The 54969-nt window shown below is 38.2% G+C and carries 71 protein-coding genes and 1 tRNA gene (2 of these 72 running past the window's edge); 42 read left to right on the forward strand and 30 right to left on the reverse strand.

Features of this window, described 5'->3' with window-relative positions:
• From DM558_RS00265 to DM558_RS00275, 3 genes are all read right to left on the reverse strand, one after another.
• Positions 1–946, reverse strand: partial view of an ABC transporter permease gene (locus DM558_RS00265; RefSeq protein ID WP_127161522.1) — the 5' portion only. Its footprint begins 206 nt before the window's first position; only the first 946 of its 1152 coding nucleotides appear in the window; it begins with the start codon at positions 944–946; its stop codon lies beyond the left edge, outside the window.
• Positions 928–1908 (reverse strand): HlyD family secretion protein, encoded by a 981-nt coding sequence (locus DM558_RS00270; protein WP_127161523.1) that lies wholly within the window; start codon positions 1906–1908, stop codon positions 928–930. The genes DM558_RS00265 and DM558_RS00270 overlap by 19 nt, the downstream gene beginning before the upstream one ends.
• Positions 1909–2009: 101 nt before the next feature.
• Positions 2010–3782, reverse strand: coding sequence for a GspE/PulE family protein (locus DM558_RS00275; protein ID WP_127161524.1), 1773 nt, complete (start codon positions 3780–3782; stop codon positions 2010–2012).
• A gap of 161 nt (positions 3783–3943) precedes the next feature.
• Here DM558_RS00275 and DM558_RS00280 point away from each other — a divergent pair.
• From DM558_RS00280 to DM558_RS00290, 3 genes are all read left to right on the forward strand, one after another.
• Positions 3944–4020, forward strand: a tRNA-Val gene (locus DM558_RS00280).
• 142 nt (positions 4021–4162) lie between these two features.
• Positions 4163–5176 carry a tyrosine-type recombinase/integrase gene (locus DM558_RS00285; RefSeq protein ID WP_127161525.1) on the forward strand — a complete coding sequence of 338 codons (1014 nt, stop codon included), beginning with the start codon at positions 4163–4165 and terminating at the stop codon, positions 5174–5176.
• 37 nt (positions 5177–5213) lie between these two features.
• On the forward strand, positions 5214–5543 hold the full coding sequence (locus DM558_RS00290) for a hypothetical protein (RefSeq protein WP_127161526.1): 330 nt from the start codon (positions 5214–5216) through the stop codon (positions 5541–5543).
• Positions 5544–5550: 7 nt separating this feature from the next.
• Here the strand turns inward: DM558_RS00290 and DM558_RS00295 are convergent, their stop codons facing one another.
• The 10 genes from DM558_RS00295 to DM558_RS00335 form a co-directional block, all read right to left on the reverse strand.
• Positions 5551–5775 carry a hypothetical protein gene (locus DM558_RS00295; protein WP_127161527.1) on the reverse strand — a complete coding sequence of 75 codons (225 nt, stop codon included), beginning with the start codon at positions 5773–5775 and terminating at the stop codon, positions 5551–5553.
• A gap of 2 nt (positions 5776–5777) precedes the next feature.
• Entirely contained in the window at positions 5778–6125 is a 348-nt protein-coding gene (locus DM558_RS00300; RefSeq protein WP_127161528.1) for a hypothetical protein, read from the reverse strand.
• Positions 6126–6183: 58 nt separating this feature from the next.
• Positions 6184–6636 carry a hypothetical protein gene (locus DM558_RS00305; RefSeq protein WP_127161529.1) on the reverse strand — a complete coding sequence of 151 codons (453 nt, stop codon included), beginning with the start codon at positions 6634–6636 and terminating at the stop codon, positions 6184–6186.
• A 46-nt stretch (positions 6637–6682) separates the two neighbouring features.
• Positions 6683–7540 carry a recombination protein RecT gene (recT, locus tag DM558_RS00310; RefSeq protein ID WP_127161530.1) on the reverse strand — a complete coding sequence of 286 codons (858 nt, stop codon included), beginning with the start codon at positions 7538–7540 and terminating at the stop codon, positions 6683–6685.
• 4 nt (positions 7541–7544) lie between these two features.
• Positions 7545–8342, reverse strand: coding sequence for a PD-(D/E)XK nuclease-like domain-containing protein (locus DM558_RS00315; protein WP_127161531.1), 798 nt, complete (start codon positions 8340–8342; stop codon positions 7545–7547).
• Between the two features lie 6 nt (positions 8343–8348).
• Positions 8349–8549 carry a hypothetical protein gene (locus tag DM558_RS00320; RefSeq protein WP_127161532.1) on the reverse strand — a complete coding sequence of 67 codons (201 nt, stop codon included), beginning with the start codon at positions 8547–8549 and terminating at the stop codon, positions 8349–8351.
• A gap of 15 nt (positions 8550–8564) precedes the next feature.
• Positions 8565–8741 carry a hypothetical protein gene (locus tag DM558_RS15545; protein ID WP_164731204.1) on the reverse strand — a complete coding sequence of 59 codons (177 nt, stop codon included), beginning with the start codon at positions 8739–8741 and terminating at the stop codon, positions 8565–8567.
• Between the two features lie 91 nt (positions 8742–8832).
• Positions 8833–9195, reverse strand: a complete 363-nt coding sequence (locus tag DM558_RS00325) for a hypothetical protein (RefSeq protein WP_127161533.1) — start codon at positions 9193–9195, stop codon at positions 8833–8835.
• A gap of 211 nt (positions 9196–9406) precedes the next feature.
• On the reverse strand, positions 9407–10300 hold the full coding sequence (locus DM558_RS00330) for a hypothetical protein (RefSeq protein ID WP_127161534.1): 894 nt from the start codon (positions 10298–10300) through the stop codon (positions 9407–9409).
• A 3-nt stretch (positions 10301–10303) separates the two neighbouring features.
• Positions 10304–10972 (reverse strand): XRE family transcriptional regulator, encoded by a 669-nt coding sequence (locus tag DM558_RS00335; protein WP_164731205.1) that lies wholly within the window; start codon positions 10970–10972, stop codon positions 10304–10306.
• Between the two features lie 98 nt (positions 10973–11070).
• Between DM558_RS00335 and DM558_RS00340 the strand changes: the two genes are divergently transcribed.
• Genes DM558_RS00340 through DM558_RS00350 form a run of 3 tightly spaced genes read left to right on the forward strand, consistent with a single transcriptional unit; the run spans position 11071 to position 12675 of the window.
• Positions 11071–11268 (forward strand): helix-turn-helix domain-containing protein, encoded by a 198-nt coding sequence (locus DM558_RS00340; RefSeq protein ID WP_127161536.1) that lies wholly within the window; start codon positions 11071–11073, stop codon positions 11266–11268.
• On the forward strand, positions 11268–12089 hold the full coding sequence (locus DM558_RS00345) for a DnaT-like ssDNA-binding domain-containing protein (protein ID WP_127161537.1): 822 nt from the start codon (positions 11268–11270) through the stop codon (positions 12087–12089). Before DM558_RS00340 ends, DM558_RS00345 begins: the two co-directional genes overlap by 1 nt.
• Positions 12067–12675, forward strand: a complete 609-nt coding sequence (locus tag DM558_RS00350; protein WP_127161538.1) for a hypothetical protein — start codon at positions 12067–12069, stop codon at positions 12673–12675. Before DM558_RS00345 ends, DM558_RS00350 begins: the two co-directional genes overlap by 23 nt.
• A 1-nt stretch (position 12676) precedes the next feature.
• Here the strand turns inward: DM558_RS00350 and DM558_RS00355 are convergent, their stop codons facing one another.
• On the reverse strand, positions 12677–13363 hold the full coding sequence (locus DM558_RS00355; protein ID WP_127161539.1) for a hypothetical protein: 687 nt from the start codon (positions 13361–13363) through the stop codon (positions 12677–12679).
• A 40-nt stretch (positions 13364–13403) separates the two neighbouring features.
• Here DM558_RS00355 and DM558_RS00360 point away from each other — a divergent pair, with 40 nt between their 5' ends.
• Together DM558_RS00360 and DM558_RS00365 are read left to right on the forward strand one after the other, a co-directional pair.
• On the forward strand, positions 13404–13751 hold the full coding sequence (locus DM558_RS00360) for a VRR-NUC domain-containing protein (RefSeq protein WP_164731206.1): 348 nt from the start codon (positions 13404–13406) through the stop codon (positions 13749–13751).
• A 3-nt stretch (positions 13752–13754) separates the two neighbouring features.
• On the forward strand, positions 13755–13997 hold the full coding sequence (locus tag DM558_RS00365) for a hypothetical protein (RefSeq protein ID WP_127161541.1): 243 nt from the start codon (positions 13755–13757) through the stop codon (positions 13995–13997).
• A 2-nt stretch (positions 13998–13999) separates the two neighbouring features.
• On the opposite strand, the gene DM558_RS00370 is transcribed toward DM558_RS00365, so the two are convergent.
• Entirely contained in the window at positions 14000–14287 is a 288-nt protein-coding gene (locus DM558_RS00370; protein ID WP_127161542.1) for a hypothetical protein, read from the reverse strand.
• A 271-nt stretch (positions 14288–14558) separates the two neighbouring features.
• Between DM558_RS00370 and DM558_RS00375 the strand changes: the two genes are divergently transcribed.
• A complete protein-coding gene (locus DM558_RS00375) occupies positions 14559–14852 on the forward strand; it encodes a hypothetical protein (protein WP_127161543.1) in 294 nt (97 codons plus the stop codon).
• 33 nt (positions 14853–14885) lie between these two features.
• Positions 14886–15116: a hypothetical protein gene (locus DM558_RS00380; RefSeq protein ID WP_127161544.1), complete on the forward strand. Its 231-nt coding sequence runs from the start codon at positions 14886–14888 to the stop codon at positions 15114–15116.
• A 764-nt stretch (positions 15117–15880) separates the two neighbouring features.
• Here DM558_RS00380 and DM558_RS00385 read toward each other — a convergent pair.
• A complete protein-coding gene (locus DM558_RS00385; RefSeq protein ID WP_127161545.1) occupies positions 15881–16252 on the reverse strand; it encodes a hypothetical protein in 372 nt (123 codons plus the stop codon).
• Between the two features lie 220 nt (positions 16253–16472).
• Between DM558_RS00385 and DM558_RS00390 the strand changes: the two genes are divergently transcribed.
• The 16 genes from DM558_RS00390 to DM558_RS15550 all read left to right on the forward strand — a co-directional run bounded on the left by DM558_RS00390 (position 16473) and on the right by DM558_RS15550 (position 32204).
• Positions 16473–16862: a hypothetical protein gene (locus DM558_RS00390; protein ID WP_127161546.1), complete on the forward strand. Its 390-nt coding sequence runs from the start codon at positions 16473–16475 to the stop codon at positions 16860–16862.
• Between the two features lie 12 nt (positions 16863–16874).
• Positions 16875–17135, forward strand: a complete 261-nt coding sequence (locus DM558_RS00395) for a hypothetical protein (protein ID WP_228411777.1) — start codon at positions 16875–16877, stop codon at positions 17133–17135.
• Position 17136: 1 nt separating this feature from the next.
• A complete protein-coding gene (locus tag DM558_RS00400) occupies positions 17137–18759 on the forward strand; it encodes a portal protein (protein ID WP_127161547.1) in 1623 nt (540 codons plus the stop codon).
• A complete protein-coding gene (locus DM558_RS00405) occupies positions 18752–19000 on the forward strand; it encodes a Bbp19 family protein (RefSeq protein WP_127161548.1) in 249 nt (82 codons plus the stop codon). The genes DM558_RS00400 and DM558_RS00405 overlap by 8 nt, the downstream gene beginning before the upstream one ends.
• The gene (locus DM558_RS00410; RefSeq protein ID WP_127161549.1) at positions 18978–19832 is read left to right on the forward strand and encodes a hypothetical protein; all 855 of its coding nucleotides are present in this window, start codon (positions 18978–18980) and stop codon (positions 19830–19832) included. Before DM558_RS00405 ends, DM558_RS00410 begins: the two co-directional genes overlap by 23 nt.
• A gap of 106 nt (positions 19833–19938) precedes the next feature.
• Entirely contained in the window at positions 19939–20298 is a 360-nt protein-coding gene (locus tag DM558_RS00415; protein WP_127161550.1) for a hypothetical protein, read from the forward strand.
• Between the two features lie 36 nt (positions 20299–20334).
• Positions 20335–20694 carry a hypothetical protein gene (locus tag DM558_RS00420; protein ID WP_127161551.1) on the forward strand — a complete coding sequence of 120 codons (360 nt, stop codon included), beginning with the start codon at positions 20335–20337 and terminating at the stop codon, positions 20692–20694.
• 230 nt (positions 20695–20924) lie between these two features.
• The gene (locus tag DM558_RS00425; protein WP_127161552.1) at positions 20925–21827 is read left to right on the forward strand and encodes a phage capsid protein; all 903 of its coding nucleotides are present in this window, start codon (positions 20925–20927) and stop codon (positions 21825–21827) included.
• Between the two features lie 43 nt (positions 21828–21870).
• Complete coding sequence (locus DM558_RS00430; RefSeq protein ID WP_127161553.1) at positions 21871–22446, forward strand: hypothetical protein; 576 nt, start codon at positions 21871–21873, stop codon at positions 22444–22446.
• The gene (locus DM558_RS00435) at positions 22439–24628 is read left to right on the forward strand and encodes a hypothetical protein (RefSeq protein WP_127161554.1); all 2190 of its coding nucleotides are present in this window, start codon (positions 22439–22441) and stop codon (positions 24626–24628) included. Before DM558_RS00430 ends, DM558_RS00435 begins: the two co-directional genes overlap by 8 nt.
• Positions 24621–25091 (forward strand): GNAT family N-acetyltransferase, encoded by a 471-nt coding sequence (locus tag DM558_RS00440; RefSeq protein WP_127161555.1) that lies wholly within the window; start codon positions 24621–24623, stop codon positions 25089–25091. The genes DM558_RS00435 and DM558_RS00440 overlap by 8 nt, the downstream gene beginning before the upstream one ends.
• On the forward strand, positions 25081–25635 hold the full coding sequence (locus DM558_RS00445; protein ID WP_127161556.1) for a hypothetical protein: 555 nt from the start codon (positions 25081–25083) through the stop codon (positions 25633–25635). The genes DM558_RS00440 and DM558_RS00445 overlap by 11 nt, the downstream gene beginning before the upstream one ends.
• Positions 25636–25646: 11 nt before the next feature.
• Complete coding sequence (locus DM558_RS00450; RefSeq protein WP_127161557.1) at positions 25647–27812, forward strand: hypothetical protein; 2166 nt, start codon at positions 25647–25649, stop codon at positions 27810–27812.
• An 11-nt stretch (positions 27813–27823) separates the two neighbouring features.
• Complete coding sequence (locus tag DM558_RS00455) at positions 27824–29467, forward strand: hypothetical protein (protein WP_127161558.1); 1644 nt, start codon at positions 27824–27826, stop codon at positions 29465–29467.
• 11 nt (positions 29468–29478) lie between these two features.
• Entirely contained in the window at positions 29479–32019 is a 2541-nt protein-coding gene (locus DM558_RS00460; RefSeq protein ID WP_127161559.1) for a hypothetical protein, read from the forward strand.
• A gap of 8 nt (positions 32020–32027) precedes the next feature.
• Positions 32028–32204 (forward strand): hypothetical protein, encoded by a 177-nt coding sequence (locus DM558_RS15550; protein ID WP_164731207.1) that lies wholly within the window; start codon positions 32028–32030, stop codon positions 32202–32204.
• A gap of 29 nt (positions 32205–32233) precedes the next feature.
• On the opposite strand, the gene DM558_RS00465 is transcribed toward DM558_RS15550, so the two are convergent.
• The 3 genes from DM558_RS00465 to DM558_RS00475 all read right to left on the reverse strand — a co-directional run bounded on the left by DM558_RS00465 (position 32234) and on the right by DM558_RS00475 (position 33450).
• Complete coding sequence (locus DM558_RS00465) at positions 32234–32938, reverse strand: phage antirepressor KilAC domain-containing protein (protein ID WP_164731208.1); 705 nt, start codon at positions 32936–32938, stop codon at positions 32234–32236.
• A 1-nt stretch (position 32939) separates the two neighbouring features.
• Positions 32940–33218 carry a hypothetical protein gene (locus DM558_RS00470; protein WP_127161560.1) on the reverse strand — a complete coding sequence of 93 codons (279 nt, stop codon included), beginning with the start codon at positions 33216–33218 and terminating at the stop codon, positions 32940–32942.
• Between the two features lie 70 nt (positions 33219–33288).
• Positions 33289–33450 (reverse strand): Arc family DNA-binding protein, encoded by a 162-nt coding sequence (locus tag DM558_RS00475; RefSeq protein WP_127161561.1) that lies wholly within the window; start codon positions 33448–33450, stop codon positions 33289–33291.
• Between the two features lie 66 nt (positions 33451–33516).
• Between DM558_RS00475 and DM558_RS00480 the strand changes: the two genes are divergently transcribed.
• Together DM558_RS00480 and DM558_RS00485 are read left to right on the forward strand one after the other, a co-directional pair.
• On the forward strand, positions 33517–33810 hold the full coding sequence (locus DM558_RS00480; RefSeq protein ID WP_127161562.1) for an Arc family DNA-binding protein: 294 nt from the start codon (positions 33517–33519) through the stop codon (positions 33808–33810).
• A 35-nt stretch (positions 33811–33845) separates the two neighbouring features.
• Entirely contained in the window at positions 33846–34037 is a 192-nt protein-coding gene (locus DM558_RS00485; protein ID WP_127161563.1) for a hypothetical protein, read from the forward strand.
• Between the two features lie 125 nt (positions 34038–34162).
• Here the strand turns inward: DM558_RS00485 and DM558_RS00490 are convergent, their stop codons facing one another.
• The 4 genes from DM558_RS00490 to DM558_RS00505 all read right to left on the reverse strand — a co-directional run bounded on the left by DM558_RS00490 (position 34163) and on the right by DM558_RS00505 (position 36051).
• Positions 34163–34957 (reverse strand): DUF4393 domain-containing protein, encoded by a 795-nt coding sequence (locus DM558_RS00490; protein WP_164731209.1) that lies wholly within the window; start codon positions 34955–34957, stop codon positions 34163–34165.
• A gap of 38 nt (positions 34958–34995) precedes the next feature.
• Complete coding sequence (locus DM558_RS00495) at positions 34996–35127, reverse strand: YHYH domain-containing protein (protein WP_127161565.1); 132 nt, start codon at positions 35125–35127, stop codon at positions 34996–34998.
• Positions 35128–35203: 76 nt separating this feature from the next.
• Positions 35204–35731 (reverse strand): hypothetical protein, encoded by a 528-nt coding sequence (locus tag DM558_RS00500; RefSeq protein ID WP_127161566.1) that lies wholly within the window; start codon positions 35729–35731, stop codon positions 35204–35206.
• Positions 35716–36051 (reverse strand): hypothetical protein, encoded by a 336-nt coding sequence (locus DM558_RS00505; protein WP_127161567.1) that lies wholly within the window; start codon positions 36049–36051, stop codon positions 35716–35718. Before DM558_RS00505 ends, DM558_RS00500 begins: the two co-directional genes overlap by 16 nt.
• 377 nt (positions 36052–36428) lie before the next feature.
• On the opposite strand from DM558_RS00505, the gene DM558_RS00510 reads away from it, so the two are divergent.
• On the forward strand, positions 36429–36713 hold the full coding sequence (locus DM558_RS00510; protein WP_127161568.1) for a hypothetical protein: 285 nt from the start codon (positions 36429–36431) through the stop codon (positions 36711–36713).
• On the opposite strand, the gene DM558_RS00515 is transcribed toward DM558_RS00510, so the two are convergent.
• On the reverse strand, positions 36705–36950 hold the full coding sequence (locus DM558_RS00515) for a hypothetical protein (protein ID WP_127161569.1): 246 nt from the start codon (positions 36948–36950) through the stop codon (positions 36705–36707). The genes DM558_RS00510 and DM558_RS00515 overlap by 9 nt on opposite strands.
• 153 nt (positions 36951–37103) lie before the next feature.
• Between DM558_RS00515 and DM558_RS00520 the strand changes: the two genes are divergently transcribed.
• The 10 genes from DM558_RS00520 to DM558_RS00565 all read left to right on the forward strand — a co-directional run bounded on the left by DM558_RS00520 (position 37104) and on the right by DM558_RS00565 (position 42922).
• Positions 37104–37448 carry a hypothetical protein gene (locus DM558_RS00520; RefSeq protein ID WP_127161570.1) on the forward strand — a complete coding sequence of 115 codons (345 nt, stop codon included), beginning with the start codon at positions 37104–37106 and terminating at the stop codon, positions 37446–37448.
• Positions 37438–39063: a phage terminase large subunit gene (gene terL, locus DM558_RS00525; RefSeq protein WP_127161571.1), complete on the forward strand. Its 1626-nt coding sequence runs from the start codon at positions 37438–37440 to the stop codon at positions 39061–39063. The genes DM558_RS00520 and terL overlap by 11 nt, the downstream gene beginning before the upstream one ends.
• An 8-nt stretch (positions 39064–39071) precedes the next feature.
• On the forward strand, positions 39072–40082 hold the full coding sequence (locus DM558_RS00530) for a hypothetical protein (protein WP_127161572.1): 1011 nt from the start codon (positions 39072–39074) through the stop codon (positions 40080–40082).
• Positions 40082–40285, forward strand: a complete 204-nt coding sequence (locus tag DM558_RS00535; protein WP_127161573.1) for a hypothetical protein — start codon at positions 40082–40084, stop codon at positions 40283–40285. Before DM558_RS00530 ends, DM558_RS00535 begins: the two co-directional genes overlap by 1 nt.
• Entirely contained in the window at positions 40275–40652 is a 378-nt protein-coding gene (locus DM558_RS00540; protein WP_164731210.1) for a phage holin family protein, read from the forward strand. The genes DM558_RS00535 and DM558_RS00540 overlap by 11 nt, the downstream gene beginning before the upstream one ends.
• Complete coding sequence (locus DM558_RS00545) at positions 40649–41059, forward strand: DUF5675 family protein (protein ID WP_127161575.1); 411 nt, start codon at positions 40649–40651, stop codon at positions 41057–41059. The genes DM558_RS00540 and DM558_RS00545 overlap by 4 nt, the downstream gene beginning before the upstream one ends.
• Before the next feature lies 1 nt (position 41060).
• Complete coding sequence (locus DM558_RS00550) at positions 41061–41528, forward strand: lysis system i-spanin subunit Rz (protein ID WP_127161576.1); 468 nt, start codon at positions 41061–41063, stop codon at positions 41526–41528.
• A 52-nt stretch (positions 41529–41580) separates the two neighbouring features.
• Entirely contained in the window at positions 41581–41901 is a 321-nt protein-coding gene (locus DM558_RS00555; protein WP_127161577.1) for a hypothetical protein, read from the forward strand.
• Positions 41902–42055: 154 nt separating this feature from the next.
• Positions 42056–42370 (forward strand): hypothetical protein, encoded by a 315-nt coding sequence (locus tag DM558_RS00560; protein ID WP_127161578.1) that lies wholly within the window; start codon positions 42056–42058, stop codon positions 42368–42370.
• Between the two features lie 147 nt (positions 42371–42517).
• Positions 42518–42922, forward strand: a complete 405-nt coding sequence (locus tag DM558_RS00565) for a PA2817 family protein (RefSeq protein WP_127161579.1) — start codon at positions 42518–42520, stop codon at positions 42920–42922.
• A gap of 27 nt (positions 42923–42949) precedes the next feature.
• Here the strand turns inward: DM558_RS00565 and DM558_RS00570 are convergent, their stop codons facing one another.
• The gene (locus tag DM558_RS00570; protein ID WP_127161580.1) at positions 42950–44164 is read right to left on the reverse strand and encodes an MFS transporter; all 1215 of its coding nucleotides are present in this window, start codon (positions 44162–44164) and stop codon (positions 42950–42952) included.
• Between the two features lie 381 nt (positions 44165–44545).
• On the opposite strand from DM558_RS00570, the gene DM558_RS00575 reads away from it, so the two are divergent.
• A complete protein-coding gene (locus DM558_RS00575) occupies positions 44546–45676 on the forward strand; it encodes a 2-methylaconitate cis-trans isomerase PrpF family protein (protein WP_127161581.1) in 1131 nt (376 codons plus the stop codon).
• Positions 45677–46011: 335 nt separating this feature from the next.
• Here the strand turns inward: DM558_RS00575 and DM558_RS00580 are convergent, their stop codons facing one another.
• On the reverse strand, positions 46012–47457 hold the full coding sequence (locus DM558_RS00580) for an anion permease (protein WP_127161582.1): 1446 nt from the start codon (positions 47455–47457) through the stop codon (positions 46012–46014).
• Between the two features lie 273 nt (positions 47458–47730).
• Here DM558_RS00580 and DM558_RS00585 point away from each other — a divergent pair, with 273 nt between their 5' ends.
• Positions 47731–49710, forward strand: coding sequence for a polysaccharide biosynthesis protein (locus DM558_RS00585; protein ID WP_127161583.1), 1980 nt, complete (start codon positions 47731–47733; stop codon positions 49708–49710).
• 117 nt (positions 49711–49827) lie between these two features.
• The gene (gene cls / locus DM558_RS00590) at positions 49828–51273 is read left to right on the forward strand and encodes a cardiolipin synthase (RefSeq protein ID WP_127161584.1); all 1446 of its coding nucleotides are present in this window, start codon (positions 49828–49830) and stop codon (positions 51271–51273) included.
• Positions 51274–51304: 31 nt separating this feature from the next.
• Here the strand turns inward: cls and DM558_RS00595 are convergent, their stop codons facing one another.
• The 4 genes in view from DM558_RS00595 to hemC are tightly spaced (at most 33 nt apart) and all read right to left on the reverse strand, a layout consistent with a single transcriptional unit that may run on beyond the window.
• The gene (locus DM558_RS00595) at positions 51305–52525 is read right to left on the reverse strand and encodes a heme biosynthesis HemY N-terminal domain-containing protein (protein ID WP_127161585.1); all 1221 of its coding nucleotides are present in this window, start codon (positions 52523–52525) and stop codon (positions 51305–51307) included.
• A gap of 2 nt (positions 52526–52527) precedes the next feature.
• A complete protein-coding gene (locus DM558_RS00600; protein WP_127161586.1) occupies positions 52528–53673 on the reverse strand; it encodes a uroporphyrinogen-III C-methyltransferase in 1146 nt (381 codons plus the stop codon).
• Positions 53674–53706: 33 nt separating this feature from the next.
• Positions 53707–54486 carry a uroporphyrinogen-III synthase gene (locus DM558_RS00605; RefSeq protein WP_127161587.1) on the reverse strand — a complete coding sequence of 260 codons (780 nt, stop codon included), beginning with the start codon at positions 54484–54486 and terminating at the stop codon, positions 53707–53709.
• Positions 54487–54488: 2 nt separating this feature from the next.
• On the reverse strand, positions 54489–54969 hold the 3' portion of the coding sequence (gene hemC / locus DM558_RS00610; protein WP_127161588.1) for a hydroxymethylbilane synthase. It continues 452 nt past the right edge of the window; 481 of the gene's 933 nt are visible here — the last part of the coding sequence; its start codon lies off the right edge, out of view — the gene reads right to left on this strand; its stop codon occupies positions 54489–54491.

Genomic DNA, 54969 nt, shown 5'->3' on the forward strand with positions numbered 1-54969 from the left:
ACTCAGGAACCGTTATTCCTGAATAAGTCATTGCGGAGGCAACCAATAAGCCAATTAAACTATAAGCAGTAATGGCTGATTTTGTAAAAGAAAAAAGTAATACCCCGACCGATTGTGCAGCGATTACGTAAAATATAGCAACAACTAACATATAGAGAGGATTGCCAACAACATGCGCATCTGAGAAAAAAATTAATGCGGCCAAAGAGCAAATTAACGTGGTTACATAAATCAATGTGTAAGGTGCTAGTTTACCCAGTAATGCAATGGAAAATGGGTGTGAGTACAAAATTTTGCGGTGATGGCTTAGTACATAAATCATGCAAGAGACAATAAACATTTGTAATATATGAATGGTTGCTGCAAATTGTTGATAATAAGCATAACTAGAGGTTGCATTAAAAAGGCTATTGTAAACAATGGTTGGATTAGTCAGTTGAGGGAGTGGTATACCATAAGAGGTGGCAATTGTATTACGATAGCTCGTGTTAAGCATTGTAATTAACGCAGGGTAATCTTGCGTTGAGAAATAACCACTACCATAAAATAGGGCATTATAATATAGCTCGGGTGTTGGTTGCTTGCCTGCTAGAACGTCTTTTTCAAAATTAGTAGGAATATAAAGAATAGAGTAAATGTTTGTTTGCTCTAAGTCTCGTAGCGCTGGGGTTAAACCATGCTGATAACGTGTTATTTTGGCGTGGGGGGCGGCATTAAACTCGCGTGCAAGTTGGCGAGATAATGTGGAGTTATCGTTATCAACCAACCCAACAGGAAGATTAAGCAGAGTATTTTGCGCGAATAGCCCTGTTAGTAGAGAGTAGAGAATAATAGGGAAAATCCAAGTGATCCAATGGATGGTAAAGCTTCTTGCGGCGGTTTTTACTTCGTAAGAGAATGAACGATAAAAACATCGCCAATAAAGCTTTATTCTTGCCAATCCCATAATACACTCATTCCAACTCTTAGATTGGCCACAGGTTTATCCAAATATAGTCGCACTTCAAACGTTTTAAGATCAAAGTCGCCTGTTGCTCTTGTTGCACGCTTGGTTGAGAAATCCCCTAGTGGCGCGATATAACCTACACGTGCTTTGATTTTTTTCTTGTCTGTTGCCCCGATAGCAGGGATAGAAACTTCAACAACATCGCCTTTTTTAATTTGAGATAATATATCTTCACGAATATAGAAAATAAAATAAGCTTCTGGAATGCGAATAACTGTCATAAGGGGGCTAGAAGCATTTAAAAGTGCTCCCACTTCAGCAGGAATGGAACCCACTTCGCCATCGATAGGTGATACAACCATTAAGTCGTCTGTGACTGCTTTTACTTCTGCTAAATTTTGTTCTGCCTCTCGTAACTGTGCCGCGTATTGTTCGCGCTGTTCGATACGATCCCCATTTAAGGCTAAGTCTAAATTAGCTCTGGCTGCTTTAACTGACTCAGCCGCTGTATCTCTGTCTCGTAGGTAGTTCTCAAGTGATAGGGTGGATAAGTAACCTTTATCAGCCAGTTGCTTGTTGCGTTTATAAGTACTAATGGCATTGGCATAAGTCGCTTGGGCTTGTAATAAGTCTGCTTTAGCACTACGGATGTTCTCTTCTCGTGAACCATTAAGTGACTCAATTAAACGGGCTTTAGCGTTATCTCGAGCAGCTTCAACCGATTTTAGCTGTGCTATAAGCTCAGGCGAGTCTAGTTTTATGAGAGGTTGCCCAGCCTTAACGTCGTCACCGCGCTCAACATAACGTTCAATAACACGTCCTTTGGCTTTTGAAACGATAATAACTTGGGGAGCATCAACCTCACCTTGTAAAATAATATGTTGATTATTGGCTCTTATTAAGATAGCGAGTGCTGTTGCAATAGCTATAAACGCAAGAGTGATGGCCGATTTTACATTCATAAAGTAACGCGCAATCCTATTAATTAAGAGATATTATTAAAAAGTATTATCTTTGTCATTTAAACTAAAAATAAGTTTCTTTTAAGTTTATTGATTAGTATTTAATGTGGTGTTACGCGCAATACTTCATCAATAGTGGTTAAGCCCTTACCTACTTTTTGAGCACCAGATAATCGTAAACTGTGCATACCATCTTTATAAGCTTGTATACGCACTTCGTCAATATTGGTTTCTGGTTGAATGAGCTGTTTTAACTCATCTGAAAAAAGCATAATTTCATAGATACCTAAACGACCACGATAGCCCGTTTCTCGGCAGTCGTGGCAACCGATAGGTTGCATTGTTTGCTTAGGTACAGGCGACTTCCACGGTTTAGTGAGTTCATCCCAAACCGTTTGATCTATTTCTATGGGTTGTTTGCAGTGAGGACAAAGCGTTCTCACTAAACGTTGTGCCATAATACCTAAAACGGTACTTTTTATCAGATAATAAGGTACACCTAGATCAAGTAACCGTGTGATTGTACTGGGGGCATCGTTGGTATGTAAGGTAGAAAGTACCAGATGGCCTGTTAAAGCTGCCTGAATAGCCATTTCTGCCGTTTCAAGATCACGGATCTCACCAATCATTATAATGTCAGGGTCTTGTCGCATTAACGCACGAATTCCCGATGCAAAGTCCAAGTCGATATTGTGTTGTACTTGCATTTGATTAAAAGAGTCTTCAATCATTTCAATGGGGTCTTCAATCGTACAAACATTAACTTCAGACGTGGCTAACTGTTTTAATGTTGTATAGAGGGTCGTTGTTTTTCCTGAACCAGTTGGCCCCGTAACCAGAATAATACCATTGGGTTGTGAAATCATCTGATCCCAACGGTTGGAGTCTCCATGAGAAAAGCCTAAATCGCTAAAGCCTTTTAATAATACATTAGGGTCAAAGATCCGCATTACCATTTTTTCGCCAAAGGCAGTAGGCAATGTGGATAAACGCAACTCAATTTCGTCACCTAAAGGGGATACAGTTTTTATTCGACCATCTTGTGGTTTTCGGCGTTCAGCAATATTCATTCGACCTAATGTTTTTAAGCGATTAACAACCGCAATCCCTACTTGGGTAGGGAATTGATAAACATTATGCAGAACCCCGTCAATGCGTAGCCTTACGCTGCTTGCTTCCCTACGTGGTTCGATATGAATATCACTGGCGCGCTGTTGGAAAGCATATTGAAAGAGCCAGTCAACGATTTTAATAATATGCGACTCATCGCCCGATAAATCTTCGGTGGTGCTGGTTAAGCTAACAAGCTGTTCAAAGCTAGCATTTGTAAAGTTGTTGTTAAGGCTCTCACCTGATGCCTCATGTACTGAACTACTGAGGTTATAGAACTCATTTGTTAGACGCTGAATGTCGGCGGGATTAATAACAACACGCTCAATAGGGCGTTTTAAAATATGTTGTAAGTTCTTTTCCCATGATTTTACCAGTGGTTGAATACTGGCAATGACTACTTTTTCGAGGTTTGATTCAATGGCAAGAATTTGATTACGTTTAGCAAATGCATAAGACATTACAGAGGTAACTGTCGTCACGTCTACTTTTAACGGGTCTACTCGAACATAGCGTTGTTTAGCAAAATCGGCTAGCCATATTGTCAGTGTTTCTAAATCAAGTTTTTTTCCTGGGCGGGCTAAATCATCAATTTTTTGATGAGCAATAACTTCAAGTGGGCTTTGTATGGCTAAAGGCGTATCTGCTTGGGTCATGTAACATAATTCTTTTGCCCTTGGGGTAATGCGTTTTTGATCGCATAAAGCAATCAATAAATCATTGAGTGTTAAAACATGATCCTTAGATGATATATTTGTAGCCATATTGATATTGTCTGTGTAGATTGTAAGTAATGGTTATATGATAACTAAATTTCGTCGGGGTTGCTCCTTTAAAAATCAATTTATTAAGACAAATATATTTATAGAATTGTGTAAAAGTACTTGACACTTTCGTAGTTATGGTTAAAATTCACCACCTTAATAGGCATATAGCTCAGCTGGTTAGAGCATCACCTTGACATGGTGGGGGTCGTTGGTTCGAGTCCAATTATGCCTACCAATTTAGATTTTTATAAAATCCATGAAACCCCTCAAAAGCACTGGTAGTCGAATTTGAGGGTTTTTTTGTTGCTTGCTATTTTTACCGTTTTTGACTAAATTTAACTATATTTTATCAACTGACGGCGACAAAAAAGGCGACAATGGCGACGATTAGAAAGCGTGGTGACAAATGGCAAGTTCAAATAAAAAAGAAAATAAATGGTCAGGAAGTCAGAGAATCTAATACCTTTTTAACTAAAGGCGAGGCTCAAGCATGGGCTACTATGCGAGAAGCTGACTTAATAGACTCTGATAGAAAAGGGCTTATTGTTGGTAATAAGCATACTCTCTATGACGCACTTATTAAGTATCGTGACGAAATTGCCAGTAAAAAGAAAAGCGTTAAATGGTTAACCACTAAAATAAATAATTTTATAGATACTCTGCCTTTTGTTGGCGAGCTAATTACTAGCATTAAACCTGTACAGTATGCAGAATTTAGAGATAAAAGATTAAAAACAGTCAAGAACTCAACCGTAATAAAAGAACTTGGCATCTTGTCCGTTGTTTACTCTAAGGCTATCAAAGAATGGGGATGGTGCTCCGTAAATCCTATTAGCAACATTGAGAAGCCACGAAAGACAAAACATAGAAACCGCCTAATATCTAATGATGAAATAGACGCTATTCTATCTATTCTTGATTATAAAGAGGGCGACACGCCGACAAGCAAGAAACAGGAATTAGCTTACATATTCTTAATCGCTATTGAAACAGCTATGCGGCAAGGTGAAATTCTATCTTTAACCTATGATGCTGTGTTTTTAGATAAACGTTTTGTTCATCTTGATAAAACGAAGAACGGAGATACTAGGGATGTGCCTTTATCCAATAGGGCCGTTTATTTATTTGAGCAAGTCCTTAAAAATAAGCATGAAGATAATAAGCTTTTTACGTTAAGTTCTGCCAGTGCCGATGCTATGTTTAGAAAGTACCGCAATAAATTAGGGATTAATGATCTACATTTTCACGATACACGCCATGAAGCTATTACGCGCTTATCTAAAAAGCTTGGGGTTTTAGAACTGGCCAGAATGGTAGGACATAGAAATATAAGCCAGTTGATGACTTATTATAACGAGACAGCGGAGAGTTTAGCGAGTAAGTTAGGTTAAACTTTAAAGAAGTATTATTTTATTGGAAAAGTTTTAAATGGAAAATCTTGATATATACATTACCACTATGCCGTCAAGCAGGCCAGCAGATTATTATCTAAGCTGTTTAGGTGGTTCTGTATTTATAGATTTTAATAATTTAGGAAATAGAGTCAGTATTGTAAGAATATCTTTTGATGGTTATGGATGTTGTAATTTGGGAGTTGATACAATACCACTAGATGAGGAAGATTCTGCTGTCTTTAAGAAAAATATGAAATCAAAAAACTTTAACCAAAGGGTAATGTCTCTTATTGTTAGAAAAGCTATTTCGTTAAATGCATCACTAATTTGGACAGACGCTTTAAAGAAGTATGAGCTTATTTGATCACTACTCATACTTCTTTGCTATAACTGCCACAATGTAAGCAGTGTGTATAAGTTCCACATTTACCATCAACATCCAGATCAGGTTTGAAGTTTTTTGGATAGTACCCACTAGGTAAAAAGTTTATTCCACTGGTTATGTCATTCGGAATATGAAATCCAACATGAGGGGCTACGCCATAATAGGGATAAGCGCATTCCCCATCTTGTAGAGTACAATACTTGCAACCCATACCTACACCTTACTCTTATTGATTTTAAAGAAGTGCTTAACTTCACTAGCACGCCACGGCCCAGTTTTATAACGCGCTCTTTTACCACCGATGTTCTTAGGGAAGTTAGGGAGGGCAATAAGATTTCTTGCTGTTTTTGTTGGAACATTTAAACCTTTTGCTATTTCGTAAGCATTTCGCCAGACGAGTGTTTCATCGTCTTGTTTGATGCTGGCTTCTTCGATATTTTGAAGCTTTTGCTTAACCTCTTGAAGCTCAACAATTAAAGGCTCTGTAATGATTTTAGCTAACTCATTAGCTAGGGCTAATATGTCGCTATTTGTCATGAACTGCTGCGGTTGTGTTTGCATGCTAAACTCCAAGCCTGCCGTTAGGGCAGGCGATTAATTAATTCAAAGATAAGGCGTTTTATTCTTCTAATAGCTCTGGTTGATCTTTTTCAGGTTTAATAATATTCATATTGCCCATGTTTGCCGCTGCATCAGCAAGCACGATTAAACAAGTTCCGCCGCCTGCATGTTCAATTAAGGCCAGTTTGTTTTCACTGCTACAGCCTGCAACTTTAATTTTTAACTCTAAACCCGCTTTTGCATTAACTTGCTCAACAACACCACTAATAATTGGCTTGCCTTCACTAGCAATTAAACGGACTGCATTTTTTACCGCTTTAGAAACATTTTCTCTTGCGCGGTCTATTACATCGCGTTGCTTTGCTTCTGGCATTTTTTGCCATACGTCAGGCATTGCTTTAAATTCCTGAATAACCAACTGCATTAATGATTCCCCGATGGTATGAGTTGTCATTTCCTCAATAGTTGGTTCTTGTTGTTCGGTTACTTGATCTTTCTTTGTGTTAGCCATAATTAAACTCTCTCTTTGGTTAAAATTACTACTTAGTTAATGGGTATTACTTGCCTTTGTCGTAGGTTGGTACTGGCTCTTTTTCAGGCTGTAATATCTCTCCCGTGTTAAGGTCTACTTGCTCAGCCTGCTGATGTTCTAGTTCTGGCGTTTCTTCGACGTGGCTATAATCTGTTTCTATAAAGTCGTCTTGAATGCCTAGATCAACATTTTCATCATGAATAACGGCTTCTAGGTACTCAGTGCTAACGGGTAGATATTTAAATAAACGGCGTATGACGGTTTTCTTTGCCATTTCTTCATAATGAGTAAACCAAGGGCTATTGCGTGCTTTTGATAGCGCTCTGATTTTGTCAACTTGCGGTTTGCTCATGACTTCAAATTGAACGCCACCATCTTTTAGATTAGCGACTGCGTAGACAAAAACTAATGCGCCGCGGTCATCATCAAAAGATGGCTTGTGTTCAATATTTGGGTGAAGTCCTAGCGTATAATCAAATTGATCTTTTTCATAAACCGCAATAGCTGAGAGGCTCACTATTTGACCTGATCGTCTGGCTAGGTCAATCATGCCGCGATAACCGATAATAAATTGGCATTCGGTAATGCCTTTTGTGTTGTTTTTAAATGGGATTAAATAGCAGTGTCCTAATGTTCCGCTAGGCTCTAGTCCTAATTGAGAGGCTTGCATAATAGCACTTAAAAAACTTGCTTTATCACAGGTTGCTAGTTGTGGGTTTTTTCTTAACTCAGTCGTGATAATTCTAATCATACGATCTGGCTTGATATGTTTAGGAAGTGCATGAGCAATCTGAGCTTTCATTTTGTCGTCATTGATAAATGATGCTAGCGTGGCTGGCTTTGCTGTTTTTTCTGCTAATGGATTAATAGCGGATGTGGTCATTTTGTTACTCCAGATTTAAATTTAATGTTTCGATTGCGCCCCAATTGCCAGTGCGCTTGCATTCGGAAAAAGTGCTAATGTTTTCTAAATAGATTTGTTCCCCTTGGGTTTTGGCTTCTATAGGTAATTCAAAAATTCTCACTGGATAACGACCACAGTTCAGAGAGGTTGAAACAACCACAAATAAAAAACGGGTTAATGATTCACTGAAATGTGCTTTAAATCCTGCGCTATACCAAGCGTCTTGGACGTGATAACGGTATTCAATAAACGATTTATTAATTCGGTTAAGCTCGCTAGTGGTTTTAATATCAACTAGGCAACTACTATCGATGAGTAATTTATCTGGCCTACACTTTGCTAGTTCTCCAGTTGTTTCCTCATTCCAATAGATAGAGGTTTCAACCTCTCCATTAGCTTCTATTAGCCACTTGATATGCGGGTGAGCTAATGCACTATCTCTCATTAAAAATAGTTTTTTATAATCTTCTTTCGTAATGGGTATTCTGCCGTTTAACTGGCTTTCGAAATCAGCCCAAGCTTCTTTGCCTTTTATTGTGTTGCGTGGTGAGTTTTCAGGACTAACAGCAAACCTATCATTAAAAGTATCAGGCTCTAAAATTAACGTATGGAAAGCGGTACCAATATCTAACGCCTTTCTATTATCTTCATCATAAGGTGCGTTTTTACTCCACAAATACAAAGCAGGGGATTGATCAATTAAATCTAATCCGCTTTTACTGATCCCCTCACTCGCGTGATAATCAGTATTGCTAATATCTTTGTAATAGCCTGCTTGCATGGCTATTTACCCCTTTACATTGATTTGCTTAACGTTGTTATCTAGCCTTGACTCTTGTAGCCATAAAAAGGCTTTGGCTTCGGCTGGTGTAATGGTTAATGGATCAATCTTTTTAAGATTGCTGTTAATTACTACTTGATTGCTATCATTGGTTAACTCAATGATTACGCTGTTTCTGAGCATCCAGTAGGCTAGTTTTCTGAGCATGGTTGTTGCTCCCTGTTAAAAGTTATCAATAGCGCGAGACAGGGTTTCAAGGCTGTTTTTGACATTAGCCCCATTGATCGGCATTGATATTCGAGTTGGTGATCGACCAAGGTTTTTATCGTTATGAACCACTACACTGATGTAGAGGTCCTTTTGTTTTGCTTCTTCGATTAGCTTGATTAGTTCGTTCATGATCAATTCCTTTAAACTGCATAAATAACAATTGCCCAGACAACCAGCGCTGACCAAAGAGCGCCCATAACGATATTTAGTAACGTTTCCATTAGTACCAACCCTCTGCGTGTCTTACTTCGTAGCCCAATATGTTGTAATCGTCTTGTTCTTCTCTAACTTGTTCTAGTGCTCCCTCATAAGCGAAAGGCTCTAGCATTCTTTGTGCAACTTCGTTGATTATTTTTAAATCTCTTTCTCTTCGAGACTCTGAAATAACACCTTTTAGGCGAGATTGTAGAAAGGTGTATTGATCGTCTTTGCTATCTGCTTCAATAAATGCGTTTTCCGCTTCAATCCAGAACGTTTGCAGATCAACAACAACCTTGTGATCGATAACAACATCCTGGTTATCAATTAGGTTTTGGGTTTGTTCTTTAATCCAAGCGTCGATATGTGATTGTGTGATTTGCATTTTTGAATCGCCTTTAATTCGTTTATTAATTAAATAATACATATTCGAATTATAAAGGTCAATACATTAACGAATTGGTTTTTTGTTTTTTATATATTTACTTGAAAGATAAGGAGTTAAAATTTAATTATTTTGGAAATGAACTAGGGTAATTTTTACCCTAGTTGAGAAGATTGACACCTAAATTAGTTTTATAAACTTATTGCTTTTGCTACAGTCCCTTTTTATACATGTTTATATTTGCTTTGCTTGCACAATCAAGATCAGAATCAAGAGAATAGTCTACGGCAATTATTGTATTATTTTTATTTTGGGGGGAAATAAATGGGTATAAGACAATAAGAGATATTCCATAATCACTGTTTATGTTGTGTGTTATAGATTCAGTCCATACATAAGAAAACACTCTAGCTGTTTTGTATTTTTTTAAAGTGTTCGCCCAGTCTTTTTTGTAAGCACCCTTTGACTCATCGAGAAAAAAGCCAGATCCATATTTATTTTCTAAAATATCTCTTAGCATATATATTATTTTTTGTGCTTCTGCTCCACCACTATCAGTTTCTATAGGGTTTGTAAATCCAGTTATAGAACATAATTTATCTTCTGTTGTATTGAACGTATAGATATAGGATGTAAAGAGTTTATTTTCGATTGGGGTGCTAAAGGATGAATAGGAATTATTCTTCTTATTAAACAAAACGATTCCCTTTTTAATTACATCTTTCTTGCTAAGGTCATTATGCAAACCAAAAGCTCCAAAATCAGCTTTTTTTATACTGTTTTCAGTCCACTGCACCATAAGACTTGCGGAGCATGAGGTAATACCTGTTAATGTGTCTCTATTAACGTTTATATGTCCTGAATCCAGGCTAGACGGTTCTATGGTTTTTTTTCTAATAGAAGCTTCTTTATTTGCCAAATTTATTATGTGATCATTACATACATTAGACACGACTGTTTCATTTGGAATGAATTGATATTCTGAGTACTGTGTCGTGAGGTACAATCCGTTCTCCGTTTCTTTTATGCTTTGTGACGGAGAGGTCGAGTTGCTAGAGCATGATGAAATAATAATGGTTGATAGTATTAGAGCTACTTTCTTCATTGTTTAAATCCTTTTTCCATTCCAAACAAATAAAGCTTTGCCATGAATAACTAATTGCTGTAACTCCTCGTCCTTAATGTCGTAAGGTGGGTATTTGGCATTATCGGAGATCATGCGAATGCAGTTAGGTAGTATTTGCAACCGTTTTAAATAGAGTTTTTCCCCTAAGGTAAAAACATAAATTCCGTCAGCTATTAATGATCTGGCTTCATGATTAATTACTATGGGATCTCCATCATTAAAAGTACCCTCCATGCTGTCGCCTATGCCCGTAATAATAGATAACTTACTGCTTTGAGTGATGTTAATTCCTTGGCGTATAAAAAAATCTTTATCTACCGTAATGGTTATAACGGGTTGTTGATAGTCTGGCGGAAACTTACCAGCCCCCATTGATGCCTCAATATCAAATTGAGGGATTTCGATTATGTTTTTATTACTTAATACTGAATTAGATCCTTGTTTTTTTGCCTCTTTCCCTGTCACAAGCCAAGTAAAGTCTAAGCTTAATGCTTTTGCAATACTTTCAATTGAGTCGTTACGCGGGCTTTTCACATCTCCAGAGACGATTCTATGAATAGTTGGCTGCGGCACGCCGCTACGCCTTGCAAGTTCGCCCTCTGAGTAGCCTCTTGTTTTCATTGCTTCAAAAATTCTTTTGCCTATAGTCATGTTTAACCTATCCATATTCGTATTAATAAAGTGTATTGCATTGATTAATTCAAATGTGTATTATTAAATAACTCGAATATGTATTTGTAGGTATAAATATGAATTATTTAACTGTTCAAGAAATGATTAAAGTAATCTTGTCCAAAAAAAAATACTCTCAGTACTCTTTAGCTAAAGAAGCAGGTACTTCACAGCCTACTATAAATAGGACTTTGAAAGGAGAAACAGCACCTAAATATAAATTAGGCAAAGCCATCGAAGCGCTTTACAACGAAGTGATGAGTAAGGGCGAATAATGCCAGCCTTTCAGATTAACGATGATGAGTGGTGTTGCTTGAGGGGATTACCTTACCTTGCAAGAGAGGTTTATTTTGTCTTGCGGCGGTATATGGATTATTCCACGGGCATTACTGGTATTCAGCGCAAAGTATCACTTAAAGCTATTAGTGAGGAACTTTATGTAGAACCTCATCAAGGACTGACTGATAGCGGAGAACCAACAGAAAGGCAAATTAGACGTGCGTTAGATTGGCTAGAAAAAGCTGGTTTAATCAAGCGAGACAAGACATTTAACAAGTCTAGCAAACAATCTGTTTTTAAGCTTATTTTAGCTTCACGGGATTACTCCGTTCAAAATAAAGTGGACAGTCAAAAAGAGGCTTATGCGGTCAGTAAGCGGTCAGTATTAGAGGATAACAACGGCAAGGATTCAATAGATTTTGATAGTGGTCAAGTGGACAGTAGCAAAACATCAAAAGCGGTCATGCCTCCGGTAGTAAAAACAAAAACAAATATATATAGCGATGAGGAACGTTACAGCATGCATGTTGATTGGTTTCCTGATTGGCAACTTTTTAAATCCAAGATGATTAGATCTGGACTGGGCAAAGCACCTATACCGCCTGATGTGCTGGATAACTTTAAATATTACTGGCTGGGTCGTCCGAACATTCAAAAGACAACGAAAGACTGGGAACAAACGCTATTCAACCATGTAAAAAATAATTTAGTGAGAGGTAAAGGCAATGCAAGCAGGAATTCAAACGGTACTAGACAAGGCAAAGAGTCACTTATTGAGCGGACAAGGCGAGAGCTTGATAGCTGGGTTGCCGAATAATCAGCCTATTGATAAAGCAAAAATAGCCGATTTCTGGGAGCGCATGACGGGGCTTTTTGGTTATCGCTGGGCGAGTCAGTATGGCAAGCTGCCAACTAAAGAATGGGCCATGTTGATTAATCATTTATCAATGGACGCAATAGAGACGGGCGTTAAAAATATGGTGGCTTCTAATACAACGGGATGGCCTCCAACGCCGATAGAATTTAATGCTTTATGCACTAATGTATCTCTGCAGGCTTTAGGACTGCCTGATTTAAATACTGCTTTCAATAGAGCGTTAAGCGGTATGTATAGAAATGCTGTTATCGAAGCGGCTGCAAAAGAAACTGGCGTATTTGATTTACAGCGCGGCACGACTACCGATTTAAATTTAAAAAAGCGTTTTGAGTATAACTATCTTGAAATGGCTAGAAGATGGGCTAAAGGTGAGAGTTTAAAAAGGCCAGTCACCAAGGCTATCGAAAGCACCAAGCAATCGGCCTCTTTTGGCGTCTGTGACGATTTAATAGATCAGGAGATACAAAGACAGCAAGCAAGCGGAAAAAGCGGCTATGGGGCGTTTAAGGCGCTTAAGGGTAAATAAATTAATGAATAACTTTGATAATTCCATTCCAGAGGCTTTTCCTAGCAGCATTATAATGTTCGAACACAATTTTGAACGATTGGTTAACAAAATCATCAGATTTATCTTTGTTATGAATAAAATACAAAGCAACAATATCATCAACTGTTTTAGGAACTTTAATTACTTTGGTCATTGTATTCGTCCTCTCGTAAGTACGATGAATACTTTTGGCCAAATATTCTGTGTTGTCTATAAAGTTAGTTTGAGTATCTATAAAAGTATTTACAGCAAGTATACTCAAGTCATCCGGATATTTAAGCCAGTCAAATTGTTTTATTTGATCTACGGATATTTTTATAGATTTCCAGTGGTAGGATATGTTAGCTTCATCTTCAGAACTATATTCTTGAGGTATACTGCTTATATTCCTTATCAAGGCCGAGTATCTATCAATACATATTTCAATAATACTTATGAATTTTTTAATATCTTCTATTTTTTCATTATTTTTTTCTTTTTTAGTAGTTTCAATCTGAGAGTTACTAATAATAATTGCAGAAAAAATGGCAATTACACTGATGATTGCTTGCATCCAACCAGCATCAAGCCCTTTCAACCACATTATGAAAGTTATTAATATTGTTAAAAATATAAGTAATATTAAAGTTATATTTGTTGTTGTAACCCATTTATTAAGATTGAACATAATTAGTTCCTTTAAATAATAGTTGTGAGGTAATTCTATAGTGAGAGAACATGACGAGCAAGTAGCTTTAATCAACTGGTTTGCTACACAATTTCCAAAATATGCTACTCGTCTAGTGGCAACACCTAACGCAGCAAAGCGAAGTCTAAAGTTAGCCGCCATGATGAAAGCTGAGGGGATGCGTAAAGGTTTTCCTGATCTTAATTTACCCGTTGCTAGAAAAGGGTTTCATGGTTTATATATTGAGCTTAAAAGAACCAAAGGTGGCAAATTATCAGATGAGCAGGGAGAGTGGCTAGATTTTTTAAGTAGTGAGGGCTACAAAGCTGTTTGCGCTAAAGGATGGGATGAGGCGAGGGCCGTTATTATTGATTATATGAGAGGTTAATCAGTGGCTAAAAGACGATGCAAAACGGATTGGTTTAGGCTGTTGTCAGATTTGAAAAGATTTGGCTTTAGTCATAACGATATTTTTAAAAGAACCAGTATCCCTATTGGTACTATTTCAGGCTATAAGCAAGGTTCAGAGCCTAAGCATGCTGATGGGGAAAGATTAATTCGTTTATGGTGTGAGGTGACGGGCGGGAATAGAGAGGATGCGCCTACGGTTAGCAGGCGTAGCGCTCATTTTTAGGTTTATATGTGTCTTCCGATGCAAAGTATTTTTACTGTTTGAGAGAACTCATCGAGGACAAAGTAAACTCTCTGCCCTTGATTCAATCTTAGCGAGTGAATATCTCCTCTACCTCCTTGTAGAATTTCATAATCATTATCCCATGCAACATCCTCTAGGTTTAGTGCAGCAATAGGGTTAGTGTTTGTGCCTCTAAAAGCTCTCACCCAATTAAAATAATTACGCATTCCAGATGCAGGGACAGGAATTTTTTCTTTTCTAGGGATTTTTTCATCTACAGTCCAAACCATACATATATCCTTATAAAATATTATTTAGTTTTTCTATTATACACAAAAAACCTGAACAAAAAGCAAACTATCGGGAAACCGTAAATCATTATTTTCTATCCTATGGGGAGGGGTTAGGGGAGGGGCTGGAACATCCTAACCACTCTTAACCCTCAGAATAGCTAATCAGTAGTGTTTAACACATAAAAAAATTATTCATTCTGATAGTTGTTTTAGAACTTAACCGCGCGCGAGTGCGAGAACTTCCCACAAAAAACGAGGTGATTTTTACATGACATTCACAGCCAAACATAAAGCCAGTGGTCGCTATGGCGTTGTTGATGAAAAGGACAAATGGCTAGAAGATTTTCTAGGTACCAAGGAAGAAGCCCAAGCCAAAGCCGAGGAGTTAAACAAAAATGCTCAAGTTAATTCTGTTGATTCTACCGATAACGCTGGTGATGTTGGTCATTCAAGTACTGATAAGTCAGAAGAAACAAAACAGGAACAAGAGTGCAAAGCCGAAGAAAGCAGTAAGGGATTGGATGAAGCAAGAGCAGTTATTATTGATTATATGAGAGGTTAATCAATGGCTAAATCTTGTGTAAGTAGGTACTGTGTGGACTGGTTTAGAGTTATTTGTGAACTAGACGATTGTAAATACGATATTCAAAAAATATCTGAAAGTATTGAAATTGCTTATACAACTATTCACGGCTGGAAAATGGGAACAGAGCCAAGGCATGCAGACGGCGAGCGATTAATTAAATTGTGGTGCAAAGTCACAGGTAAATCTAGGAAAGACTTACCTGTATTAGATGCTAGCTGTTGGTGGAGTTATCATCTATAACTTATTCTTGATTAGGCTTAATTTTTATTTATATCTGATGACCGATTCAAGATTGTTTATTGCAGATTTTATTTCATTAAGTTCACCTGTATAATTATAATCTGATCCTGTCGCTCTATATATATCACATAAATCTGTATGGATAATGAGTATGCCAGTAATTATCACAATCAATAGAATAGTTGTTCTACGTCTTTCAATCCAATCTAATAATTTATTTAGCATTTTCAACCTCCCAAAAATAAAGCAAATTTTATACATATCTAACACAAATTGGTTCTATTTTTTAGATTATACTGAATAAAGTATAAATACTTACTTATTTTAAAGTTAGATTTATTATTTCATCTGAGTATTAGTGCTTGTATACGCGTTGGATCGAATGGAGTCTGATTTATATTTCCATTATAGATTAATAACTCTTTATTAATCCCCAATCTTACAACACGAATGAAGTCATCTTCGCTTATTTTATGATGGTTTAATATTAGATTGTAGTGATCAATGTTCAAACCGTTTGGCCTCTTTAGGACTTCTGGCGTTCGCATTTCTTGGCAACAATTTATTATGCTGTCTAGTATGTCTTCTTCTATATTATTCATTTTTTCCTCTGATCTATCCTGTAGTTTCAAAATAATAACAAAAACGAATAAAAACTTGAACAAAACACATTAACTCGGAAACTCGGAAATCTTTAAAAGTAGTCTCCTGAGTGTAATAGAGAAGATGCGCCCACGGTTAGCAGGCGCAGTTTATATTATTGATTAGTTAGCAGGTTTAGAGGGAACATAGTTAGGAAAATAGTAAATATTAACAGCATGGTTACTAGATACGTAATCAGGATATATAATATCATAAAAACATTGTGCTTGAGAGTCTTTAAAGTTTCCGTTTATACTCCCTTCTTTTATGCGAGTAAATACCTGATGTCTAGACTCTGGATAAGAGTTTTGAATATTGACATATATAGCATTTTTACAGGCTTCCTCTCTGTCCATTCCTGCTGGTCTCATGCCATTACCTCTTGTATCCCCTTGCCAATGGCCGGAACCAATCCATTGTATTTCAGCATAAGCATTAACTGACAAAAAGCCTAAAGCAGAGGCTAATAGTGCAGTTTTAACTAATTTATTCATTAATTACTCCTTTTGATTAATTGGAGTGCCATTTTATGGTTTTAAAGCCTCGCAATCTTTTTGCTCAAACCAGAACTTAAATAAATAAAAACCTGAACAAAACACATTAACTCGGAAACTCGAAAATCTTTAAAAGTAGTCTTTTGAGGGGGAGATACAGAATGGGGGCAAACCAGACCTGATGTAATCCCTTAACTTACTGGATTAAAGAGGTGTTTAAATGAGTTATACCGCAAAGCATAAAGCCGCTGGTCGTTATGGTGTAGTTGATAAGGATGGGAACTGGTTAGCTGATTTTCTAGGTTCTAAAGACGAAGCAGAGGCTAAAGCAAATGAGCTTAATCAAGGCGATTCTAAAGATAATTTTGTTGATAGTTCTGAAAATACCAACGTTGAAAATCAAGCAGATTCAAGTAAAAAAGACGATGCAGGCGATGACGATTCGCGCGCGCACGCGCATTTTGGCGATTCTGAAAACCAAGCAAGTTCTGTTGTTCCTGAAACTGCACCGATTAAACAAAGTGATGCAACAGATCATTCCGTTGGTCGTGTTGCGAGTGGTTCGGTTAAAAAGAAACCTGTTTTAACTGATAAAGGCTGGATTGTTTAGGAGATTAAGAAAATGGGCGTAGAAACAGCATTAATTGCAGGGGCAGCAGTAGCAGGGGCGGCGGCATCTTCTGCTATGGCACCAAAACAGAAAACCCCCAAAGTAGTACAGCAAGACCCACAAGCAGACGCTGCCGCAGCACAGAGAACCGCAGACGAACAAGCCAACAAAGCCGCCGCTGCACGCAAACAACAACGCCAAAAGAGTTCTTTATTGTCTAGCGGTGGTGAGCGTGGCAATGACTCAGGTGGCAAAAGTACCTTAGGCGCATAATATGACCGACAACAAACTAGCTAATAAAGTTGTCAATCGTCTAGGGCAGTTAAAAGCAGCTAGAAAACCCCATGAAAAAGTATGGAAAGAATGCTTTGATTACTCTTTTCCTGTTCGTGGGGTTGGCATAGATGACACCTTTTCGACCACGGACGATATACAACGCAAAAAGTCACGGCTATTTGATTCAACTTTAACCGATGCCGCCAAAACACAAGCCAGCGCTATTATCAGCGGTTTAACCCCAGCCAATGCGTTATGGTTTGGTTTAACGGTTAATGAAGCAAACGAAGAAGAAGCAAGATGGCTCGATCAATCAGCTAACACAATATGGCGTAATATCCACAATGCCAACTTTGATTCAGCCGCTTATGAGGGCATGCTTGATCTGATGGCGGCTGGTTGGTTTGCTTTATACATCGACCAAGATCAAAAAGAGGGTGGCTTTAATTTTCAATTATGGCCCTTGGCTACTGTGTATTGTGATAGCACTCGTGCTGATGGCGTGATTGATATTGTTTATCGTTGTTATGAACTAACAGCAGAGCAAGTTGTGAACACCTTTGAAGAAGCCAGCGAAAAGATAAAAAAGCAAGCTGAACGTGAACCCAATGCTAAATTAAAGCTAATCCATGCTATCTATCCTCGCAATGATGGCAAGGTTGGAGAAAAGGCCGAAAAGATGCCCATTGCTTCGGTGCATGTATTAGAAAATGATAAAGAACTCTTAAGAGAATCAGGCTATAACGAAATGCCCGTTGTAGTGCCGCGCTGGATGCTGATTCCTCAATCGGTTTATACGATTAGCCCTGTATCCGATGCATTGCCAGATGCAAAAACACTCAACGAAATTAAGAAGCTAGAACTAGCGAATGCTGATTTAGCCATTAGCGGCATGTGGATTGCCGAAGATGACGGCGTTTTAAATCCTCGCACTATTACCGTAGGGGCTAGAAAGATCATTGTTGCTAACTCAGTGGACAGCATGAAACCGCTACAAAGTGGCGCTAATTTCAACGTATCTTTTACCCAGTGCGAACAACTGCAAGCCGCTATTCGTAAAATCATGCTGGCAGATCAACTACAGCCTAAAGATAGCCCAGCCATGACAGCGACCGAAGTCAACATGCGTCAGCAATTGATCAGGCAGTTGTTAGGCCCTATCTATGGGCGCATGCAATCTGAATACTTACAACCTCTAATTGATCGTTGTTTTGGTATCGCTTTTCGTGCTGGCATCTTAGGCGACCCACCCGAGAGCTTACCTGATAAATTTATTGGTATTAAATACGTCAGCCCATTAGCCAGGGCGCAGAAGTTCGAAGAAGTCACCGCGATACAAAACTTTGTTGCTATGACCATGCAAAGCGCACAAGTAAATCAAGAGGTATTAGATAACATTGATTTTGATAAAGCAGCACGCTTTACAGGTGAAGCCTTAGGGGTACCTTCTGAGATTATCAGGCCAGAGCAAGACGTTACTGAACTGAGACAAGCCAGAGCCGAAGCACAGGCAAAGGCACAGGCTGACGCTATGGCTAATCAGGCACTACAAACAGGTGCAGATGAATTTGCTAAGGCTGGCGGTCAACACATGGCGCAACAGGTAGCAGAAAATGGCTAAAAAACAAGTAACTGAATTTGACTATAAACGTTTATTTGAGGAAACCGTGGGCGGTCAAGATGTGTTAGAGGAATTGATAGCACGCTTCTCGATGCCGCCCTCGTTCGATGAGCATAACGCCACACTGAAAACCTACTACCGAGCAGGTCAGCGTAGTGTGGTTGATTTTATTCTTTCACGTATTAACAGGGCAAACGGAGTAACAGACGATGTTCAAAATGAAACACCTATTAATGAATGAACTAGACGAACACGGCGGTGATGGTGGTACTGGTTCACCTAATGAACCTAATTCTATTTTAGCTGGTGGTGGCTTTAAGAATGAAGAAAAACCACTTGTAAACGATGAAAACAAGGAAGAAGGCAAAGAAGAAAAGCAAGGTAGTGATGGCTATGATTGGTTGCCTGAAAAGTTCAGAGTTCAAACAAGCGACGGTTTAGAGCTTGACTTAAAAGCCTCTGCTGAAAAAATGGCAGCTTCTTATGATGGTTTATCCAAGCGAATGGGAACAGGGGATATTCCACCTAAAAGCGCTGACGAATACGACCTAAAAATCGAATCAGAAACGTTAAATTTTGATGACTTTAAGAAAGATCCAGAAAACCATGCCTTTTTAAGCAAGGCCCATGAGCAAGGCATGACCTCTAAACAAGTCGAGTTTGTTTTAAATGAGTACGCAAGGGTAATGCCAGCGGCTTTTGATAAATTCAAAGGGCTAACCATTGAGCAAGCACAAGCCGAGTTAACCGAAACATGGAAAAGCGAAGCCGATTTTAAAAGTAATATCAAAGATGCGTTCACTGCCTTTAATAAATACGCTTCGCCTGAGGACAAAGGAAAGATAGACGAAATAGGCAATAATCCTATCGTCATTCGGTTGCTGGCTAATATGGGTAAAGGACTAAGGGAGGACGCACCACCAGCTAAGAATACAGGGCTAGAGCCTGATAATGTAGCAAAGATCATGATATCAGATGCGTATCGAGACCCTAGACACCCAGACTATAAAGAAGCACAAAGAAAAGTGAGGGAGTATTATCAAAGTAAGCATGGCAGTCAGCAGATTAGTTAAGAGAAAAGGCCGCTTATTTAGCGGCTTTTTATGCCTGAGCAAAAAGAATTAAGGTAACTAAATCCTTAAAATTGAATCTCAATAAAACAATAAGGAGATTTATATAATGGCTTTAACACAAGAAGAAATTGAAAATACTCGGTCGTTAATAGAAAAAATTTGGGGTAAGCAAATTGCTAGTACTATTGTAATGAATGATGATGTTGTCACTGTTACTAGTTTCGCATATGAAGCAGCAATAAAAAAGTCACAAGTTTTATACGATATGACTAAATTTGTTGTAGAACAGTCAATAAGCTTGGTAGGAATTTTAGGTAAAGGAATTATTGCTAAAGTTTTCGGTAAAACAATTATAAACAATTTTCCTCCATTAACCCAACCATTACAAGCAACAATTAATACTGTAGCAGCTCAATACCGTACACCACTAATGATGGCCGCTAGTGGTCTTGGTGTGTGGATTTGATATAAAAATATTTATAAATTTATAAGGAAGGTTTAAATGAAATTTGAATTTGTAAAATCAACACACACAAATAGCTTACCCATGTATGTAGCACAAGATTATCTTCAGGATGTAACACCTAAGAGTCGCGATGGTAGAAGTTTCTTACATACTATTTATCGAACAGGTGGCTCAGCGACTGAAACGCCTGAAACAATTAATAGTCGATTAGCTGAGTTAGGAAAAAGAAACTTGCTCACCTTAACTCAAATTAATGGTGAGCAAGTTGAGATTTGTGTTCCATCTATTATGATGTTGGTTGGAGTTCCTCACGGAACAACTATTCATGGGGTTATAGACTCATATAATGTAAGAGAAAAACCAGATGAGATCTATAACTTAATTCAACAGCTGTAGGTTATTTAAATATAAGCCCCTTTCAGTAATGATAGGGGGTTTTTATGTCCACCTAAAAATAATCGGAAACTCGGAAAAATAATAATAAATAATAGCCGAGCAGCCCCAATACTGGCACAGGGATAACTGCATTAGCCCGTTAATCTAAGCCCGAAAGGTTAATGAACTAGTGGCCTGTAACTCAGATAACCACGCATATCAAGGGTAATTATTATTTATAGGTTATTGATATGCCAACCCAAGACTTTACTACTAATAAGACTGCAATTACTGCAGGCTTTGTTCAACAATTTCACGATACCTTTGAAATCGAAAGCCAACAAAAGGAATCGCGCTTTGCGCAAGCGGTGGTTAACCGCGGCAAGATCAAAGGTTATTCTTACACCGTTAACGACATGGCTGCTTTAGAAATGGAGCAAGTTACAGGTCGTTTTGAGGACACTAAATGGAGTGTACCCGAAGCTGGATCACGCTTAGTGACGATGGCGGATTATGGATTACATGTACCGATTGAGCCGCGTGATTTACCTAAGTTGTTAGCCGAGCCACAAGGGACGTATATGTCGAACTTAGTAGCGGCAAATAATCGCTTAAAAGATAAAGTGATTTATCGCGGCTTGCTCGACAGTATTCAGCGTAAAACGGAAAACTTAGGGGCGTATTCTTCGGTTTCTTTGCCTGCTAACCAAAAAATTCTTGCAGGTGGTACAGGGATTACAAAGGCAAAAATCATTAAAGCCAAAGCCCTTTTTCGTAAAAACGAGTGTGACGAAAAAATGGGCGAAAAACTATTTCTTGCTTACAACGCGGAAATGTTAGAAACCATTCTAAATGACACCACATTAACCAGTGCAGACTTCTTAAAAGTTGAAATGCTACAAGATGGTGCGATTGCGACTAACTGGCTTGGCTTTACTTGGGTACCTTACGAAGCATTAGACATAACAGGCACTACAGCAACTACCGTGGCGTGGTGTTCTAGTGCTGCTCACTTTGGTACAGGCTACGACTACGAGGTCGATATTGGTGTTCGCCGTGATAAAAACAACGCAATTCAAATCTCTGTTAAATCGTCTTATGGCGCAGGTAGAGCCAATGAGAAGAAAGTGGTTACTGTAGAGTTTGAAGTGTAATTGTTCTACTTGGGGCGCTTGCGCCCCTGTCTAAGAGGTTATTATGTCAACGTCAAACTCACCTGTTTCGATTTGTTCTAATGCGCTCCTAAAACTAGGGGCGCAATCTATTAGTGACTTTACCGAAAACACCGATAGAGCAAAGCTAGTAGCTAACATTTACCCCAGTATTCGGGATGATCTATTAAGGGAACATGTTTGGAAGTTTGCTATTAAGCGAATGTTATTAGCGCCTGATGCAGGTAGGCCAGCGTTTGGCTATACCCATGCTTATACGTTGCCAGCCGATTTTTTAAAAGCTATTACTATTAACGAACACTATTACCCTGATTACACCATCGAAAACGGCAAGATACTTACCAATGCTAACAGCGTTCAGCTTCGCTATGTCTATCAAAACGAAGATGTCACCACTTACGATGCTACCTTTATCAAGTTATTAACGTTAGCCATTAAAGCCGACATAGCCTATTCAGTCACTCAATCAACTAGTTTAGCTGAAGCGGCCAAGCAAGAGTTCATTTATGAATTACGTAAAGCTAAAGCGATTGATGGTCAACAAGTACCCCCTGAAACATTAGGCGTTTCAACATTACTAGAGGATAGATTACTTGGCTAAAATTTCCTATATTCAAACCAACTTCACGGCAGGCGAATTATCCCCTCGTATGTTGGGGCGTGTTGATGTGTCTCGCTATCAAAATGGTGTTAAGCGTCTTGAAAATGCAGTAATTGCCGTACAAGGTGGCGTTATGCGTACGTGGGGAACGGAATTTATTGCCGAAGTGAAAGACAGCGATAAACAAACCCGTTTAATTCCTTATATATTCAACCGTGAGCAAGCCTATATTGTTGAGTTCGGGCATAAATATTGCGCTATTTTTAAAGATGGAGACCTTACTGCAGAAATCGAAAGCCCCTACACCGAAGCCATGCTATTTAATATCAACTATGTGCAGGGCGCTGATACGATGTTTTTAGCACATTCCGATATACCGATTCACCGTTTACGCCGTGTTTCTGATAGTGAATGGACATTAGCCGAAGCGCCTTTTATTGTTAAACCTTACGACGAAATGGGCGAGTACCCCGATGTTGAATTAACGTTAAGCACTACACTAAAAGGCGAAGCTACCGCCACTTTAACCAATACAACAAATTTTAGCTGGTTAGCGGCTGATTTAGGGCGCACCCTGTCTTGTGGTACTGGTATTGCAGAGATTACAGCAATCACTAATGCTAGCGTAGTGAAAGTTAATATTATTACGCATTTTAAAGAGAATAAATTAGCGGCTAAAACTTGGCATTTAGAGGGTACCCCATTAACTACCATTAAGCCCACCAATGGTACCGAGGGGCAGTCACCCGAAAAAGAAATAATGATAGGTGATACCGTTACTTTAACCTTAGGCTTAGCAGGGTTTAGAGCGTCCGATAAAGGCAAGTACATTAAATTCAATAAAGGATTATACGAAATTACGACCATCAACAGTGCTACAGTCGCTAAAAGTGAATGTAAAACTGCCCCTACGTCCAAGGCTTCGGCGGTGTCTTGGGGTTGGTCGTTAATGTCGAGTATATGGAGTGATCAATTTGGTTATCCTTGCGCTGTTACATTACACAACCAACGGTTATTTTGTGGCGGTACCAAAGAAAGACCTCAAACGATTTGGATGAGTCGAACCGCTGAGTATTTAAACTTTCAGTTATCAACCGAAGATGACGACGCGGCAGCCTTTACGATGTCGTCTGACCAGATCAATCCGATTGTTCATTTGACCCAAACAGAAACGCCGATTGTTTTAACCTATGGCGGCGAGTTTTCATTAAGTGGATCAGCCACCAAAGCCGCCATTACGCCTACCAATATCGACATTAAAAATAACTCCTCTTACGGTTGTAATGGGGTTAAGCCTGCCCGAGTAGGGAATGAACTATTTTACTTACAGCGCGCCTCTAAAAAACTCTATGCAATGGGGTTTAATGCAGCAGCAGATACCTTTGTATCGCAAGATGTAACGACGCTTTCAGAACATATTACCCAAACAGGTATTGTTGATATGGCTTATCAGCAAGAACCCGACTCAATTCTATGGTTAGTCCGTAAAGATGGGCAATTAGCGACCTTAACTATTAACACCGATCAAGAAGTGATTGGCTGGTCGCGTCAATTAACGGCTGGTGTTTATGAGTCGGTCGCTACTATACCGAGTGTTGATGGTTCTATTGATGAAGTCTGGACGATTGTAAAACGAGAAATAAACGGTCAATTCGTGCGCTATATCGAACGCTTTAAAGAGGGAGTTTATAGCCACTGCTCAGCCCTGTTTCAATTTGATGAGGGTACTAATACGTTAACAGGTTTAACCCATTTAGAGGGCTGTACAGTTGATGTAGTCGCTGACGATGTGGTTATGCAACAACGTACAGTAAAAAACGGAACGATTACACTCGAAAGAAAAGCCAAGCAAATTATCGTGGGCTTGCCTTATACCACCGAAATAGAACTATTACCGATTGAAATACAGGGCGGTTTAGGATCCTTGCAAGGTTCACCGAATCGCAGTGGCGAGTTAGTTTTAAGGGTACTCAATACTTCAGGTTGTAAGATCAATGATGAGGTCGTTACCTTTAGGGAATTAGGTAAAGGAGTCCTAGACGAGCCGCCTATCAAGTTCACAGGAGATAAAGCCGTGTATCGGCAAGGCTGGGATAGACCTATTGTGATTCAACAACAGCAACCTATGCCATTTCAATTATTAGCAGCTATTAGCAAAATCACGGTGAATAGCAATGGTTAAGATTAGACAGGCTTCAACAGTTAAAGACATTCAACAAATCATTATCTTGTGTAAAGCATTGCACAATGAAAGCGATTACTACCGATTACAACCATTCGATAAAGAGCAGTTAGAAGAAAGTTTAAGCAACGTAGTATTTAGTGAATATGGCCTTGCGTTGTTGGCGATAGATCACAATGAAGTTGTGGGTTTCTTTATTGGCGGACTGACTTACGGATTATTCAATAAAGAGTTAATTGCTTTTGATTATTCGGTGTATATGGTACCTACAAAACGCAATACCAGAATTGCTATGCAGCTTATCAAAGCGTTTGAAAAGTGGGCCATTGATAAAGGCGCTAATCGTTTTAGAGTAGGAACAACCACGGATATTCATAGCGATAAAACCAGTCGTTTCTATGAATTTTTAGGCTTTAAAGCCTGCGGTGTTTCTTTTGAAAAGGTATTTAATCATGGGTGTTGAGACGGCGTTAATTGTAGGAGGTGCCGCCATGAGTGCGGCTGGTTCTGTTTCTTCTGGTAAAAATGCTAAGGCTTGGGGTAAATACCAGCAAAAGCAAGCGCAAGCGGATGCGGCGGCGCAAATAGGCGCTGGAAAGGTGGAAGCTAATAATATTCGAGATCAGGGCGCTATACAACATAGCCAAGCTGTAGCAGCAACCGCGGCTAATGGGGTTGTTGTGGGGCAAGATACTGCGGCAGATATTGAGAAACGTATTGATTCACGTACTGAGTATGACGCACAGATTACCCAGTACAACGCACAAGACGCGGCTAATCGTATTTTAGCCGAGGGAGAGGCCGCCAATCTTCGAGGACAGCAAGAGTATCAAGCGAGCAAAGTGCAGGCGGTCGGCTCTTTATTGGGTGGTGCGGCTTCGGTGGCTGGTAAATGGTCTACCAGTGGAAAAGCCAAAACGCCGACTGTAGAGGATAGAAGCACCAAGGCGACCCCCTCAAGCGGCTACTTAATTAACAGCAATAAAAAACCATTTGGATTTTATTAATAGGTGACTTTATGCCAGTAATACCTAAGGGTGATAATTTTGGAAATGCTCAAATAAGGGTAGGGCGCACTAACTTACAAGGCGATAACGGGGCGGTTGGTCGTGCGATGGCTGGTTTAGGCCGTGAGGTGATGGGGGTAGGGCTAAAGCTTCAGCAAGAAAAAGAGCAAAAAAGAAAATCATTAAACCGCGTCAGCATGGCTAATGGCGCAATGGAGTATCAACAACAAGTTAATGAAGTCTTAAAAAATGTAAACGAGCAAGTTAATAGTGGTCAATTACCACCAGAAAAAGCAAGGCAGAAAACACAAGAATTAATTAGCAATATTGATACACAAGCGTTTAGGCCAAATGACTTAGATGAGGAAGAGTCTGCAGTATGGGGCTTGAATATCAATAAAATTAATAACGGTGCCGATTTAGAAGCGACGGGAGTTGAAGAAAAGGGCGTAAAACTCAAAGCGCAAACTGATATAAATAAATTGATCACCAATGCTAAAGCGAATAATTATAATCCTGAACAAGTACAGCAAATGCTTAACAGTGAGGATGTTAAAAAAACAGGTACTTTAGTGTGGGGCTTAGCATCACAGGAGAACTTAAAGAGTCTAGGTCGTAGCTATACGACGGATTATCTTCAAAATGAAATTACTACAGCTGCCGATAAAGGGGATTACAAAGCATTAAAGAAAATTAAAAGCGATATTCAAAATCAAGAATATCATAAAGATTGGGTGCTTTCTGATGATAGAGTTAGATTGATACACGGTACCAACTCTGCGATGAAAAGATTAGAGTCAGAGTGGAAAGCGGCACAGGCTGAAAGCTTAGTAAATTTGCAATATAAAATACAAGATGATTCAGCAAAAATTGAAGCTGGGCTTGATGTACCAGATCCATTAACCGAAGATCAAATAAAAGCAGCTAGACCTAGTAATCCAGCAGCTAGAGAGCGGTTTGATAGACAGATTCAAAGCTATAGAGAAACCTTGCAATTACAGCCTGTTTTAGTGGATGTCGTGAGGGGTACGCCAAAGGAAGCGCTGACAGCCATTAATTCTATTAAACCAAATGCAAACGATGAAAATTTTGCGCTTAAACAGCAGCGCTATAACTTCGTTATGTCTAGATATCAACAAACATTACAAGCCAGAGAGAAAGACCCAGCGGGCTGGTTGGTACAAAATAATGAATCAGTACAAAAAGCTTTCCAAGCTTATACGGAAGACTCTGCTAATGGAGCCGCGTTTGCTACTGCCGTAGAGGCACAAAAGCAAATTTACGGAATTTCAAGTGATAAGTTATTGCCTGAGAACGTTAATAATGCACTTATAAAGCAAATAGAAAAGAATCCGACAGTAAGCAATATAAGATCTATCAGTGCTAGTTTTGGACAGTATGCGCCTAAAATACTAGGGCAAATACAAAGTAAAGGGGGAGATGCTATTGCAGTTGCTGTAGGGCTAGAAGATGAGCAGGCATCAGATCTTTTATTAAAACATAAAGATATTCCAATTAAGGATATTGCTAAAACAATTAGCAAGACAGATTACGATATTGCAATAAAAGGACTGTCAGACAATATCAGTGCCGCTCGTACTTCATTTGCTATGCAGCCTGACGGATTAAAACCCTTTTCTGCTATTAATTCACAATTAGAAAAGTTAGCCGTAATTTATACAACAAAAGGAATGTCACCTGCAGAAGCGGCTAAAAAAGCAGCGGAAAGCATTAACAATCAATATGATTTTAATGATACGTGGCGAGTTCCAAAACATTTAAATTTAAACTCGTCTGATATAGAAGATGGCGCGGCGTATTATGTAAAAACTCTAAAAACAAATTATATTTCGCCTTTTAGCGGTGATAATCGTTTAGGTAATGCGGTTTTATTAAAACAAACACTGTCGAGAATACAGAGTAACGCTGAGTTTATAACAAACAAAGATGAAACAGGTTTAATTTTAACGGTTGATGGTATTCCTGTAAGGGATGACAAAGGAAATTTAATTGATATTTCTTATACAAGCTTATCAATAATGGGTAGAGAGCATAGAAGCAATTGGCGTATTGATGCTAGAGCAGAGCAAAGTAAATTCCTAGCTAAGAAAACAACGCAAGAAGAAAAAGATGCAGTTTTTTATAAAGCTCTTGAAGCATCCTTGTACACACCTTAAAGGGAGGAAGTATGGTTTTTTATACAGGTGATTTTTCAACAGATATAACTCCCTCTCTTGATAAGGTTGCAGCGCCTCTGACTGAACGAGCAGGGGCGGCCTTTGATAATGGTTTAAGAGACGGCCCTGCAGTTGCTATATATCGAGCAGGAGAATTATACCGAGCGCTTAATGATGAAAACTCTCAGATGGTCGCAAAAGAGTTTGCTGATGAGCGATTAAAAGAGCTAGGTATTAAAAATATTGAAATTCCTACTGAGGGGGTTACTCGCCGTTATTTGAATCTTTTAACTGACGAGACGCATAAACGATTGGCGCGAGAGCAAATAATACGTTCATCTCCTAACGGTTTGGGTGATGCTTCTTTGATGTTTTTATCTACACTAGCAGGCAATATGGCAGATCCGGCTAACTTAGGATTAATGCTTGTTCCCGGTGTGGGAGAAGTCAAAGCGGGTAGTCTTCTAGGCCGAACGGCTATAAGATTTCGCCAAGGTGCTGTTATTGGATCAGCTCAAGCGGCAGCAGTTGAACCATTTCTATTATACTCTGCTAATGCTTTAGGTGAAGATTACACACTAAAAGATTCCGTGCAAAATATATTTTTTGGTGGATTGGCTGGAGGTACTTTTGTTTCATTAGGGGGGGCGATTGGAGAGGGGGTTGGGAGGTTAAAAGGATATAGAGCGCAAACTAATCAAATAGAGGGTAGTAAATTAAGTAATTTATCAAATGATCTAGGTAATGATTTACAACAAGTTGAATTAAATAATGCGCATGTTTCGCAGTATTTCGAGCGATTCGCTAGTGATAGCGCCTATCATGACGTGGTTAACTTATCTTCTTTTGATCTCGAGTATAAAGCATCAAAGCGTTTATCAGGCTCGCAACAAAAAACAATTAAGACAGAGTTACATGATATTGATTATCAACTTAAACCAGAGATATTAGAAGCAAAATATAAAGCATTAACGGAGGAGTATCATAGTAATACGGTATCTGGTAGAAAGGCTAAAAGCATTGCAAAAAAAGAAATTGATGAACTAAAACAAGATTTACAAGATAGGCGTATTGAATTGCAAGAGCAGTTAGAAGCTCATAAAACAGCCAATCAGTCTATTAATGATCTTAATGAAATAAGAAAAGGGCGATTACCTGAGCGCCTAAAAAAAGATCTAGAAAAAAGAAAACAAGAGATTTTCGACAGTATCAAGGATAAAGAACTACCACAACAAACAGCTATTGAAAAGATCAGTGATAGCCATTGGACGGTTAGAGAACAAGCGCTTAGGGCAAGTCTTGCTAATGCTTTTGAGGGTAGGCTACTAGATGTTGAGCCTTTCTTTGACTTGGCTGATCCATTAAAGCGGCAAGCAGCTATAAAGAAATTAGCAGATAACAATACTTATTTAGATGATTCAACGATGAGGCTAATCAATCAAGCTAATGATGAATTAAAAAACACAACCAACTTGGTAGATCATAAAAAAGCACAAGAAAGCTTTAATTATCAATACGAGATAGCTGCAAGCAAAGCCGAACAAAAGGGATACAAAGAAGTCAAGGCGGCTATTGATGATGCAATGAATTATGCAAATGATGACACGGTAAGTAAAGCGGCTAAAGCTTATGCTATGTGTATGATTGGAATGTAAGGGGAAATATTATGGCTGTGAATTATACAACTAATTGCGAAAATGCTATTAATAGGGCGGTAGGGCGTAATTTAACTGATGATGAAATGGTCTCAGTTATCGAAGAAATGAATGATTCAATTAATCGAATAAGAAGCGAAAACCAAGGTATCTCTGCAGAGGATGCTGCTTTGAGAGCGGTGGAAGAGGTTAGTAATGCCGATAGTTTAGCTCGTGCTATCGAAGCCAGAAACAAGATTATCAATGAACGTGTTTTTATGGAGTTATCCGACTTTATAGAAAGAAGCTTTCCTGATCGCCCAGATATGGGGATTTCGGCTATATTAAGTGGACGTAACGAAGCAAGGCTAGGAAGTCGAGACTCAGTACATATTGAACAACAAAACCTAAAAGCAAAGTATTTTAATGGTTTAGTAGGCGAGCTTGATAGTGCAGGTCTTGTTAAGGTATTTGCTAGCGGTTCTTTAGATAGAGAAGTAACAAATGCCCTGTTTGCATTAAGTAAAAATTTAGATACCGCTGGTATGAATAATCAGGCAATTGATATAGCAAGAACTATAAGAAAGTGGCAAGACGTTGCTAAAAATGATGTTAATAAAGCTGGTGCATGGATAGGTACTATTGATAATTATATTACTTCACAAACTCATGATATGTACAAAATAAGATCTGATACATTTGAAAGTTGGCGAGATTTTATTTTACCTCTACTGGATAGATCAACTTTTGGAAGTCAATCGCCTACTCAATTTTTAAGAAACGTTTATGATAACTTAGTGACAGGTAATCACATGCGATCAGATAGGCCTGATTGGTTGTCTGGGTTTAAAGGATCACAAAATATAGCAAAGAAAACTAGCCAAAATAGAGTCTTAAATTTTAAAGATGGCCCTGCATGGTTTGATTATAACAGCCGTTATGGTTCAGGAAATTTAAGGGAGACTATCTTTGCTAGTTTAAACTCACTATCAGAAACAACGGGCATGATGCGAAAGCTCGGAACCAATCCCGAGAACATGTTAAAGCGATTATCTGACAGTATCACTGACAGACTAAGAGGCGAGCACAATACAAAGGCGGAAATAGATTTTAGCAATAAGTTTGAAGGTATTATGAGAAAGTTATACCCAGAGGTAGCAGGACTAACTCGAATACCGGCTAATCACATGATGGCTAGATTAGCATCATCAGCCAGAGCTATTGAATCGATGACCAAGCTTGGAGGCGCTACGCTATCATCATTTAACGATATTCCTATGGCAGCGCTAGAAATGACCTACCAAGGGAAAGATTTATTCACCTCTATGATTGATTCTGTAAAAGGCAAATTTAAGAGTTACAAGGCTGATGATAGAAAAGAGTTAGCTAAAGCATTAGGTGTTTATGCTGAAAAAATGAATGAAGAGATTGCTTATCGGTTTAGTGGTGATGTTTCTGTTCCTGGCAAAGTCTCAAAGCTGATGAGAAATTATTTTAAGTTAAATCTTTTGAACTGGTGGACGGAAAGCGGTAGGCATTCAGCCGCGTTCTCTACAGCAAATTGGTTAGCAAGAAATACTAGGACTTCTTTTGATAACTTAAATGGCAACTTAAAAAGAGTACTTTCATTACATAATATTGAAAAAGCAGAATGGGAGCTTTATTCCAAGATGGAAAAATACACCATGCGTGGTAATGAGTATTTAGTGCCTGAAAATATCAGTACGTTATCAGATCAGGATATTGCTAGTTACTTAACACAAAAAGGAATGAGCGCAACGGATATAGCAATAGCTGATACAAGAGAGTTGTTAACGGATAGGTTAAGAAAGTACATATTAGATAGATCTATTATTTCTGTTTCTGACCCCACGCCACGAAATAAAGCCGTATTAAATCAAGGCACACAAGCAGGAACAATGGAGGGTGAACTATTTAGATTCATAGGGCAGTTTAAAGCCTTTACTGTATCTTTTATGCAGAATCATTTGGGGCGAGAATTATTTGGACGTGGTTACACACCAGCCGCATTAGGAGAACGAAGTATTAATAGTTTAACCAATGCTTTAAGAAATGGTAACGGAGAGTTATTAGGGCTTGCTAATGCTGTAGTATGGATGACTGCATTTGGTTATCTATCCATGCAAACTAAGGAAATGGCGAAAGGTAAGAACCCAAGACCAGCCGATTTAAAGTCTATTCAAGCAGCCTTCTTACAAGGTGGTGGACTAGGTATTTATGGCGACTTTTTATTTGGTGAAGTGAACCGCTTTGGTAATGGGCCTGTTGTTTCTATGATGGGGCCAGTAGTGAGCGATGCAGATCAAATAGTTACCCTTTATCAGCGCGCTATAAATGGTGATGCAAAAGCAGGGGATGCCTTTAGGTTTATGGTAGATCATACGCCCTATTTGAATATACCCTATATCAAAACAACAGCAAATTATTTGTTTCTTAATAGGTTGCAAGAAAACCTATCCCCTGGTTCTTTAGACAGATACAGAGAAAGAGCTGTAAAAGATCAAGGAAATGATTTTATAATACCACCATCACAATTCATGTTAGGGAAATAGGGGTAGGAATGGATAAGCAAACCTTTAAAGGGCTTGTGATTTTTTGGTTTTCAATAGGGACGGTTTTATGTTTTTTCTCCGGTGGAAACCCTATATATGCAATAGGTGGTGGTATTTTTGCTGCTTTAGCTCTTGCAGTAATTCCATTTGTAGTTTTGTATATAATTGACAAGATTTCTAAATAATAAAAAAGCCCTCGCTAGAGGGCTTGGCTTTATACGGCAGTATCTACGGCTAGCATTTCTGATAGCTTGGTTATTCCTTTAGACGTAACTCTAACTTGCTCAGTTTGCTTTTCGCTTCCATCACTTCGAGAGACTACAGTTATTTTATGCTCTAATAAGCCTTGCTGTATTTTGTCCTGATAAGCGGTAAATGTACTGCTTCCTTGCCGTCTAAATATCCATTTTTTAGATTGTAGCAATTGGAATAAATCTTTAGGTCTTATTTGTAAATCTTTCGCGGCATTGGTGATACAAATAGAACCATCAGATTTAGCTATACGGTCTAATGCTTCGGCTTTTGGTTTAAGCTCTTGGTTTTCATTTTGTAGGTTGATAACCTTTTCTGAGTAAGAGAGCAATAAACCTCTCATTGTTTCAGGGTCATTTAGGGCTTTCATTGGATCGGCTTTATTTGCTTCTTCTAATTCATGCCATCTTTTAATAACACGCATTCTTAATTCAGCACTGTAACCAGTAAGCAAACATTCAACATGATCTTTGTCTAAAAGATATTCTTCATATTCTTGTCCATTTTGGGGGTGTCTCCATTTTTGGATATACCCCCCTAAAGATTCTTTTAGATCAGTAAACATCTTTTCAATGTCACGTCTTACATGAAAATGCTCTTTATTAGTCAGCTGAGCAATTTCGCGACTAGACATAGTTAACGCATTAGATAAAATTAAACCTGTCATTTTAAAACCCTCCATTAACTAAACTAGTTTCTAAACCGCATGCACGATTTTCTAGATCAGCACTTAGCAGATCAATTGCCTCTAGCAAACTGGATATTTCATTCTCTGGTAATACGTCTCCGATACCATCGCAATAATTAGAAAAGCTTATTTGTAGGCACTGAGTAATCGCATTAATAGAGCGTCCAGCCTTTTGCATGAACTCAGATTGATCTTTTACTTTGTATTCCAAAGCGGATAGGGGTTGATTATTTAAGTTTAAAGCTGTACTATTTTTCATAGCTATATTCCTATTGAACGTGGGGATTAGTGTTAATCGGGCTTTAGGTGTTCGCGCACTTAAAGCCTTTTTAGTTTTTACCTTCATTAATTTCTCTCCGTTTTTTCTCCTCTTTAACCACCTGTACCAGCAAAGAGTTCATAGATCGTCCGTCTTTCCTTGCCCATTCTTTTAGAGACTCCATTATATCACTCGGGAATCTCACTTGCGTTCTTACAATTTCTTTTTGCATTTTTTCTCCTTTTTAGTGACACTGTGTCACTATACAAAATATATTAAATAGTGTCAATATAGTGACATGAAAAAAGATGATATTTATAGATCGCAATTTAGATTGCCTTATTCTCTATATGAGAAATTAAAAGAGTCAGCTGATGCTAATAACAGATCAGTCAATGCTGAACTTATAATTAGACTTGAAAATAGCTTTTTATTTGGAGGGATGGAAGCTTCAAATAATAAAGAAGAGGCTACCCTTACAGCAAAGGAAATTTTTAGAATATCAGAAGATACGAAAAAAATATTAGGCCTATTGAAGAAAGCAGAAGTAACGAGAATAGATATTATAAATAAAAAGAAAGATGACGAATGAGAGATTTATTTAGTAATTAATGGGAGGACAGCTTAATGTTGTGGAAAATAACGTTTAAAATAGGCGAAGATATCGTGACTGTGCAAGAGTTTCATAGGAGCTATGCATTAGCTATAGGTAATGCTAAAGAAGAAATACTCAAAAATAATCCACACCTAAAGATAGAGGAAATTGAATGTATAGACTGTGTATCCATGCCAGATAAGGATAATCAGGCTGAACAATGATTAATTGAGTCAGGCCAGTATCAATATTTTACGCGGTTAGACATCTACTTTACAGAAAGAATAAGCCGAAGTAAGAAAGCCCCGAGGGGCTTTTTTTAAATAAAAAATTAGTCATAAAATAATGATTAATCTAAGCATGCTTTTAAGAAATAATGGCCTAAGTTAGTGATAGTTATCATTCCTTTTGATTCATCCAAGAGTTCGCCATAACCTGATACACAATCATTGTATGTTTTTTCATTGCGTATTAGTTGATAAAAAGCGTCATCAGTAATATATCGACTAATATCAATATCTATTAATTTTAGTCGTTCTAAATTTTCTAAATTTGAAGTGAGTAAAGCTAAAGAATTTGCTATGGACAATACATTTTGTGCACAAAGGTATTTTATTTTCACTACAGAACCTTCATGTTTTCCTAAGTGCTTTGGTTTTTTAAGTTGTTCTATTTGTAAAAAAGCCAGTACTTTTTCTTTTTTTATAGCTTCTAAAATTAGAATATCTTTAGAGTCCATCTGTTTTATAATTTCAACGAATGCAGGATGAGTTGACTCTTTTGTCTCTTGATTCATTGCGTTTGCAATTAAATTCGCATACATTTCTTTTAATAAATTATCTTCTTTACTATCATCAAGGTATTTCAGATTTTCTATAGCAGGTCCTGCTATATTACCCTTTGGAGGGGTTATATTTTCTATCGGTATATTTTTAAGTTTATTTTCTAGGTAATTTGATAAAAAAAGCTTTATCTTCTCAACACCGTACACTGTTGCTTGAATTGGCAAAAGAATTGTATTGATAGTCTTAGTTAAGGTAACAGCAGTTTTTCCTAACTCCTTTCCAACAGTTTCTTTGGATTCTTCATCCATATATTCTATTACTGCGCTTTCAACAGTTTCTGGTTTTTTATCTTCTGACATAAAACAATCCATTAATAAATATGTAATATATTTTTAAATCAATGACAATGCCTAGTACCTGCCTTTGTATCTCTGTGACAGCCGTCTTTATCAGTACGCCCACCATGAGCCATGCTAAAGCTACTTGCTAATAATCCGCCAATCAATACCGCTAATATTACTTTTTTCATATACAACTCCTTTATGTATTAATGCTGTTCGTAAATAATGAGAGCTTTGCAATATTTAAACAATTAAGACCAAAGTCTAAAGAAGATTGTTTTTAGAGGTGCTTAGATCAAATACTTTCTTTAGTTTAGTTATCTTTTCCAATTTCTCTCGTTTAGATTGATCTATTTGCAAGTAGTCGGGCAAATATTTAATTTCATCAATGGCTAAAGGTGCACCAACATAAATTGAGTTTTCAGATTCGGGATCATCTTTTATAGAGTATTTCTGCACACTAAAATTTCTAGCAACGTTGATTGCAGTAACATATTTATCGGTCAAATCTCCTACGCACGCTCGATAATTTTTAGCTGAAAAATAGAGAATGATTGCTTTTAATTCTTTCTCATTCAGCTCGATACCTTTAAAATCAACGGGGTTAAGTATGTTGTTTTTAGACTGCTCTATGCATTCATTATATTTAGTTAGATAGGCTTCTTGGGCTTTATCTAAGTTTTCTTTAGCTATTTTTGTTTGTTGCTCTGCTGCTTGTTCATTTGATAATAACTGATAAGCATTACATTGAAATGAACATAAACATAAAGCAATAGCTAGCGTCTTAAACATGAACTTAATCCTCCCCAAAATTCAGACTCCGCCCCTGTGGTATTAATTTCCATAGTAGCCGCTTCTTTGGCTATTATATTCTTCACGGCGGTAGGCCAATCCCCCGCGGCTTTTGAAAGCAAATCCCAATCAGAAGTTGTAACATTGTAAGCAATTTGAGTTGGGCTTGATTTGGTAAGTATTGTGTGAATAGTACCCGACATTAATAAAGCTGCTCCCAAATTATACAGGCTCATTTGTGTCTTTATTCTCTTTAACGCTTCTTGGCTTTGTCCACTAAATTTCAAGTTATGTACAGGTTTGCAAAGTGATGTTCCCATTATAAAAACTCCCTTTCTAAAAGAGAGATAATATAATAAAAACCGAATGATAATATTTAGTTAATACCAAAGTCTAATAAATCTTGTTGTTATAATTTAATGTGATAAATGACACGCATCACAAATACGTATTGTTATCTAATGAGTATAATTAATATTAGACTAAAGTATTATTTCTTAAATGGTCTTTAAAAACATTGCTAATCAATAATAATTTTTTATCTGTCTGTTTTAATTATTTTTATTGATGATTCTTACTCATTATAAATATGTGTTTTTTCAGTTGTTCAGCCATAAGAACAAGATGATATAAAGATCACAACATAAGCGAAAAAATAAGACTTATGTTTTCTTTGTGATTGTTATAGGTGGTAATTATGGAAAGTAAGCAAACAACAGAAGTACACAAGGATATTGAAGTGCAGATATTGATTAATGCACAAGAAAGCGCCGATTTAATGCAAAAAATCGGAGGGGCGATTGATTCTATTTCATATATATTAGAAAAAGATATAACAGACTACTTAGACGGCAAGCCAAGACTATTCAACGACGACCAGCGAATAAATATATACACTATTCTCAAGTTGCTAGCTTTGATGCTTGCGAGCTGTGGCGATAAATTAAAAGATCAACTGCCCTCGAAAAGCTTACTAATCTAGTTGTATGTATGTGCCTTTACCTGGAATAGCTTGATTTCTGCCTACTAAGTTAGCGACTATTTCCCCACGAGCTATTCCAGCTCCAAAATTTTCCACATAATGATCTAAAGCCAAGTTTTTAGCGTGATCATAACTATTATCACCTTTATGCTGAGGATGGTGCGCTTTTTGGCTTATATAGTATTGCTTTTCAGTCTGACCGAAAGATAATTTGTAATGAAAATAACCAATAGCCATTTTTAATCCTCCTTAATTAATTTAATTTATAAGAATATACTGTTACTGCTCTTTTAGCTTATTAGACTTTAGTCTATTTTTTATTTAATCGGAAAGTCGGAAACCAACACAATTATCCTAATAAAAATCACTATCAAGACAGGATAATATTACATGAACGATACTCAATTAGCAGAGCTTAGAGAGTTGCAAAGCCTTTCGTTTGAAGCGGTTAAAGTTGATTGCGACCCTAGAAATTGGAACGGACACGGCAAAACCCCCAAACAAATGACCAAAGAGGAGCGGGGCGGCAGGTCGTTCGATTTAAAGAACGCTGATAAGTCCATTAGTATTTTTGCTCGTATAACCAATATCATCAATACCCATACCAAGCCCACAGAGGGCAATATCAAAGAAGATGAGGATCTACAACGTGACATTGACAATGTTAAAGATCAAGCAGAAGACTTACTAAAGCAAGTCAGAGAAAAGGAACAAGCGCCGCACAATGTCCACTGATAAAGATAAGGTATCTTTCTTAGCGTTCTTTTTGCTGTGGGCTAAAAGGCAAGGCTGGCAAGTTCCCCTTATTCATGTAAAAGCCTGTGACTGGTTAGAACATCGAGGGGATTTAGCGGTACTTCGCTGCTTTCGTGGTTTTGGTAAAAGTACCATTCTAGCTGTTTATAATGCGTGGCGTTTCTACGATGATCCAACCTATAGAATCATACACCAATCAGAAACCGATAGAACCGCTTATAAAACCAGCCGTGACACGCAGAACGTCTTAAAGAATCACCCTTTAACAAAGGATCTCTTTGATTATGGCGGTATCGAGCAATGGTGGGTAAAAGGGGCTAATGATAGCCGTAATGCTTCTTTGTTTTCTGTGGGTATTCTTTCCAACGTAACAGGTTCACGGGCGAACGAGTGCCAAAATGATGATGTGGAAGTTCCCAATAACACCACCACCCAAGAGGCAAGGGATAAGCTGCGAGAGCGACTAGATGAACAAACTCATATCTTATTGCCTGAAATTGGTAAAAAGCTATTTATCGGTACACCCCATACGCACGATAGTATCTATGATAGAACCGAAGCAAAGGGGGCTGACTGCTTGACCATTCGCATGTTTGAACAAGAATACCGCATAGACAATGCCACTAAAACTCACTACAAACTACCTTTTAAAGTGGAGTATGTGTTTTATGGTATCGGTGAATATGCGCGCGTACTCATCAAAGACAAAGATTATTTAATCACTGATGATAACACCCTAATCTTTCACTCACCGCCTAACGTACTTATAGACTGTTACGCTGGTGCGGCTTGGCCTGAACGTTTTACCATTGCCGAATTACAAAAGAGACGCAAAGAAACCGAAACTATTAATAAATGGGATAGCCAATATCAACTGCATTCTAAGCCCGTGACTGAAACCCGATTAGACCCTAGCAAGCTACAGAGATATGACGCATTCCCCGAAGTGAGATTAGCCAATAAAGAGATCAGTTGCTGGCTTGGTGAAACGCAAATAGTAGGTGCTATTGCCTATTGGGATTGCTCGCTGGGTAAAATTGGTTCGGATGCTTCTGCTTTGAATTTGGTATTAACCGATGCTGACGGTAATTTATTTTGGCAATTTGCCGAATCAATGACGGGTGAGTTAGCTGAATTTGGCACCAACAACAAAATAATAGGGGGTCAAGTTCAACAAGTGCGTGATCTTGTGGTTAAGTACAATATCCCTTGCGTAGTGGTTGAAACTAAAGGTTCAGGCGGCTTTGTGCCACCTATTCTAAGAAAAGCCCTACAGGGTACAGGGTGCGCTATTCGTGAATGCCATGTCAGCACCAATAAACAAAAACGTATTTTAGATGCATTAGAACCGCCTTTGCTATCAGGCTTTATTTGGGCGCATAAAAATGTATTAGATGGCCCTGCTATAGAACAAATGCGCAACTTTAATCCTGAGTATACCAACCAAGAAGATGATTATATCGATAGTTTAGCTGGGGCTATTTTACAAACCCCTGTAAGAATCTGTAAGAAAATCGGAAACTCGGAAAACAATCAAGACAATAATACGTGGAGACCTAACAACACCTCTTATGAGGTAAAAACAGACTATTAGAGGCAGTAATGACCGTTACCACGAATTTAAACTTTAAAGAGTACCAAGCTAACGGAATAGCCACTACTTTTACCATTCCTTTTCTACTGCTTAATGAGAATGATTTAAACATTACCATTGACTCAGTAACTGTTTCTAAAAACGTCTATAAAATTAATGGTATAGGTAATCCGCAAAGTGAAATTATTTTCTATTCTGCCCCTAAGGGTAAACTCGTATTACAGCGCTCGATTACCTTATTAAGAGATACCGATTATCAAGAAAACGGCGATTTACTAGCAGCCACCTTAAACCAAGACTTTGATCGAATTTATTTAATCTTACAGGGTTTTAGACAGAATGATAACCAAACCTTAAAAGTATCAGACCCTGAGGGCATTAATACATTGCCTTTAGCGGCTCTGAGAGCGAATAAAATATTAGGTTTTGGTTCTGACGGACAGCCCTTGCTAACAGCCATCGCTAGTGGGTCGGCATTAGAACTTGCCCAATCATTAGCGGATACGAGCGACTTAACCAAAGGGGCAGGGATTGTTGGCTATAATAATGAGCTGCCTTATCCAGAGGCTACGATTGGTAGTGGCTTAAACAACGCCAACAAAAGTATTACAGCGCTTAATACTCAAAACAAAACATTAACCGAAAAAGTAACAAAGCTGGAACAAGAAAGTGGTAAAGAGACCTTTACCATTCTTTACCCTAACGGCGGAACAAAAGAAACTCCTGCAAACATTGCGACTAACAAACGGTATATAGAAGATAACCCATACCCAGCTAGTAAAGTTATTTGTGAACTAGAAATTTATTACGGTGGCGTTTGGGGTACAACTGGCTGGATTAACTCAGGGGGTGGCTGGGGTGCCGTTGCTGGACACAATATCGAAACCAATAAAATTATTATCCAAACTGGCTCATCGGGCATTGCTGGCCCATCAAACGCACACGGCAACACCTTAGGTACAACCAGTACAGGTATAACAACCGCACCTTGCCGCGTAAAAATATGGAGAACCGCTTAATGCCTAAATACTACGCCATTGTAGGGCAATCGTTAGAAGTTATCGACAACTCTAAAAAGCCTACACGCCCAAAAGGTTATATCAAAATGAAATACGAAAGCCCAAGCCCTGAACATATTGCTAGTGATACGGGCGATTGGATATTACCAGAACCTCAACCAGTGGTAACAGCAAATGAAACGGATACCGAAAATGCCTCATAAAGACCCTGAAAACCTTATAGAATTTATTACAAACAGCGCTGCATTCCAAGGCTTTATCGTGGCAATGATTATTGCTGCATTAAGAACTATCTATTTTGGTGAACGAAAAATCATACAAATCGGAATGGAAACCTTGCTTTGTGGTTTCCTATCGCTAGGCGCTGCAGGTTTAATTGATCTGGTAGAGGCGCTATTTCTAAAAGAACAACTACCGCAAACCGTTCTAATTACCGTTTGCGGCATGGTCGGCTTTATTGGTGTGACAACCTTAAGCGAGTTCTTAAAAAAGTTTTTAAACAACAACGCAGGCAGAAAGCCACGCAACCGATATGACCGATATAACGACGATGACGAGGACACATTATGAAAGTAACATTAAAGCGTTTCAAATCAACCTCACAGGGCACGTTTGGCGTAGTGATTTTACCTAACGGGAAAGAGTTTGATTCATTAGAACTTCCAGACAAAGACAACAAGCGACAAGTGTCATGCATTCCTAAAGGTACCTATCAATGTAAGATTGTGAACAGCCCTCGTTTTGGGCGTGTTTATGGTGTTCTTGATGTGCCTAATAGAGCCAACATACTTATCCATGCGGGCAACTATGGCGGCGATGTAGAGAAAGGCTACCGATCAGACATATTAGGCTGCATTCTGTTGGGTAAAAATGTAGGTGAGCTAAAAGGGCAGCGCGTAGTATTAAGCAGTAAAAAGGCATTAGCTGAGTTTATGGAAGAAATGGACAGGCAGCCCTTTACATTAGAGATTGTTTAATATGAATACCGTTAAGAACTATATCTATGTAGCTGCTGGTGTAGTTTTATTTATGCTGCTTGGTTATCTCTATTACCTGAATGATCGCTTGGAAAGTACAAAGACCAAGCTAGAACTGGCTAATCAAAATATCAGCTCACTCAATCACTACATAGACAAAACCAATCAGCAGTTAAAAGATATTCAGCAGCTAGACAAAGACTATCAAGAGAAATTAACCTATGCACAAACTGAAAACGATAAGCTACGTGATGATCTTATCAATAATGTTAAACGGGTGTATGTCAAGGCAAAATGTCCAAGCTTGCCCAACAATACAACCACCACCAGCAAGCCTAATGCAATCATCGCCCAACTTACAGGAAACGTTAGACAAGATTATTTACGTCTCAGATTAGAAATAGCGCAAACTAAGGAGCAGATATTACAATTACAGTCTTACATTACAAGTGTTTGTCTAAAACCGTAGATATTAAAATAGTTAGAGGAATCCTATGAAGATATTTAAAAAAGTAAATGTCATGATTCAAACGTTATCTGTTTTGGCTGTTCCTTTATTAGTGGCATATTTTGGAGCAAACATGCAGAGGGAAGTTAATAATAGCAGAGTTGGGCAAGAGTATGTAAAGTTAGCTATTGATATCTTAAGAAAACCACCAGCGGCTAATGAAATGGCTATGAGGAGCTGGGCGGCTGATATTATTATTAAGTATTCTCCTGTTGGGGTATCTTCTGAGCAAAGAAAATTACTAATGACTTCAATACCTAAACCGCCACCAAACGCGATGCAACCAATCGAGCCGAACTTGACCGAGAGACTAGTTAACGAATTATCCGAATAGTACAAGATGGGGATAATGCTATAATGCAATTAAACGCATTGCAGAAATATGTTAATGAAGTTTGTTTGAAATAAGAATAGAAACCAAAGTATATAGCTTTATTATAGCAGTTAGGTTTAAGACTGATATTATAATAAATTAAAGGATATGGATTATGCAGGTAGTATTAATTGTAGTTATTTCTTTATTTATAGCTGTTTTTTGTTATAGAAAAAAAATAAATTTTTTGGATATTAAAAGTCAAAAAGAATTTTCAGGACTTATAAAAAAAAATTATTTCTTTTTTTGGTGGCTTGCTTTGGTAGGGGGTATAATAATAGTCCTTAATGGAGTTTTTGAATATACGCTAACTGGCATTTTAGGAAATAGTGTTACTGGCGAAAAAGCAATAAAAGTCGGGCTTTTTATTCTCGGGATTGCTTTTATTTTGGGGCTCGTTACTTTTACTTATCGTTTTCAGAAAAAGTGAAGAGGCGACAAAAAGGCGACTCGTATATTAAAAAATTAATATTAATCAATATGATATGTGTTTATTTTGGTAGTAATTATGCCTACCAAATACAAAACCCAGTTAATTGATTTGACTGGGTTTTTTGTTTTTATCAGGATTTAATTTATGTCACAACCAATGAATGTAACGTTTGAGCAGCTAGCTCTTGTCAGAAAGATATTAGAGGCGATGTCAGAAACTGAATATGTGGCTGATGAGGATCATCGCCTTTTTATTGAGCGATTTGATGAGCTAACAGAACTGTTAAAAAACAATAATAATGAAGATAGCTTATATTTAGGCCAAGAAATGATTAGTCAATTATTTCTACGTTATCCCCAAATAACACATTTAATCCCGAGAGAGTTATTATGGTTCTTCGGTGGAGATTGTTTGCACTTTATGCCAGATGCTGAAATCGATTTATTTCAGCAGTTAGAGGATCAGCAATATCAAGCAGAAAGTGAAGGTAAGCCGTTTAATTGGTTACTAGCAAAGCAACAATTACTCGGTGTGAACGAGCAGGAATAAATTTTTCAAGCTACTAGTTCACTTGCCTTATTGTTGTTTTAACGTTTGTCTTTTTAGATACAGGGCGACTAATAAGCTGATGATAAGAATGGTGGCTATATAACCAATAACACCATTCCATTGTTGTGATTGCCAAAAATGCCCTCCGGCTGTACCAAGAATACTAGATCCTATGTAATAACAAAATAAGTAAAAGGAAGATGCTTGTCCTTTTGCTTTGGTTGCACAGCGACCTATCCAACTACTGGTGACTGAATGCGCACCAAAAAAGCCCAGTGCAAAAATGACCATCCCGATAAAAACAATCGTGATGGGCGTAAATAGCGTAATCAATGCGCCAGAAAGCATAATAACAACCGCAATCCACAAAACACGGGCATGGCCAAATCGATCCGCCCATGATCCAAAGGTAGTTGAGCTAAAAATACCTGATAAGTAAACAATGGATAATACACCTATCCATGCTTGGCTTAACAAGTAGGGGGGAGCAATAAGCCGATAAGCAATATAATTAAATAATGTAACAAAAGCCCCCATTAATAAGAAGCCCTGAAAAAATAACCAAGGAAGTCGCGGTTGAACAATATGATGTAAATAGCCATTAAGTAGCTTGCTAAATTTTATTGGCATAGGTTCAAAGTGCTTAGAGGGGGGAAGTAGTTTCCACATTGAAATAGCACAGATTAAAGCAAGAAACGACATAATGCCGAGTACGATATGCCAAGAGTAAAAATCAATTAATACACCGCTAATTAAACGACCACTCATTCCGCCGATGGCGTTTCCCCCAATATAAAGCCCCATCGCAACGCCGAGGTGTCGAGGCGCTATTTCTTCATTAAGGTAAGCCATAGCTACGGCAGCAACACCACTTAATGAAATACCAACCAATGCTCGACAAATAAGGAGAAGTTGCCAGTTATGGACAATAGCGCTTAGGAGAGTAAAAGAGGAAGACAGTAATAAGGCGATAATCATGATGCTTTTTCGCCCCATTGCATCAGATATTGGCCCTGTGAGAAGTAGTCCAAAGGCTAACATAAAGGTAGACATAGAGATAAGAAGGCTACTTTCTGATGCACTGACGGAGAACTCTTTTGAAAAAACGGGCATCATAGGTTGTACACAATACAATAATGCAAACGTAGCAAAGCCGCCTAAAAAAAGTGCAAAAGCAACTTTAATAAAAAGAGGGGAGTTTTTTTCTATGTAATCTGATGGGGTAGTTGTATCGGTTGTCATGGTAGAAACAGGAAACTTGTAAATTTTATAAATATTGCTTTATAGGATAAACCTAATTATAGGATTAGTTAATAGCTTTTATGAATCGTTGAGAGAATTATAGGTTATTTATTAGCATCTTATTGATCTACCCATCGTTTAATAGTTATTTTTTTCAAAAAAATGCTTTTCAATAGGTATAAAATAGATGAAAAGCTTCGCAGTGAGTCCGATAGTATTGCTGACAAGTTTAGGATTTTAAGAACAGAGCGAGTTTCGGTTGAGTGTTTTTCTTAAAAGCTTAGGGGCTTATCTAGACCTTGGTTGTTGTTTAATAATTTATTTTCTTTATGGCTGAATAAGACATAAAAAATAAGTATTTCAATCTAAAGGAGATTTTTCATGCAAAAAACTGTTCCTATAACTGTGTTTCGTGGTGGCACAAGCCGTGGTTTGTTCTTTTTAGAAGCCGATTTACCTCCTGCAGGAAAGGAGCGCGATACATTGTTATTGCGCTGTATGGGCAGTGGTAGCCCGAACCAGATTGATGGCTTAGGTGGCGCACAGGCTGTAACGAGTAAGGTGGCGATAATAGGACCATCAGAGAGAGAAGATGCCGATGTGAATTATACTTTTGCGCAGGTATCTGTAGATAAGCCCGTTGTTTCCTATTTGGGTAACTGTGGCAATATTTCATCAGCGGTTGGCCCTTTTGCTATAGAGAGTGGTCTGGTGAAAGCTAGCCAAGACGTCACAATCGTACGTGTTTTTAACACAAACACTCAAAAAGTGATGGTTGAAACTGTACAGACCCCTAATGCACAAGTAACTTATGAAGGTGACTATAGTATTGCTGGTGTTCCAGGCTGCGCAGCACCGATTAAGATTAAAGTGTTAGATCCAGCTGGGAGTGTTTTTAAATCACTTTTACCAACGAACAATGTCATCGATACCTTAGATGTTCCATCATTTGGTAAAATAGAGGTATCTATTGTTGATGCGGCTAATCCGTTTATTTTCATTCGTGCTAAAGACATTGGTTTTAATGGTACAGAGTTGCCTGCTGATATTAATGGCTCTCCTGAAAGACTCAAGCTCTTAGAAAATATCAGGGGATCAGCCGCTAAGTTATTAGGTTTGGTAGATGCGATTGAAGACGCTGCATTAAAAAGTTCTAATGTCCCTAAATTGGCTATTATCTCTGAACCTGTCAGCTATAAAACAATTGGTGGTGAGTCTATTGATGCGTCACAAATAGATGTAACAAGCCGAATGATGGCGATGCAAAAATCACACCCTTCATATGCTATGACTGGGGGAATGTGTACATCAGTAGCCGCTGTTATTCCTGGAACAATTGTTAATGAATTGAAAAGTAAAAATACGCAAGATAAACATCTTAGAATTGGTCATCCAAGTGGTGTTATCGAAGCTAGCGTAGAGTATGAAAACAATAATGGTAGTATTCATATTACGTCGGCTGAAGGTTATAGAACAGCACGTTTATTGTTTAAAGGTGTTGCTTACTATTAGTATATTGCCTATAACGGCTAAGTAATGACGTGGCCTATGAGTTACCTGTTGTGTGTTGATTGAAAGTCAATATCATGCACAACAGGTGGCTCTTATTTCTTTTAGTTTTTATAGTGCTTAGAATGCCTTTCATTTTTTTAGTTTTCGTATATTTGTCTAGTTTTCCAGACTAAGAATCTTTTTTAATCAGTCTTGATCGATTACTTATCGAGGGATGGCTTTATCAGTATTTAGGAGGTAGAGCAGAGATTTTAAAAGGAGTTTGCAGAGAAAGATGGAGTTTGGTTTGAAAAATACCCTGCACTTTTTGGTCAGTGCAGGGTTATGTCAGGCGACTAGATGAATCCCATCGAAATGAGAAATTCCCACCACGCAATACCTAAAGTACAGTGTATTATCAAGGTTCCAAAAGCAATGATACCGCCAATAATCCACCACGATTTGATATCATTATAACCTGCCCCAAATATAATAGGTGCTGCTGCACCACCGTAGTGAGTGACTGCACCACCGTAAGCATTTGAGAATAATAGGCCGAGTGCTAGAAGCATTGGGTTAGCACCTGATAGAGATCCTACTGTGGCAAACACAGGCACCATCGCTGCGACATAAGCACCACCGGATGCAAATAGATAGCGAATGGCAACACTGATAAACAGTAATACAAGAAGAGCGACAGTAGCATTTTCACCAAATGATAGGGAATGTTTTAATGTTTCTGCTAACCAGTCAAAGAATCCTGCTTTGGTCAGTACACCAGACATACCGATGATACCACCATACCAAATAAGCGTATTCCAGCCACCTTTGTTTTTAAGAACATCATCCCAAGTGACAATGTTAATAATAAGTGCTGCTGCCATAACACAAAGAGCTACAGTGGCTTCATTGATATTTAGGAATTTAGAGAATACCCAACCGCAGAGTGCCGCTATAAAAATAACTAATAATAATATTTCTTTAGTTTTTATTGGCCCCATCTCTGCTAGACCTTTGTCAGCAATAGATTTGTTATCAACTTTTTTAAGTTCAGGTGGATAAAGGAAATAAATAACAAGTGGTGTAAGAATTAAACAAAGCAATCCAGGGGCAGCAGCAGCTAATGCCCACTGTCCCCATGATAGATTTATTTTTAAAATAGGAGCCATCATTTGTAAGGCTAGAGCATTGGGAGCCATAGCAGTTAAAAACATATAGCTAGTGGTTTTTGTTACCATGTAAATATTGATCATTAAAAAATGACCCGCTTTACGAGGGTTTTTATCTGGTTCAGATCCAAGAGCTACAACCACACTGTTGATAATAGGGTATACAATACCACCCGCACGTGCTGTATTAGAAGGAGTTGCAGGTGCTAGAAGTAGGTCCAGGCAAGCAGTCACATAACCAAGACGCAAGGTTGTTCCCCCCATTAATTTAATGAGATGGTAGGCAATACGTTTACCTAACCCCGTGGTTACGAATGCAGCACTCAATGTAAATGCAGCAAAAACAAGCCATGTAGTTCCTGATTGGTACCCCCCTAACACTTCGCCAATGTTTACAACAGGTTCGCCACTGGTAATAGCAGTATTACCTATTGTAACTGCTGAAGCGGCTATTGTTGCTAACAATATCACAGGTTCTGAATAGGGTTTTAATATGAGGCCTAAAATAGCAGCAAGGTAAAGCCCAAAGATACGCCATGCTAATAGAGGTAAACCCTCCGGGGCAGGCGCCATAAAAATAATAATAGGTATTAAAAAAAGTATACCTAATTTCCACAGTTTATCCTTACTCATTTGTAAGTCTCCGTTGGTTAAGTTTTTTAATGCTAACCCTCAGTTACATTACTTACTGGTAAATAACTTGATTACCAGTAAGTAATATTTCCATAGATACTCTTACTCAGCACATTCTGCCCGTATAAGTGCAATTATTATCATGGGATATTTGGGTAATTGCTTTAATCTATGTCATTTAGAGTGATGTTTGTTTTTTTGTCTGTAATGATTGGTTAGTTTTATAGTATTATTCTCAAGAATTTTTAATGAGGTTGTTATTGGTAAGCAGACATGGAAAAAACGTTTAAAGCAAAGTTGCTGGTATTGCCTACCGCTGTCAAACGCCTTTTACAAGTTGGGACAGATATTTTTCTTTTATGGTTTGCACTTTGGTTAGCTTTTATCATACGTTTGGGGACTGATGAAGCCATAAATCCTTTGGGCGAGTATTGGCCACTTTTTATGGCTATTCCTTGCTTTTCATTACCATTTCTTTTTTACTTTAAATTAAATACAGTGGTTAGCCGCTATTTTGATAATGAAGCCATTATTGCTATTTTTAAGGCGATGTCATTATCATCTTTGTTACTGGCATTAGCCATTTATTGGTATCAGCCGGATTTTCTTGTTCCTCGCTCGATTGTTTTTATTTATTGGTGGGTGAGTATTATTTTATTAGTGGGTTTTAGGCTATTAGTTCGCCACTATTTAGTTAAGGATTGGCGGATTCCCTTTACTAAGCGCTATGCTAGGAAAGCAACTAACGTGGCAATATATGGGGCAGGTGTAGCAGGAAACCAATTAATCACCAGTTTGCGAATGGGTAAAGACTTACATCCTGTTGCTTTTATAGATGATGACAATCATTTGGTGGGTCGTAGTATTTCAGGATTAAAGGTTTATGCTTCTTCAGATATTGAAAAAATGCTAGTTAAGACGGGTGTTGAAGAAATATTATTAGCTATCCCATCTGTTACAAGAGCAAGACGCCGAGAAATTATTACGCTATTAGAAAAGTATCCCGTCAGTATTCGATCTATTCCCGGTATTTCAGACTTGGCCAGTGGCCGAGTTAAAGTGGATGATATTCAAAAGATTGATATTGTGGATGTGTTAGGACGAGATATTGTACCGCCTAATGAGGCTTTATTTGAGCGATGCATTAAAAATAAAGTGGTGATGGTAACAGGTGCCGGTGGATCTATAGGCAGTGAGTTATGCCGACAAATTATTACTGTTGGTGTAAGCGATTTAATCTTATTTGATCACAGTGAGTTTAACCTTTATCGTATTCATTTAGAGCTCACTCATTATATTCAAAAAGCACAACTACCGATTCGTTTGACGCCTATTTTAGGGTCTGTTCGTAATGCAGATTTGTTGCTTAAAGTGATGACTAATTGCCATGTAGATACTATTTATCATGCCGCTGCTTATAAGCATGTTCCTATGGTGGAGCAGAATATCGCTGAGGGTATTTTAAATAATGTGGTAGGGACATTAAATCTAGCACAAGCGGCTATTTTAGCCAACGTCAGTAATTTTGTATTAATTTCTACAGATAAAGCAGTCAGGCCCACCAATGTAATGGGGGCGACTAAACGATTAGCAGAGATGATTTTACAAGCGTTAAGTCATGAGTTTCAACCAGTGCTGTTTGGCTTAGGGGCTGAGCCTGTTACGCAACAAACGTGTTTTACGATGGTACGTTTTGGTAATGTGCTTGGCTCATCGGGTTCGGTTATTCCGCTTTTTCGCCAGCAGATTAAACAAGGTGGGCCTATTACAGTGACTCATCCAGAAGTAACCCGCTACTTTATGACAATTCCAGAGGCTGCACAGCTCGTGATTCAAGCCGGCTCTATGGGCGAGGGGGGAGATGTCTTTGTACTAGATATGGGAACCCCAATTAAAATTGTTGATTTAGCTGAAAAGATGATTAATTTGTCAGGGTTAGAAAGATTAACAGAAGAAAATCCTAACGGTGATATTGCGATTGAGTTCACAGGCTTAAGACCCGGTGAGAAACTCTACGAAGAGTTATTAATTGGTGAAAATGTCGAAGGCACGGAGCATCCTATGATTATGTGTGCAAATGAAGATTATTTACCGTGGGATGAGATGAAAAAAGTGTTAAAAGAACTTCTTGTTGCCTTAAATGAAGATAACTATGAACACTTGCAACAGCTATTAACGGCAATTGTTTCAGGGTATTGTGCTGAGAAAAAAATTGTTGACTGGCAGTATCTAAAACATAAAGCATTTAATTAGATAAAGCTAATAGTGGCATTATCCTGTTAGCTTAGCTATTAAGTCTATTATCTTTTACAGGTAATATTGATTATATTGATTGAGTATACGATTAAAACTTAAAGGTTATTAAAATAGATGTTTATTGAAGCCGAACATTTTATCTGGCTTAGTACTTTTTTTATCACGCTTGAAGTATTAGGTATGATTGCCGCAATACATGCGCTATTTACAGTGAGGACTTCTCAAGGAGCTGTTGCTTGGGCGGTATCTTTAGTTTTTATGCCGGTATTAACGCTTATTCCTTACCTTATTTTTGGACGTAATAAGTTTAGTGCTTATATTAAAGCGCGACGACAAGTGGACATGGAAATGCACAGCGTTACACAAAGTACTAATTGGCGTAGTTGGATTAAAGAGGTAGTAAAAGATAATCCCGACCAACGTTATGCCAGTATTCAAGCCTTTTATCAGTTAACAGGTATGCCGCTTTTAGCCAATAATAAGATCAACTTACTGATTAATGGCCATGAAACATTTAGTGCGCTCTTTGCTGCGTTGAGAAAAGCAGAAAAAGTGGTATTGATGGAATTTTTTATTGTTAATGATGATAGGTTAGGTAGAGAATTACAACATGAGCTAATCCAATGTGCAAAGCGTGGTGTGAGCGTTTATTTTTTATATGACCGCGTAGGCAGTATTCGCTTACCAAAGCGATATGTTAACGAATTGAAAAATGCAGGTGTTAATGTTGCTTCTTTTTCAACACGCGCTAGTTTTATTAATCGTTTTCAATGGAACTTTCGTTGCCACCGAAAAATAACGATTATTGACGGTGCAGTGGCATTTGTTGGTGGACTTAATGTGGGGGTTGAATATTTAGGGGAAAAACCACCATTATCACCATGGCGAGATACCCATATTGAATTACAAGGTGCTATTGTCACATGTTTACAAGAAACCTTTGCAGAAGACTGGTACTGGGCTAATAGAACATTGCCTGAACTGTTGTTCCAAACTCATTTTCCTGATGAGGGGGTGGCTTGTATCTCTATTCCCAGTGGGCCTGCGGATGATCAAGAAACTTGTGCATTATTTTTTATTGAGGCACTTAACTCAGCAACAAAACGTATTTGGATCACCAGCCCTTATTTTGTTCCTGATGAAGCTGTTTGGAGTGCGTTACGTTTAGCCGTATTGCGCGGTGTGGATGTGAGAATTTTATTACCTTCTCGAAAAGATCATCTTTTTGTGTACTTAGCTTCTGTGCTGTATTCAGTTGAAGCAGTAAGAATGGGCATTAAGATATTTAATTATACCGAAGGGTTTGTTCATCAAAAAGTAGTATTGGTGGATGACGATGTGGCAGCGATTGGTAGTGCTAATTTAGATAATCGCTCTTTTAGATTGAATTTTGAGGTGATGGTATTGACCATCAGCGAGTCATTCAATAAGGAAGTGGAAGATATGCTGATTAAAGACTTTGCGGCTTCGACAGAGAAAACGCTAGAAGATGCGCACAAGTATCCCTACTATTATCGTTTTGGATTAGGTATTGCAAGACTGTTAGGGCCTATCTTATAAATAAAAAAGCCAGTTTAAACTGGCTTTTTTATTAGTCTGCTGATTTGTGTGTTAAGTAAAGGTTTTGATGGGTTTGTTGTAAGCCTTGCCGAAAGAGCTGATTACTTTTTTGAGTATCTCCATGCTCAGCGTAATAGCCAGCAAGTTCAAAATAAGACTCTGGGGAGTGCTTAAGTTGAATACTTTTCTCAAGGTACTCTTTGGCTTTACCCCAAAGTTGATTTCGTTGGCAAAGTTTACCTAAGGTGAGTAATAACACGGGGTCATTTTGGTGGGTTGTTAGCCATTGTTCGGCTAAGCTAATTTGTTTGGTGATATTATCGCCTTTAATTTGTCCATAAAGATAAATTAATTCAGAGCAGTAGTTTGTGTTAATTGCTTTTTGAAGCAGTTTTTCAGCATCTTGTGCTGCATTAAGTGAGCAGAGTAGTTGAACATAAATTTCAATTGTCGCAATATCACTACGCGCTTTATTGGATAAACTATCCCATACTTTCTTTAACTGCTCAAGGGCTAAGACAGGTTGATCTTTATTATTGATAAAAGATTCTTTTAGTAGTGCGCTCCACGTATATTGCTCAAGTTTGATTAATGTGTTCTCTGGTAAGAGTTTGTATTTAGCTAAAGCGGGGAGTAGTTGATTAACCTCCATCCAGTTCTCCTGATTAAAATAAATGTTATACAGTAATTTAATTACAGGGGGATGATTAGATTTTATGCTATGGAGTTCATCCGCTACAGCTAACGCTTTGTCGTAATCTTGACGTTGTAGTAGTAAATTAGCAAAGGTTAAACCAATCGCCATTTTTGCTTTAGGTACATTGTCACAAGCGGCTTCAATAAAGGCATTACTTTTATCGTATTCTCCCAGTTCATTAGCCGCTTCTGCTGCACCAAGATAATAGGAGAGAGAACCATTTTTTGCTTTAGTTGCCGTTTTTAGATGTTTTAAGGCCGTGCTCCAGTTGCCTTCAGCAAGTTCTCTCATCCCTTTTTCACCTAAGCGATGCTTTCTTTGTTGAGAGAAAGGATTTATTTTACCGAAAAGCTCAAATGATATCCCTGTCAGCGCGATAATAAGCCAAAAAGTAAAAATAACAAGACCAATTAAAGCCAATGTTACCCAGAGTCCTGACTCATATTCGAAATGACTAAACCGTATAAAAACATAGCCGGGGTCAATGGAAATACCAATACCCAAAATCAGCGCGCATAAAACAACAAGAATGAGTTTTACTATCAGGCGATTCATGTTTAGTTGTCTCCTACGTTATTATTTACCGTTTTGGGCGTAGAAGTAGCAATTTCTGAGTCAAGGTAGCTATTAATTGCTTTAAGTGTGTCTGTTAGATCAGGTACTTCGATAATGATGGTTTCATTTTTTAGCGTGTTTATTTTAGCAATGATTGCTTTTACTTGTGTCGAGTTAGCATCAAAATATTGGTTTAAAAACTCAGTGACACGGTTGAGTTCGTTTTGATAAATGCTTGGTTGACCACTAATTGCCGCCCATTGTGCTTTTTCAATGGATAAATCTAGCGTCATTTTTAATTGGCCGATTCCTTGTGAGGTTAAAATAGGGGCTGTTTTATTGTTGGCATTAAAGTCAATACGTACATAGTTTGATAGTTTATTGGATAGTTTTTGCCAACGGCCTTCGGATGCCTCTGTTGATTGGTTTGCTCCATAAAAGCGAGGTTCTTTCACCGGAAGTGCTGCAATTTGAGTTTGTATAGCTGCTAGTTGTGAGTAAAGGCTAGCGATATCTGTTTGTTCGGCCTGTTGTAGTTTAAGCAAAGCTTCTTCAATGCGTTGATTAACTTTATTTGCTGCTTGGCTTAAATCACCGCGTTGTTTAATGGTTTCGTTGACATCTTCTAATAATTTACTTGCCCCTTTAATATCAGAGGCTCTGAGTCTGAAGAAGGCTTGTTTTAGTAGTTGTTTTGACTCAAATAACATCCATGTTTGATTGGCATTGGTATTCATTTTTGCTATTTGGTTTAATACTGTTTCTTGTGATGCTTGTAACTTCTGCGTTTGTGACTCTAATGTACTAAGTTTAGTACGGGTTGAATCAAATTGGTTATTCAGTGCGTTTTCTTGGTTTTTTGTGTTGCTAGTAAATTGTTGTACTATTTGTTGTTGTGCTTCTAATGTTGAAGTTAACTGCTTGTTTTGTTCAATAAGGTAGGTATTTTGACTGTGTTGTTGCCAGTAAGTATAGGTACTGCCTGCACAACTTAATATAGCAATGACTAGTGCCGCCCCTGTGATTATTGTGCTTTTATTGGCAATAGCAGAAAGTGATGTAGTATTTTTTGTTGTAGAAGCATTGTCCATTTTGCGATCATTAGCTTCAACAGGATTAGTGGGTTGAGAGTCTGTTTGCTTGTTCACACGAGTTATCCTTCATTAATTTTATTAACTATTTTATAACAAATTATGGGGCTGATGGTTTTTTAATGCATTCATTAAAGCACTTTGACTAGCCCCATGACAATTAATTATATGTTTGATATTTAGTTCTTCAGCTTGTTTAGTTATACGAGCACTGGGTACAAAGTAGGTTAAGTGGGCTATTTTTTGCCATGCATCGCCTGATAGGTGGCGAAGATTTTCTAATGCCTCGCCACTGCTTAAAACCAGTGCATTAAGGTTGTGCTGCGTTATTGTGTCTATAATGAAGTCAGCCGAATAATTGGGTACTTTTCGATAGTATAGCTCTATGGTATCTGTGGGAATACCGCTTAGTGCTAATTTTTCCTGTAACCACGGGCGACCTTTTTGACCTTTAATAATTAATGTTCGGCAGTGAGGGTCTGCAAGGCTTTCTTGAAATTGGGCTGATGCCCACAGGGCTTCACTGTCATCTCCTACCGATGGATCGGGGTAGCATGTATCGAGGCCTGCTGTTTTTAAAATATCAGCTGTAGCCTTACCGACACTAAACCACGCTTGTTGAATGGGCAATTGTGGCCAGTAATAGTCTAAACGTTCTAGTATCAACTTAGCAGCTGGTTTACTCGTTACAATCAATGTTGTATAACGGTCAAAGTCTAATAATTGGCTACGTTGTAAATCTGTTTCTGGAGTGGGAACGATCTCAATCAGTGGTAAGCTTATTGCTGTTATATTCAGCGAGGCTAAATAGTTTACCTGTAGTTGGCAGTCGGGTTCTGAGCGTGTCAGTAGTAAACGCCAACGATTCATGGCTAGTGACCTTCAGCATAGATTTTGTTTAGGATATGATTAGCCCCTGCATCAAGCAGTTGGTCAGCGACGTTAATACCTAATTGTTCAACGTTCTCAAGGGTATCTGTATGTTCTGCAGTTAATACCTGACAGCCTGATGGGTCAGCCACGAGACCTCTTAAGTAGATTTGTTCTTTATCAAGTATTGCATAACCTGCAATAGGCACTTGGCAGCCACCATTAAGTCGTTTGTTCATTGCGCGTTCGGCTGTCACACAATAGGCGGTTTCTACGTGATGTAAGGGGTTTAGTAGTGCTTGTAAATCAATATCATTTGTCCTGCATTCGATGCCTACAGCACCTTGCCCAGCAGCAGGAAGGCTTTGTTCCACAGAAATATAAGAAGAGATTCTTTCAGATAGTCCCAACCTTTTAAGGCCTGCAGCAGCTAAAATAATAGCATCGTATTCATTGTTATCCAGTTTGGCTAGGCGAGTATTA

Source organism: Entomomonas moraniae, assembly GCF_003991975.1.
Lineage (GTDB): Bacteria > Pseudomonadota > Gammaproteobacteria > Pseudomonadales > Pseudomonadaceae > Entomomonas > Entomomonas moraniae.

Excerpts from the sequence above, each read along its gene's own strand:
- DM558_RS00270 (WP_127161523.1), bottom strand. The coding sequence starts at position 1,908 with ATGAATGTAAAATCGGCCATCACTCTTGCGTTTATAGCTATTGCAACA.
- DM558_RS00275 (WP_127161524.1), bottom strand. The coding sequence starts at position 3,782 with ATGGCTACAAATATATCATCTAAGGATCATGTTTTAACACTCAATGAT.
- DM558_RS00285 (WP_127161525.1), top strand. The coding sequence starts at position 4,163 with ATGGCGACGATTAGAAAGCGTGGTGACAAATGGCAAGTTCAAATAAAA.
- DM558_RS00290 (WP_127161526.1), top strand. The coding sequence starts at position 5,214 with ATGGAAAATCTTGATATATACATTACCACTATGCCGTCAAGCAGGCCA.
- DM558_RS00295 (WP_127161527.1), bottom strand. The coding sequence starts at position 5,775 with ATGGGTTGCAAGTATTGTACTCTACAAGATGGGGAATGCGCTTATCCC.
- DM558_RS00300 (WP_127161528.1), bottom strand. The coding sequence starts at position 6,125 with ATGCAAACACAACCGCAGCAGTTCATGACAAATAGCGACATATTAGCC.
- DM558_RS00305 (WP_127161529.1), bottom strand. The coding sequence starts at position 6,636 with ATGGCTAACACAAAGAAAGATCAAGTAACCGAACAACAAGAACCAACT.
- recT (WP_127161530.1), bottom strand. The coding sequence starts at position 7,540 with ATGACCACATCCGCTATTAATCCATTAGCAGAAAAAACAGCAAAGCCA.
- DM558_RS00315 (WP_127161531.1), bottom strand. The coding sequence starts at position 8,342 with ATGCAAGCAGGCTATTACAAAGATATTAGCAATACTGATTATCACGCG.
- DM558_RS00320 (WP_127161532.1), bottom strand. The coding sequence starts at position 8,549 with ATGCTCAGAAAACTAGCCTACTGGATGCTCAGAAACAGCGTAATCATT.
- DM558_RS15545 (WP_164731204.1), bottom strand. The coding sequence starts at position 8,741 with ATGAACGAACTAATCAAGCTAATCGAAGAAGCAAAACAAAAGGACCTC.
- DM558_RS00325 (WP_127161533.1), bottom strand. The coding sequence starts at position 9,195 with ATGCAAATCACACAATCACATATCGACGCTTGGATTAAAGAACAAACC.
- DM558_RS00330 (WP_127161534.1), bottom strand. The coding sequence starts at position 10,300 with ATGAAGAAAGTAGCTCTAATACTATCAACCATTATTATTTCATCATGC.
- DM558_RS00335 (WP_164731205.1), bottom strand. The coding sequence starts at position 10,972 with ATGACTATAGGCAAAAGAATTTTTGAAGCAATGAAAACAAGAGGCTAC.
- DM558_RS00340 (WP_127161536.1), top strand. The coding sequence starts at position 11,071 with ATGAATTATTTAACTGTTCAAGAAATGATTAAAGTAATCTTGTCCAAA.
- DM558_RS00345 (WP_127161537.1), top strand. The coding sequence starts at position 11,268 with ATGCCAGCCTTTCAGATTAACGATGATGAGTGGTGTTGCTTGAGGGGA.
- DM558_RS00355 (WP_127161539.1), bottom strand. The coding sequence starts at position 13,363 with ATGTTCAATCTTAATAAATGGGTTACAACAACAAATATAACTTTAATA.
- DM558_RS00370 (WP_127161542.1), bottom strand. The coding sequence starts at position 14,287 with ATGGTTTGGACTGTAGATGAAAAAATCCCTAGAAAAGAAAAAATTCCT.
- DM558_RS00375 (WP_127161543.1), top strand. The coding sequence starts at position 14,559 with ATGACATTCACAGCCAAACATAAAGCCAGTGGTCGCTATGGCGTTGTT.
- DM558_RS00385 (WP_127161545.1), bottom strand. The coding sequence starts at position 16,252 with ATGAATAAATTAGTTAAAACTGCACTATTAGCCTCTGCTTTAGGCTTT.
- DM558_RS00390 (WP_127161546.1), top strand. The coding sequence starts at position 16,473 with ATGAGTTATACCGCAAAGCATAAAGCCGCTGGTCGTTATGGTGTAGTT.
- DM558_RS00395 (WP_228411777.1), top strand. The coding sequence starts at position 16,875 with ATGGGCGTAGAAACAGCATTAATTGCAGGGGCAGCAGTAGCAGGGGCG.
- DM558_RS00400 (WP_127161547.1), top strand. The coding sequence starts at position 17,137 with ATGACCGACAACAAACTAGCTAATAAAGTTGTCAATCGTCTAGGGCAG.
- DM558_RS00405 (WP_127161548.1), top strand. The coding sequence starts at position 18,752 with ATGGCTAAAAAACAAGTAACTGAATTTGACTATAAACGTTTATTTGAG.
- DM558_RS00410 (WP_127161549.1), top strand. The coding sequence starts at position 18,978 with ATGAAACACCTATTAATGAATGAACTAGACGAACACGGCGGTGATGGT.
- DM558_RS00415 (WP_127161550.1), top strand. The coding sequence starts at position 19,939 with ATGGCTTTAACACAAGAAGAAATTGAAAATACTCGGTCGTTAATAGAA.
- DM558_RS00420 (WP_127161551.1), top strand. The coding sequence starts at position 20,335 with ATGAAATTTGAATTTGTAAAATCAACACACACAAATAGCTTACCCATG.
- DM558_RS00425 (WP_127161552.1), top strand. The coding sequence starts at position 20,925 with ATGCCAACCCAAGACTTTACTACTAATAAGACTGCAATTACTGCAGGC.
- DM558_RS00430 (WP_127161553.1), top strand. The coding sequence starts at position 21,871 with ATGTCAACGTCAAACTCACCTGTTTCGATTTGTTCTAATGCGCTCCTA.
- DM558_RS00440 (WP_127161555.1), top strand. The coding sequence starts at position 24,621 with ATGGTTAAGATTAGACAGGCTTCAACAGTTAAAGACATTCAACAAATC.
- DM558_RS00445 (WP_127161556.1), top strand. The coding sequence starts at position 25,081 with ATGGGTGTTGAGACGGCGTTAATTGTAGGAGGTGCCGCCATGAGTGCG.
- DM558_RS00450 (WP_127161557.1), top strand. The coding sequence starts at position 25,647 with ATGCCAGTAATACCTAAGGGTGATAATTTTGGAAATGCTCAAATAAGG.
- DM558_RS00455 (WP_127161558.1), top strand. The coding sequence starts at position 27,824 with ATGGTTTTTTATACAGGTGATTTTTCAACAGATATAACTCCCTCTCTT.
- DM558_RS00460 (WP_127161559.1), top strand. The coding sequence starts at position 29,479 with ATGGCTGTGAATTATACAACTAATTGCGAAAATGCTATTAATAGGGCG.
- DM558_RS15550 (WP_164731207.1), top strand. The coding sequence starts at position 32,028 with ATGGATAAGCAAACCTTTAAAGGGCTTGTGATTTTTTGGTTTTCAATA.
- DM558_RS00465 (WP_164731208.1), bottom strand. The coding sequence starts at position 32,938 with ATGACAGGTTTAATTTTATCTAATGCGTTAACTATGTCTAGTCGCGAA.
- DM558_RS00470 (WP_127161560.1), bottom strand. The coding sequence starts at position 33,218 with ATGAAAAATAGTACAGCTTTAAACTTAAATAATCAACCCCTATCCGCT.
- DM558_RS00475 (WP_127161561.1), bottom strand. The coding sequence starts at position 33,450 with ATGCAAAAAGAAATTGTAAGAACGCAAGTGAGATTCCCGAGTGATATA.
- DM558_RS00480 (WP_127161562.1), top strand. The coding sequence starts at position 33,517 with ATGAAAAAAGATGATATTTATAGATCGCAATTTAGATTGCCTTATTCT.
- DM558_RS00485 (WP_127161563.1), top strand. The coding sequence starts at position 33,846 with ATGTTGTGGAAAATAACGTTTAAAATAGGCGAAGATATCGTGACTGTG.
- DM558_RS00490 (WP_164731209.1), bottom strand. The coding sequence starts at position 34,957 with ATGTCAGAAGATAAAAAACCAGAAACTGTTGAAAGCGCAGTAATAGAA.
- DM558_RS00495 (WP_127161565.1), bottom strand. The coding sequence starts at position 35,127 with ATGAAAAAAGTAATATTAGCGGTATTGATTGGCGGATTATTAGCAAGT.
- DM558_RS00500 (WP_127161566.1), bottom strand. The coding sequence starts at position 35,731 with ATGTTTAAGACGCTAGCTATTGCTTTATGTTTATGTTCATTTCAATGT.
- DM558_RS00505 (WP_127161567.1), bottom strand. The coding sequence starts at position 36,051 with ATGGGAACATCACTTTGCAAACCTGTACATAACTTGAAATTTAGTGGA.
- DM558_RS00510 (WP_127161568.1), top strand. The coding sequence starts at position 36,429 with ATGGAAAGTAAGCAAACAACAGAAGTACACAAGGATATTGAAGTGCAG.
- DM558_RS00515 (WP_127161569.1), bottom strand. The coding sequence starts at position 36,950 with ATGGCTATTGGTTATTTTCATTACAAATTATCTTTCGGTCAGACTGAA.
- DM558_RS00520 (WP_127161570.1), top strand. The coding sequence starts at position 37,104 with ATGAACGATACTCAATTAGCAGAGCTTAGAGAGTTGCAAAGCCTTTCG.
- terL (WP_127161571.1), top strand. The coding sequence starts at position 37,438 with ATGTCCACTGATAAAGATAAGGTATCTTTCTTAGCGTTCTTTTTGCTG.
- DM558_RS00530 (WP_127161572.1), top strand. The coding sequence starts at position 39,072 with ATGACCGTTACCACGAATTTAAACTTTAAAGAGTACCAAGCTAACGGA.
- DM558_RS00535 (WP_127161573.1), top strand. The coding sequence starts at position 40,082 with ATGCCTAAATACTACGCCATTGTAGGGCAATCGTTAGAAGTTATCGAC.
- DM558_RS00540 (WP_164731210.1), top strand. The coding sequence starts at position 40,275 with ATGCCTCATAAAGACCCTGAAAACCTTATAGAATTTATTACAAACAGC.
- DM558_RS00545 (WP_127161575.1), top strand. The coding sequence starts at position 40,649 with ATGAAAGTAACATTAAAGCGTTTCAAATCAACCTCACAGGGCACGTTT.
- DM558_RS00550 (WP_127161576.1), top strand. The coding sequence starts at position 41,061 with ATGAATACCGTTAAGAACTATATCTATGTAGCTGCTGGTGTAGTTTTA.
- DM558_RS00555 (WP_127161577.1), top strand. The coding sequence starts at position 41,581 with ATGATTCAAACGTTATCTGTTTTGGCTGTTCCTTTATTAGTGGCATAT.
- DM558_RS00560 (WP_127161578.1), top strand. The coding sequence starts at position 42,056 with ATGCAGGTAGTATTAATTGTAGTTATTTCTTTATTTATAGCTGTTTTT.
- DM558_RS00565 (WP_127161579.1), top strand. The coding sequence starts at position 42,518 with ATGTCACAACCAATGAATGTAACGTTTGAGCAGCTAGCTCTTGTCAGA.
- DM558_RS00570 (WP_127161580.1), bottom strand. The coding sequence starts at position 44,164 with ATGACAACCGATACAACTACCCCATCAGATTACATAGAAAAAAACTCC.
- DM558_RS00575 (WP_127161581.1), top strand. The coding sequence starts at position 44,546 with ATGCAAAAAACTGTTCCTATAACTGTGTTTCGTGGTGGCACAAGCCGT.
- DM558_RS00580 (WP_127161582.1), bottom strand. The coding sequence starts at position 47,457 with ATGAGTAAGGATAAACTGTGGAAATTAGGTATACTTTTTTTAATACCT.
- DM558_RS00585 (WP_127161583.1), top strand. The coding sequence starts at position 47,731 with ATGGAAAAAACGTTTAAAGCAAAGTTGCTGGTATTGCCTACCGCTGTC.
- cls (WP_127161584.1), top strand. The coding sequence starts at position 49,828 with ATGTTTATTGAAGCCGAACATTTTATCTGGCTTAGTACTTTTTTTATC.
- DM558_RS00595 (WP_127161585.1), bottom strand. The coding sequence starts at position 52,525 with ATGAATCGCCTGATAGTAAAACTCATTCTTGTTGTTTTATGCGCGCTG.
- DM558_RS00605 (WP_127161587.1), bottom strand. The coding sequence starts at position 54,486 with ATGAATCGTTGGCGTTTACTACTGACACGCTCAGAACCCGACTGCCAA.